The organism is Streptomyces poriticola (genome assembly GCF_036689765.1).
Classification (GTDB): domain Bacteria; phylum Actinomycetota; class Actinomycetes; order Streptomycetales; family Streptomycetaceae; genus Streptomyces; species Streptomyces poriticola.
Genome location: NZ_JBAGKH010000004.1, coordinates 1 through 57,671, shown reverse-complemented (window position 1 = coordinate 57,671; position 57,671 = coordinate 1). Strand labels below are relative to the sequence as shown.

Here is a 57,671-nt window from a genome sequence, read left to right as displayed (position 1 = left end):
CGGCCGCCGACGGTGATACCGACCGCCTGCTGACCGGTCACGAACTCGCGCTCGAACAGCTCGATCAGCGTCTCCCGGGCGCCGGGATGCAGGGTGTACTGCCGGAGTTCGACGATGCTCATGCGATTGGCCTGCCCGGTGCGCCTGAGGTCCATGGTCCAGTTGTCGTCCATGCCCCGCAGGTTAGGGCCGGTCTGCTGACGTCTGCCGTCAGTGGATACTGGGCGGCATGCGCGCGAGCCGGCTGGTCACCCTGCTTCTGCTGCTCCAGAACCGGGGCCGGATGACGGCCCGGCAACTGGCCGACGCGCTGGAGGTCTCCGTCCGGACGGTCTACCGGGACGTCGAGGCGCTCGGCGCCGCCGGTATCCCGCTGTACGGCGCCGCCGGACATGCCGGCGGCTACCGGCTGGTCGACGGCTACCGGACCCGGCTCACCGGACTGACCGTGGACGAGGCGCAGGCCGCGTTCCTCGTCGCGCTCCCCGGCGCCGCCGCCGAACTCGGCCTCGGCGAGGCGCTCGCCACCGCCCGGCTCAAGCTGCGGGCCGCCCTTCCGGCGGAGCTGCGCGAGCACGCCGAGCGGATCCAGGAACGCTTCCTGCTCGATGCCCCCGGCTGGTACGGCGACGCCGACCGGGTGCCTCACCTTGCCGCGGTGGCCGCCGCGGTGTGGGCGCGGCGGGCGGCGGTACTGCGGTACCGGCGCTGGCGGGCGCCGGAGGAGACCGAGCGACGGGTGGAGCCGTACGGGCTCGTCCTCAAGGCCGGCCGCTGGTACCTGGTCGCCGGTGGGCCGTCCGGGATCCGCACCTACCGAGTCGGCCAGATCCTCGGAATCCGCCCGCTGGAAGAGGAGTTCGCCTTGCCGGACGGGTTCGACCTGGCCGGATACTGGAACGCCTACCTGGCCGACTTCCGAGCGCGACTGCACACCGCGGACGCCCTGGTGCGGCTCACCCCGGAGGGCGCCCGCCGCCTCGGCGTGACACCCGGGGGCGACGGATGGACGGAGGTCCGCGTGCCCATCGAGTCGATCGACCATGCCCACCGGGACTTCCTGCGGCTGGGCGCCGATGTCGAGGTCCTGGCACCGGCCGAACTACGCAACCGCATGGCCGAGACGGCACGAACCCTGGTCACCCGCTACGAAGGGTGACCCCGGGCAGAGGCTCTCCCGACCCGGGCTCCGGCCACCCGTGCACGCGGGTAGGACCTGATATCGGCTGCACGGCTTCGCCGGGCGGCCGGCCCGTCCTCTCCCTCTGCGGATCGGGGCCAGCAGCCGGGGCCGCGGCAGCCTCTCCGCGCCGGAGCCGTCCCCCGACGCCTGCCGGCGAAACACGGTGGCCTCGGCCGGAAGACTGCCGGAGCGACTCTGGTCCATGGCAACTCCGGCCCGGTCTGGCCCCGTGTCGGTGGCGTGCTTCGGCATCGGCTGACCGGGACAACGCGCGGCCGACCCTGCCAAGGTGCCGGTCGTGCCGCCCTTCGAGGCGATTCGCCCCCTCCGTCCGGGAGTTCCTCCCGAGGCCCCGCCTCAAGCAGGCGTCAGGTCCGCGGAGTCGGGGGAGCGTAGGACAGTCTCCAGCCCGTCCGTCATGCCCGGCGGTCGGCGTCGGTGAGCACGGGTGTGCAGAGCCGCCTGGTACGGGCGCACCTTCGCCGCAGCGGGCGTAGGAGCCGACGGTGAGGCGGCGCGTTCATCGCGTCACGCGACCCCCGCCGGCGTGATCCCGGCCTTCGACGAGCCGTGGGAGCCTCCCGGTCTCTCCGGCGATCCGCCGATGGCGACGGCGGGCCGCCGTGCCGGGTCTCCCCGCGGGCGCGGACGCACCGAGGCGCACCTCGGAGCCGCCTGCGGAACGATCGCGATCGTGAACCTTAAGGATTGCTCAATAAGCACTGCGGAAGGCTCACCGGCCGGCCTGGCGCAAGTACCGTCCCAGCCACCGTTCGCTCGTGAGCCGAGTCACGGAAAACCCACCACACCGAGGAGCGCTTCATGGGACGACAGCGCCACAGATACGGCTTCGGCCTCGCCCTGGGCCTGAGCATCACGCTGCTGACCGCCGCCTGCAGCCAGCCCGCCGAGTCCGGCAAGAACGACGCCGGCGACGCGGCGAGGATATCCATTGCCACCGGCACGACCGCGGGCATCTACTACCCGATGGGCGGGGCGATGGCGGAGGTGATCAACCGCAAGGCAGAGGGCGTGGAAGCCAGCGCCGAGACCACCGGGGGGTCGGTGCAGAACCTCCGGCTGATCGCCGGGGGCCAGAGCGACATGGCCATCGCCCAGAGCGACGTGGTCCATCAGGCCCACCACGGCCAGGGTGAGTTCTCCGGCAAACCGGTCAAGACCCAGACCCTGATGGTGCTCTATCCGAACGTGTACCACGCGGTGTCCCTGCAGTCACGTCACGACGCCCTCGGCCTCGACTGCTTCGGCGACATCAAGGGCAGACGCTTCTCCGTGGGCGCGCCCGGCAGCGGCAACGAACTGGCCACCAACCTGGTCTTCGACGCTCTGGACATGTCGCCCGACAAGGACATCAGACGCCAGCGCTACGCCTACGCCGAAACCGCCCGTGCCCTGCGGGAAGGGCAGATCGACGCCGGGTCCTGGGTGGTCGGGGAGGGCCACGGATCGCTGCGCGAGCTCGAAGCCACCGACGCACTGCACCTGATCCCGATGTGCGAGGACGAGGCGACCGAGATCACCGAGAAGTACCCCTTCTACAACAAGCACACGATCAAGGGCAGCACCTACAGCACGGTCAAGGAGGACGTGCCGACTCTCGCACTCTGGAACGTCGTCGCGGTCCCCACCGACATGTCCGAGGAGCGCGGCTACCAGCTGGCCCGCACGCTCTACGACAACGTGGCCAGTCTCAACAAGGTCTATGAGGCAGGCTCCGAGTACCTCGTCCTGGAGAACCTGGCCAAGAGCCCGGTCCCGCTGCACCCCGGTGTCATCCGCTACGCGGAGGAGAAGGGAGTGCAGATCCCCGACAGGCTCCGCCCCTGACGGTCACGATCCCTGCGGGGAATGCATCGTCACCGGTCCCCCCGCACGGCGGCCCCCGGCTTCGGCCCCGGCGCGCCTCTGCCGTCCACCCCCCTGATGCCGGGGCCGGCCGGACCACTCCCCCCTGCCCGGTACCGGCCCCGGCATCCCTCTCATCCCATCGATCAAGAAAGGGGCAGGGCGCCCCCTCACGTGTCAGCCCTGGGCGCCCCGAAGCGCTATGAGACAGACCATCGCCCCGGACACCCCCGACAGTGCGCCCGCCTCCGAGCCGGCCGACGACCGGCCGCTGTGGCACCGGCTCGCCGCAGCCCGGTGGGGCCACGGCCGCGCCGCGACCGCCGTGGGCTACGGCGTGCTCGCCCTCGCGCTCGCGCTCGGCTGCTTCCAGATCTACACCGCCGTCAGTCTGAGCCTCAACTCCTACCTGCAACGCGTACTGCACCTGATGTTCGTGCTGGTGCTGGTCTTCGTCACCCGCCCGGCCGGCAGGGGCCGCTGGGCGCGACGGCTGCCGATGGCCGTCGTCGACGCTCTCCTCGTGCTCGCCGCCGTGACCGTGAGCCTGTATCCCGTACTGGACTACGACGGGATCGTCGCCCGCACCGGAATACCCTCCACCACCGATCTGGTCATGGGCGCCGTGGCAGTTGTGCTGCTGCTGGAGGCGTGCCGACGGACGATCGGCACCTTCATGGCCGCGCTGGTGACCTGTTTCCTGGTGTACGCCTGGATCGGGCCGCTGCTGCCCGGTCTGCTGTCCCACCGCGGGTACACCGTCCAGCGCATCGTCTCCCACAGCTATCTGTTCCAGGAGGGCATATACGGCCTCGCCCTGGGCGTCGCCGCGTCCTTCGTGTTCATGTTCATCTTCTTCGGGGCGGTGCTGGAGAAGACCGGCGGCGGCAACTTCTTCATCAACATCGCCTACGTACTCACCGGAAGGTACCGCGGCGGCCCCGCCAAGGGAGCCGTCGTCGCGAGCGCCTTCATGGGATCGGTGTCCGGCAGCGCGATCGCCAACACCGTCACCACCGGCGCCTTCACCATCCCGATGATGAAGAAGGTCGGCTACCGGCCGCACGAGGCCGGAGGAGTGGAGGCGGCCGCCTCGACCGGGGGACAACTGCTCCCCCCGATCATGGGCGCAGGCGCCTTCGTCATGGCCGAACTGATCGGCGTGCCCTACATCGAGATCGTCAAAGTGGCGATCATCCCCGCGCTGATGTACTTCGCGGTGATCTTCCTGTTCGTCGACATCCTGGCCCGCCGGCACGACATCAGGGGGCTGCCCGCCGAAGACCTCCCCCGGCTGCGCGAGGTGATGACCGGCGGCTTCCACTTCCTGCCCCCCTTCGTCCTGCTGGTCACCCTGCTCATGGTGCACGTCACGCCGCTCCTCGCCGGCCTCTACGCCACCGTCGCGCTGGCCGCGGTGGCCATGCTCCGCGCCGGCAGCCGGCTGAGCCTGAAGGAGTTCGGGGAGGTCTTCACCCTGGCCGCCCGCAACACGCTCTCCGTCTCGGTGGCCACCGCGGCCGCGGGCGTCGTGGTCGGGGTGGTGGGACTGACCGGTCTGGGGCTGAAGTTCTCGAGCATGATGCTGAGCTGGGGCGGCGGCTACCTGCTGCCGACCCTGCTGCTGATCGCGATCGCCTCGCTGGTGCTCGGGATGGGGCTGCCCGTCACCGCCGCCTACATCGTGCTGATCGTGCTCGCCGGTCCCGCGCTGCTCGACCTGGGCGTGCCGCTGATCGTCGCACACATGATCGTCTACTGGTACAGCCAGGACTCCAACGTGACACCACCGGTGGCACTCTCCGGTTTCGCGGCGGCGGGAATCGCCGGCTCCTCCCCGATGCGGACCAGCGTCGCGGCGTGGAAGTTCTCCAAGGGCCTCTACGTGATCCCGCTGCTGATGGCCTACTCACCCCTCCTGCTCAACGGACCGGCCACCGAGGTCGTACTCGCGGTGGTGACCGGCCTCATCGGCCTGCTCGCCTTCGCCGTGGCCATCGAGGGCTTCTGGCTGCGCAGGACCACCCCCCTCGAACGGCTGGCGGCGGTCGCGGCCACCGGCCTGCTGCTCAGCCCCTACCCGGTGGCCGACGCGATCGGGGCGGCACTGGCACTGGCGGTGGTGGCGACCCAGCTGAAGCGCACCCGGCCGTCCGAACCCCCGGCGGCCGAGGCCCGGGCGGCCTCGGCCGCCTGACCCGCAGCCCGCAGCGCATCCGCCAGGTCCCTTCCTGCTGTCCGCACGTTCCCGGCGCCGGCCCGCGCACGGCAGCAAGGCCCATCGGATGCGCGTCACGGGCGTAGGAAGCGGGCACGCACGGCGTCGATGCAGGTGTCCCGGGACGTGGCCCCACCGAACCGAAGGCGGCCGTGGTCCGTGAACGCCGGTTCCATGCGAGGTCGTCGACTTCACGGAACTGTTCGGCGAGCCGCTGCTCGAGGTCTGTCTCCGAGATCGGCCGCCTCCGGCGTCGCCGCCGCGGGTGTCTCCCGCACAGGACCCGTCACGCGGCCGGCCGGATGGTTCGGCACGCACTTGACAGCTGCTCGCATCACGACGGCGCGAGGGCACCCTCGCCGTGATCCGGGATCCCCACGACCGCCACACCGGTGCCACCCACCCGCAGTCGGCGGCGGGCCGCCCGTCACCCGGGGACTAGGCTGAATCGCGTGGGCCGTGGGAGCGGCTCCGCGGTCAGCTGGGTTCGTCGTGTCCAGGGAGGCCTCCATGCCGGTGGCTCGTCCGCTCGCTGCCGTCGTCGCTCTGCTGGCGGTGCTGCTCGCGGGGTGTTCCGGAAGCGATGCGCCGCCTCGGCCGACCGGCGAGATCAGCGTGGCCACCGGCAATCGCGGTGGCGTCTACGCGGTGTACGGGGGCGGATACGCCGAGCTCATCGACCGGAACCTGCCCGGCGCGACCGCCCCGGTCCAGTACACGGGGGGCAGTGTCGACAATCTGCGCCGGGTGGGCGCGGGGGAGGCGCGGGTGGCCTTCACGCTCGCCGACTCCGCCGCGGACGCCGTCGCCGGGCGCGCACCGTTCAGCGGGCCGGTACCGGTGGTGGCGCTGGCCGCGCTCTACGACAATTACGTGCAGCTCGTGGTCCCCGCCGACAGTCCGGTGCGCGGCGTGGCGGATCTGCGCGGGCGGCGGGTCTCCCTGGGGGCCGAGGGTTCGGGTACCGCGGTGATCGCCGAGCGGATCCTGGACGTGGCCGGGCTCTCCCCGGACGGCGACGTCGCGGGAGAGCGGCTCGATGTGCGCGCTTCGGCGTCCGCCCTGGCCGAGGGACGGATCGACGCGTTCTTCTGGAGCGGAGGCCTGCCCACGGCGGCGATCACGGAGCTGCGCCGGACCACACCGATCCGCCTGGTGGATCTCGGTGACGTGGTCGGCCCACTGACCCGGTCCTACGGCGACCTGTACACGGAGACCACCGTGCCGGCCGTCGTCTACGGCGAGCAGAGCGCGGTGAGCACGGTGAGCGTGCCGAACTTCCTGGTGGTGCGGCCGGACATGCCGGAGGCGGAGGCGTACTGGCTGACCAGGGTGCTGTTCGAGGGACAGCAGGAGCTCATCCGCGACCACCCGGAGGCCCGTCGACTCGATCGCCGTACGGCGATCGCCACCTACCCGCTGGAGCTGCACCCGGGCGCCGAGCGCTGGTACCGGGAGTCCCAGCCCTGACACATACCGAGGTCAGGCTGCCGCGTCCGGGGGCGGGGGAGCGGCGGGCAGCCGCACGGTCGCCGCGAGGCCGTGCGGCTCGACTGCCGCGAGGCGCAGTTCGCCGCCGCCCGCCTCGACCATCAGGCGGGTGAGGGCGAGTCCCAGGCCCGTGCCCCGGACGTTCTGGTGACGGGTGCTGCGCCAGAACCGGCCGCCCGCCCGGGCCAGCTCCTCCGCGGTCAGTCCGGTGCCGCCGTCGCGCACCGTCACATCCACCACCGCGCCGTCCCGCCCCGCCCCCTCGTCGTTGTCGCTGTCCCCGTCCGGGGCCCGGGTGACCGAGACGGTGACCGGTGTGCCGTCGCCGAACTTCAGGGCGTTGTCGAGCAGGGTGTCCAGGGCGTGGTCGAGGCTGTCGGGCAGCGACAGCGCGCTCACCCCCTGCGGAACCTGCGTGGTGAGCGGAACGCCCTCGGCCTCGTAGGCCGTGCGCCAGGCATCGACCCGGTGGGCGACCACGGCCGTGACGTCCACGGGCCCGCGCTCCGCCTCGGACGCCTCCGCCCTGGCCATCCGCAGCAGCCCGTCGAGGATCTCACCGAACCGGTCGGCCTCCTCGGCGGCGACGTGCAGTTCGTGCAGGCCATGCGGGTCGTTCACGTAGTCCTCGAGGTTCTCCACGCGCAGCCGGAGCGCGGTCAGCGGATTGCGCAGCTGGTGAGAGGCCTGGGCCACGAACGCGCGCTGCTGTTCCTGCGAGGCGTGCATGCTGTCCGCCATCACGTTGAAGCTGTTGGCGAGCCGCCGCAGCTCCGGAGCGCCGGCCCGCTCCGAGACCTTGGTCTTCAGTCGCCCGAGGGCAACCTCGTGGGTGGCCCGGTCCAGCTCGTGAACCGGGCGGAGCACCCACCGCACCACCGGCGTCGCCACCGCGATCACCACGGCGGCCAGTGCGGCGAGGCTGCCCAGTGTGACGAGGGTCAGATGGTCGGCGACCTCGGAGCGGGCCCGGTCGGTGGGCGAGACGATGAGGACGGCGCCCAGCACATGGCCGTCGCGTTTGACCGGCTCGGCGAGGACGAAGGGGCGTTCGTCCCACGGCCACATCAGGCCGGGCTGCCGAGCGGGCCGGTCCGCCAGGGCACGCAGCAGGGCAGCCTGGACCTGCGGCTCCTCCAGGTCGAGGGGGCGCGGCGCGACGACGATCTCCCTGTCCGCGTCGACGACGGCGACCTGGGAGTCGTACAGGGCGGTGTAGCGGTCGGCGGCGGCCTCGAGGCGGTCGGTCCGTCCCGATTCGAGGGCGGTGGCGGCTATGTCGGCGAACCAGGCGCCGTCCTGGACGCGTCCGATGAACGAGGTCTGGACCGTGTGCTCCGCGGTGGCCCGGACGAGGGGGACGCTGAGCGCCAGGATGAGGCCCGTGACCAGGGCGAAAACGATGACGAGGAGTCGGCGGCGCATGGGCTGTCTCAGATGTCGGCCGCCGCGGGCGGCGAGGCGGAGGCCGGGCGGCCCGGGTGTGAGGACGGCGGAACATCCGGCGCGGTGTCCGACGCCGCCTCCGGGGATGCTTCGTCGGCGGTGGTGAGGCGGTAGCCGACGCCTCGCACCGTCCGCACCACACTTCCCGCCCGCCCCAGCTTTGCCCGCAGGTTGGCCATGTGCACGTCGAGAGTGCGCGACATGCCGTCGTACGTCGTGTGCCACACCTCGACGATGATGCGGTCCCGGGGCACGGCGGCGCCGTCGGCGCGCACCAGTACGGCCAGCAGGTCGAACTCCTTGCGGGTCAGCGGCACCGGCTGTCCGTCCAGGGTGACCGTGCGCCGCAGCAGGTCGACCTCGAGGCCGTCGATGGTGACGAGCCGGTCCTCCCCGGCCCGCCGCGGCATGCTGCGCCGGAGCACCGCCTCGATACGGGCGAGCAGCTCGGCGGCGCTGAACGGCTTGACCACGTAGTCGTCGGCCCCGCTGCGCAGCCCCCGCACCCGGTCGGGCTCGGCTCCCCTGGCGGTCACCGCGATGACCGGGACGGAGCCGCGGCCACGCAGCTCCCGGCACACCTCGATACCGTCCCGGTCCGGCAGGCCCAGATCCAGCAGGACCAGGTCGACGGCGGGCGCAGCCAGCGCGTCGGCGGCGCTCGCCGCGCGCCACACCTCGTACCCGTTGCGCCGCAGCGAGCCGGTCAGTGCCTCGGCGACCCGGTTGTCGTCCTCGACGAGCAGTATGCGCACAGAGCCTCCCGGTGCCTCGCACGCCGGATCCTCAGGTCCCGCCAGGGCGTGAATACGGCGGCAGGAGGTCCGGACTGCCGAGTCGAGCGTAGAAGTGATCTCTGCCACTCGACCCTAAACCTATGTTAAGAGCACGGGCATCCCCTGTTGCCGGCGCATGACGACTGCCACGGTCGGGGTAGAGCGAAGTCCCCAGCCCCGGGAGATGGCAGAGATGAGCATGACAACGGTGCCGTCCGAGCCGCGACGGCGAACAGCGCACGAACCCGAGGCCGACAACCCGGACTCCCCGCAGGCGCGGCACACTCACGCGACTGACAACCACGCACAGCCGCATTTCCACACCCTCAGCGTCCCTGCAGAAGACCCGGCAGCCGTACCCGTAGCCCGCCGGCTACTCCTTTCGGCCGTCCGCACCTGGGAACTCCCCCTCGCGGACGAGACACTGCACGATCTTGAACTGCTGGCGGGTGAAGCCATCGCCAACGCGGTGCTCCACACCACCGGACCGTGCTCGGTGACGGTGCGCTGGACAGGGGCCCGACTGCGGGTGGAGGTCACCGACACCGCCGACCGGCTGCCCACCCGGCGCGGCCTCGAACTGCACGCCGAATGCGGCCGGGGCCTGACCCTCATCGCGGCACTGGCGGAGAGCTGGGGCAGCGCAGGAACCGCCACCGGCAAAGTGACCTGGTTCGAGGTGGCGCCCGCGGCGCCCCCCGGCCTCGACCAGTCAGCCCGATGATTCCGACGACCGCGTAGCAGAGCTCTCCCCACAGCGCGAAACGCCCGTCGACACCCGGGACACGCGGTGAACTTCCCCGGACCGGCGGCCGATCCGACGAACCGTCAGGTCTCCGCCTGCTCGGCGGCCGGCCGCCGCAGCTCTTCACGCTCCGCCGTCGTCAGCTCTCCCGGTGCCCCCTGCCCGCGGTCGATGCGGTTGCTCTTGCTTCCCACCTGGCACCACTTCCTCTGGAATCTCACGTCCCGGTCTCCAGGTGTCCGTGATCAAGGGGAAGCTTCGGTGCGCTTGGCGAGCAGGCCCGCGAGCAGCATGCTGACCAGTGCGATTCCCACGCCGCAGAAGGTCCACAGTACCCGGTAGCCCACAGCGGCATAGTCGGAAGACTGCGGGAGGTCCACAAGGATGAGCACCCCTGCGGCGATGGCCGCGCAGTACAGCGTGTAGTTCAGGAAGCGAATCGCCAGCGCGTGCATGAACAGAACGAGTGCGACCACTTCGAGTCCGCGTTCGACCGCGAACAGCTGGCGCCCGTGTTCGCCGGCGGGCACAAGGAGTAGCAGCGCGGCGGCTGCGGCGCCGATCGCCGCTCCCGCAAGCCGCTGCGCGGCGACCAGCGTGGCTTGCTCCAGGCTCGGCTTCATCGCGACCATGGCCGCGAGCGGCATCCAGGAGCCGTGGGACAGGTTCAGCCCGAACGCAAGCGCGACGGTGCCGGCCGCTACCACGGCGCGGATCACCGCGAACATGATCACGGGCGGTGTCAGCTCCCGCCGGGACGTGTCGCCGGGCAGTTCCGCGACCGGCCGGGGCAGGTCCTGGCGCCCGCGGATCAGCCAGTGGAGGAACGCCACCGCGGTCCACAGCACCGCCCCACCGATCCAGGCAAGCACCTGAGCCCAGGTGTGACTGGTGACCCGGGCGGAATCATGGAGGCTGAAGGCGAGAGCGAGGGCGCCGATGAACCACACGTTCAGCAGCAGGGCGGCAACGAATCTGCGCACGCCGAACGCGACGGCCAGGCCGGCGCCCAGTGTGACGGCGAAAGCTGCAAGCACCATCCAGCCCCAGGCCGCTGTCCCGAGGCCGAATCCCAGCGCGGTCACTCCTGCGCCGATCAGCGCGAAGACGGCGAGGTGCGACGCTCGTTGCCCGAACCGGCCTCCGGGGTCCTGCAGCCCTGCGAACAGCAGGCCGAACAGTGCACTGAGCAGATACTGCTCATGCCCGATCGCCCGGAACACGATCAGCACCCCGAGCCCGACGTCCAGCGCCACCACTCCTCGCTGCCAGTCCAGCCCGGAGGGGGAGAGCTCGAACACCTTCGACAGCCAGCCCGTGACCTTTCCCTGGGCCTTGGGCTGTCCGTCTCGTCCGTTTGCGCTGCTCATGACCGCCCCCAATCGCCTCCGCCGTTCGGTATGCCGCATTCTGCGTTGCGGCCGAGACCGCAGCGAGGCGACCCGCAGAGCCCTGCCGGGGACAACTCGTACGCGGTCACCGCGAGCCTTCGTCACAGCTCGCAAGCAGCTGCGCGGCAGCGGACCGGAGGGGACGGACTCCTCACCATGCCCCCTCACGGGACCTCCCCGCCGGTGTGGTGCGACAGGCGCTGGCGTGCGAGCGGAGCCGTCACCAGCGCGAGGAATGTCCTGAGCTGGGTGAGAGAGAACGGTGAGAGAGAACAGGGACCCCTCGCAAGGACCAGGACCTTCGCGCACGGCCCGCCGGCCCCCGCCGATCCCCGGAAGCCGTCGCGTCGTGTCCGCCGCCGGGCACGTGTCTCCGCCTGGCCGGATGCAGTGTTCGGCTCGAAGGATGAGGCCCTGCCTGTCAGCGGCACATTCGCCGGTGTTCCCGGCCATGGCCGCACGGTGGACCGAGCTCCCGGACGCCGCGGCTGATGACGGGGCACCTGGATGCGCCGCCGTGGACAGGTCCCATCCGCAGCTGAGCAGCACAGCCCGGATGCGTCCTGCTGTGCCGGGAAGGTGTCGGCTGCCGACCCGACGACATGCGCGGTGTGGCACGGGGTGCTGGAATGTCGGGGAGGGCCGTTGGCCGCCCTGGTCGCGGTGCCCGCCGCCGGACGGTGACGGCGGGGCGGGGGCGAGCCTTCGCAGCTGCTCGTCAGGAGTGGCCATGGGCGAAGATCTGTCCGGGCTCAGGGAACCGGGGGAGCCGAGGGCCCGAGGGGTTCTGACCGAAGAGGAGTTCGCGGTGCAGAAGCAGAGTTTCCTGGGCTGACACCGAAATGGGGGAGCGGGAAGGGACGACCCCATGACGAAGCCGGGCCGGCGGTCGGATCCGCGCGACGGATCCCTGCGGGACGAGGGAGCGGACCGGCCGCGGGAGCGGCCGTCCAAGGGGGCCGGTGTACTGCGCCGTGACCGGCGTCCTCGTGTCGCTGTCGGCGTTCTGGTTCCTCGTCCTGTTCCACAAGCCGGAGCAGGACGTATGGGCCGGTCTGCCGCCGTCCCTGGGCCGGACTCCACCCCCGTGGCCGCTGCTGCTCTGTGGCACTGGCCGCACCCTGCACCCCGGCCGGCCGAGCGGCCGGCCGCACCGCACCATCGAGGAGCCGCCGATGCGCCCCAGCCCTACCGGAGAGCAGCGGTCACTGAGCCACGGCGGCCACCACGAGATGGACGGTCGGCCGCTGCTGGACGGACTCACCGCCGAGGCACCCATCGGCGGCGGCCGGGGCCAAGTACTGCTCCCGTGGCCTACCCGCATCGGCGGCGGGCGCTACCCCTTCGAAGGACAGGATCACCAACTCCCGCTGAGCGAGCCCGAACGGGGCAACGCCGTCCACGGACTTCTGCGCTGGACCTCCTGGCGGCTGCTCGACCGCGCGGACGACGGCGTCCGGGTCGGCAGCACGCTCCACCCGCAGCCCGGATACCCCTTCCAGCTGGAGGCCCTGGCCGACTGCCCGCTGGGGCCCCGGGGGCTGGAGGTCGCCCCCACGGCGACCGACACCGGTGACACCGCGGCGCCGTACGGGCCAGGCCAGCACCCCTATGTGACCGTCGGTACCGCCGCCGTGGACGAGGCGGTCCCCACCGTGCCCGCGCGCCACCGGCTGGTCACCGACGAGCAGGGTCTGCCCGTCGGCAGCGAGCCCGTCGACGGCACCCCGTACGACTTCCGTACCGCACGCACCGTCGGGGACCAGCGCCTCGACACCACGTTCACCGGCCTCTACCGGGACGCCTCCGGCAGGGCTGCCGTGCGTCTCGCGCACCCCTCCGGAGAGCACGGTGTCGATGTCCTGCTCGGCGAGAGCGCCCGCTGCGTCCGGATCTACACGGGTGACACCCTCGCCGAGCCCGCGCGAAGGCGGCAGGGGCCGGCTGCGGAGGCCATGCCCTGCCCACCGGACGCCTTCCGCAGCGGCACGGATCCGACCACGCTGGAACCGGGTGGCACCCATGTGCTCCGGTGGTCCCTGCGTCCCTGGAGGTCCCCGTGACCGCCGCAGCGCCGGCCTCGCACGGCATGACCGACGAGGCGTTCCGCGACCTGTACCGGGAGCTGCGCGAGTCTGCCCCGCGCGGTCCGGAGGACCGGCGCGGCACCCTCCGCCGGCTCACGCCCGAGCGAGTGGTGGCAGCGTCCGCTGAGGTCCGCACCGGGCGCACGGTGTCCCTCGCGGCGCCGGTCGAGACGGATCCCGGCCCGGACAACCCGCATCCCGCGAGCCACCGCATGCTCACCCCGGCCGACGGGGACGCCGGCCCGGACGGACTGCACTTCGCCCTCGACCGGTTCGCGATGAACGTGCATGGCAACGCGGACAGCCACCTCGACGCACTCTGCCACGTGATCTACGACGGCGGGCTCTACAACGACGTCCCGGCGAGCAGCGTGACCCCGGAGGGCGCCGGTGCGCTGACCCTCGACACGGTGCGCGACGGCATCGTGGGGCGCGGCGTGCTGCTGGACGTCCCACGGCTGCGCGGGGTGCCGTGGTTGGAGCCCGGAGAGCATGTGACGGCCGGAGACCTGGCCGCGGCCGAGGAAGCGCAGGGCGTCCGGACCGGTCCGGGAGACCTGCTGCTGGTCCGCGTGGGGCACGGCCGCAGACGCGCCGAACTCGGGGCGTGGCAGGCGGCAGAGGCCCGGGCGGGCCTCCACCCGACAGCGGTGCGGTATCTCGCCGAGCGGCGGATCGCCGTGCTCGGCTCGGACGGCAACAACGACACCGCCCCGAGCGCGGTGCCGTCCGTCGCCTTTCCCGTGCATGTGCTGGCGATCCACGCCATGGGGATGCACCTCATGGACTACCTGCGGTTCGAGGAACTGACCGAGGCGTGCGAAGCGGCGGGCCGCTGGAGTTTCCTGTGCCTGGTCGCCCCCCTCAGACTCCAGGCGGCCACCGGCTGCCCCGTGAACCCGATCGCCGTGCTGTGACCGGTGGGCACACCGGTCACCATCCCGGCCCGACGCGCCGGCTAGGGCACGGGGCGGCCCAGGGCGCGAAGCGCCGCTCCCACGATCTCCGCCGTGCTGCCGGACGCGTCCACGGTCACGGTGGTGATCGTGATGGGCGGGTCGGCGTCCGGGAAGTCCACGGTCGGCAGCCGGCTGGCGCGACGCCGCAGCTGTCCGACGTGTCCGGACTGTCCGAGGGGCATGGTCGACGGGCCTCCTCGCAAAGGCGGGTCAGACACTGGTCCTGCCCACTATGGCGCCTCACCCGGCCGGAGCGCCGAAGGCGCGAACCGTCAGCCGGGGGTGGGCACTCAGGGGGGCACTCATTCGCCACCCCGGCCGGCGCGGCACGGCCAGGAGTCCGCTCCGATGACCTCCATCGAACCGTCTGCCACGGCGAGGGCCCTGCTGCCGTTCACGCCGGCCGATCTCGTCGGCCTTCCGCCCGCTCTCGCCCTGGTCCGTGCACAGCCGGCGCGCTACGCGGCGGGCGAGCCGCTGGCCAACGTGGTGGCGGTCGGCGCGGGCTGACGCGAGGGAACGCGCCGAGGACATGCCGGCGGACCGCCGTTGTGCGTGCCTGCGCCGCCCGGCCGTGCCCCGCGCGGGCTCCCGTGCCCTCGCGGCCCCCGGATGCCGCGCCGGCGAGCAGCGTATACGTTCGAAGAAGGGGGAGCGGCGGGGACGGCCATGAAAGGGCCCGGCCGGGCAGCCGGGACCGCAACCCGAGGACGGTGGTCGCTGTGGGCGACACCCCCCACTACGACGTCATCATCATTGGTACCGGCGCCGGCGGAGGCACGCTCGCCCACCGCCTCGCCCCCTCCGGCAAACGGATCCTCGTCCTCGAACGCGGCGGCTACCTCCCGCGCGAACGGGACAACTGGGAATCCACCGCCGTGTTCGTCAAGGGCAAGTACCGGGCCCCGGAGTTCTGGTTCGACAAGCACGGCGACACCTTCCCGCCCGAGGTCAACTACTACGTCGGCGGCAACACCAAGTTCTACGGCGCCGCCCTGTTCCGGCTGCGGCCCGAGGACTTCGGCGAACTGCGTCATCACGGCGGCGTCTCGCCCGCCTGGCCGATCCGCTACGAGGACCTGGAGCCGTACTACACCCAGGCCGAGCACCTCTACCGAGTGCACGGACGGCATGGTGAGGACCCCTGGGAGGGACCGGCCGGCGCGCAGTACGCCTACCCGCCCGTCGAACACGAGCCGCGGATCCAGCAGTTGAGTGACGACCTGGAGAAGGCGGGCCTGCACCCCTTCCATCTGCCCGTCGGCGTGAATCTGAGCCAGGACGAGAACGGGCGGGCGACCCGTTCCAGTGTCTGCATCCGCTGCAACCGCGTGGACGGATTCCCCTGCCTGGTGCGCGGCAAGTCCGATGCAGAGGTCGTGTGTGTGGAACCCGCCCTGGAACACCCCGGGGTCGAGCTGCTCACCGATGCACGGGTGATCCGGCTGGAGACCGATCCGACGGGCCGCCGTGTCAGCGGTGTCGTGGTCCGGCTCGCCGGCGACGAAGAGGCCCGGTACGCGGCGGACGTCGTGTGTGTCGCCTGCGGTGCGGTCAACACGGCAGTCCTGCTGCTCGCTTCGGCGAACGAGCACCACCCCCGAGGGCTGGCGAACAGCTCGGACGTGGTCGGCCGGTACTACATGCGGCACAACAACCTGGCACTGATGGCCGTTTCGAAGGAACCCAACGACACCCAGTTCCAGAAGACCCTTGCCCTGAACGACTGGTACCTCGGTGCGGACGACTGGGATCACCCCCTCGGGGGGATCCAGATGCTGGGCAAGTCGGACGCCGAGCAGATCCACGGAGAGGCCCCGCGCTGGGCGGGAGCCGCGATGCCGGACATGCCCTTCGAGGTCCTGGCCCATCACGCGGTCGACTTCTGGCTGTGCGGCGAGGACCTGCCGCTCCCCGACAGCCGCGTCACCCTGGACGGCGACGGCCGGATCCACCTCGCACTCGACGAGTCCAACAACGTCGAAGGACTGAAACGCCTGCGGCACAAACTCCAGCACATGCTCGGCCGCCTGGGCATGCACGAGCACCATCTGCTGCCTCGCAGCATCTACCTTCACAAGGGCATGCCGATCGGCGCCACCGCGCACCAGGCCGGTACGGTCCGCTTCGGCGACGATCCCGCCACTTCCGCCCTGGACGTGCACTGCAAGGCCCACGACCTGGACAACCTGTACGTGGTCGACACGAGCTTCTTCCCCAGCATCGGCGCGGTGAACCCGTCCCTGACCGCCATCGCCAACGCCCTGCGGGTGGGCGACCACCTCCTGGAGCGGCTGGGCTGACACTCCGGTGGCGAAGACGGCCCGTTGCCGGCTCCCCGCTGCTCCAGGGGAGCGAATCGCCTGTGCGATGCGGCCCAATCTGCGCCCGGCGCGCACGCCCGAGCAGCTCCGCGGTGGTTCCGTGTCGGTGTGGACCGCCCGTGACGCCGACCGTCGGGGGCTATGCAGCGAGGAGGCGGACAGTCGTGAACTCCACCGCGGGCGCACCCCGGGGCGTGATCCCGGCGCATCTGCTGAAGGGACAGAAGGCGCTGGTCACGGGGGCAAACTCCGGTATCGGCAAGGCGACGGCCATCGGTCTGGGCCGCGCGGGCGCGGACGTCGTCGTGAACTACGTGGCCGGCCAGGAGGCGGCCGAGAAGGTCGTCGAGGAGATCACCTCGTACGGGGTGCGGGCCGCGGCGTACGAGGCGGACGTGTCCCGGGAGGACCAGGTCGCCGCCATGACAGAGCGCATGGTCGAGGAGTTCGGGACCATCGACATCCTGGTCGCCAATGCCGGCCTGCAGCGGGACGCCGGCGTCACCGAGATGACCCTGGCACAGTGGCAGAAGGTGCTGGACGTCAACCTCACCGGCCAGTTCCTGTGCGCCCGCGAGGCCACGAAGGAGTTCCTGCGCCGCGGGGTCGTCCCCGAGGTGTCCCGTTCGGCGGGGAAGATCATCTGTATGAGCTCCGTGCACCAGCTCATCCCCTGGTCCGGCCATGTGAATTACGCGTCCTCCAAGGGCGGCGTGCAGATGATGATGGAGACCCTCGCCCAGGAGCTCGCCCCGCAGCGGATCCGGGTGAACGCGATCGCCCCGGGAGCCATCAGGACACCGATCAACCGCACCGCGTGGGAGACCCCCGAGGCCGAGCGGGACCTGCTGCGGCTGATCCCTTACGACCGCGTGGGCGAGCCCGAGGACATCGCCTATGCAGTCGTCGGCCTCGCTTCCGATCTCATGGACTACGTCGTGGGCACCACGCTGTACGTGGACGGCGGCATGACGCTCTTCCCCGGGTTCGCGACCGGCGGCTGACCGACCCGCACCCCGTTCAGTCCTCCCTCCCGCAAAGGCGCCTATGCACACCACGGTCACCCTGCTCGCGGACGTCCCTGCACAGACGCTCCCGGCCAGGTCGCTGATGGCCTTCACGCTCGCCGCGCACATCACGCTGGTGCCCCTGGGCGTGGCACTGCCGTTCATCACCCTGGTGATGCACCACCGGGGTCTGCGCCGCAACGACCCCACGGCGCTGCTGCTGGCCCGTCGCTGGTCGGCCGTCATGGCGGTGCAGTTCGCGATCGGCGTGGTGACCGGCACCGTCCTGTCCTTCGAGTTCGGCCTGCTGTGGCCGGGTCTGATGGGCCGGTGGGGTGATGTCTTCGGCATCGGTTTCGGCGTCGAGGCGTGGGCGTTCTTCCTCGAGGCGGTACTGATCGCGATCTACCTGTACGGCTGGCGCAGGCTCAAGCCCCGTACCCACTTCCTGCTCGGCCTGCCGCTACCCGCCACGGCCCTGCTCGGGGCGTTCGGGATCCTGGCCGCCAACTCCTGGATGAACACCCCGCAGGGCTTCACGCTGGACGCCGAGGGCCACCCCACCGACGTGAACATCTGGAAGGCGATCTTCACCCCGATGTTCGGCCCGCAGTACTGGCACTTCGTGGTCGCCATGCTGGTGACCGCCGGATTCGTGGTCGCGGGGGTCTATGCCGTCGGGTGGCTGCGCGGGCGGCGGGACCACTACCACCGGCTCGGCTTCGCCGTTCCCTTCACGGTCGCCGCGCTCTTCACACCCGTGCAGTTCGTGCTCGGCGACTCCATCGCCCGCTCGGTGTTCCACAAACAGCCGGTGAAGTTCGCCGCGATGGAGTATGTCTGGGAGACCGACACTCATGTGCCGGAGTACCTGTTCGGCCGGCTCCACCCGGACGGCACCGTCTCCGGTGGTATCAAGATCCCCCAACTGGACTCCATCCTCGCCGGGTTCAGCCCCGATACCCGGGTCACCGGACTGACCTCCGTCCCCGCGGACGAACGGCCGAACGCCACACAGGCCACCATCGCCCACTGGGCCTTCGACGTCATGGTCGTGATCGGCTCGCTGCTGGCACTGCTCGCGCTCTGGTACGGGTTGGTGTGGCTGCGCCGAAGGAGGCTGCCCGAGTCCAGGTGGTTCTACCGGAGCGCCGCTTGCGCCGGCGCCGCCTCCGTCGTCGCCGTCGAGTGCGGCTGGATCACCACCGAGGTGGGACGCCAGCCCTGGATCGTCTACCAGCACATGCGGGTCGCCGACGCGGTGACCACGACCGGCGCCTCCGGACTGTGGATCATGTTCGGCCTGGTCGTGACCGTGTATGTGCTGATCTTCGCCTCGTTCCTCGTCGTCCTGCTCAGGATGCGCACCCGATGGCGGCTCGCCGACGAACAGCAGGCGGCGGGACGGCCGGTGGCGGCCCCCGAGACGGACACGCCCTACGGCCCGCGCCCCGCGGTCGGGGCCGGAGGCTCCGCCGAGTCCGGCAACGGTCCGTCCAGGGACGCCCGGTCGTGATCGCCGACGTCATCGCCTTCGTGCTGCTGCTCGCGGTGGCAGCCTACGCCTGCGCGGGCGGCACCGACTACGGTGCCGGGTTCTGGGACCTGACGGCCGGAGGAGCCGAACGCGGCAAGCGGCCCAGATGGCTGATCGACCATGCGATGGCGCCGGTGTGGGAGGTCAACAACGTCTGGCTGATCTTCGTCCTCGTCATCATGTGGACCGGGTTCCCGGTGCTGTTCCAGACGGTCTTCTCCGCCATGTGGCTGCCCCTGGCGCTCGCCGCCGTGGGCCTGGTGCTGCGCGGCGCAGGCTTCGCCCTGCGCAAGCCCACCCGGCGACTCGCCGGGCGGCGCCTGTACGGGGCCGTGTTCGCCGTCTCCTCCCTGCTGACCCCGTTCTTCCTCGGCGCGGCGGTCGGCGGCGTGGCCTCGGGCCGGGTGGCGCCCGGCACACCCGCGGCAGCGGACGCCTGGTCCAACCCCACGTCCGTCGTCTTCGGTCTGCTCGCCGTGGCGACGACGGCGTTCCTGGGAGCCGTGTTCCTGGCCGCGGACGCCCGCCGCTTCGACGCTCCCGATCTCGACGGCTACTTCCGCAGGCGCGCCCTGGGCGCACTTGCCGCGGTCGTCGTGCTGTCCGTGGTCACGCTGATCGTCACGCACGGCGACGCCCCACACGTCTGGCACGGTCTCACCCACGGCGTGGGGCTGGCCCTCGTCATCTTGGCGGCGGTGGCCACGCTCGCCGCCGCCTGGCTGCTGCTGCGCACCTCCGGCACGTGGTCCCGGGTCGCGTCCGTCACGGTCGTCGCCTCCGCCGTGATCGCCTGGGGCATGGCCCAGCGCCCGTACCTGATCCCCGATTCGCTGACCGTCGCAGCGGGGGCCGGCGACTCCACCACGCTGCGCTGGCTGGGGGTGGTGACACTGGTCGCCGTGGTGCTCGTGTTCCCGGCCGTCGCCCTGCTGTACTGGCTGGACACCCACGGCGAACTCGAAACCCTCACGGACACCGATCTGCGGCGGTCGGATTCCGGCGGCGACGCCTGACCGCGGGAGACCACCCTTGGACCTGGGCATGACGGGTGAACCGTGAGCACGGACGACATCCTGCTGGGTGTCGGCCTCACCGTGACCCTGGCCGTCGGCTCCCAGATCCTTGCGCACAGGCTTAGGATCCCGGCGCTTGTCGTGCTGCTGCCCGTCGGCTTCACCGCCGGGGCGCTGACCGATGTCGTCGACCCCGACGAGCTCCTGGGTCCCGCGTTCCCGCCTCTGGTCTCCCTGGCCGTCGCCGTGATCCTCTACGACGCCGGGCTGGCACTCGACCTGCGCCACCTCAGGGGCGGCACCCGCCGGGCCGTGACCCGCCTGATCACCTTCGGCCCGCTGATCACGTGGGGTGCCACGCTTGCCCTGGTTCTGCTCCTGCTCGGCGTGCCGTTCGCAGTCGCCGCGATGGTCGGCGTCATCCTCGTCGTGTCCGGTCCGACCGTCGTCGGCCCGCTGCTCGACTACGTCCGGCCGACGGGCAGAGTGCGGCGCATCCTGATCTGGGAGGGGTCGCTCATCGACCCGGTCGGCGCCGTCACGGGCGCCCTGGTATTCCAGTGCATCCTCGCCGGAGGGTTCCAGCTCGGCCACGGCTTCCGCTTCGGGGGCTTCGTCCTCAACGTGGCGGTCGGCCTCGCCGGCGGCGCGGTCGCGACGGCGCTGCTGTGGTTCGCCCTGCGTACTCTCCGGCTGGGCGAGACTCTCGGAACACTCGCCCAGTTCGCGGTCGTCATCGCGGTCTCCGCCGGATGCGACGTGGTATTCGACGACACCGGGCTCCTCGCGGCCATCGTGGTCGGAATCGCCGTCGCCAACCTCCCCGGATTCGACCTGCCGACCCGGCGGCCGTTCCTCGAGACGCTCGTCCAGCTGATCATCGGGCTGCTGTTCGTCTCCATCTCCGCCACCGTGTCTCCCGCGTCCGTGCTGCCCGTTCTGCTGCCCTGCCTCGGGCTGGTCGCCGGGCTCGTTCTGGTGGTCCGGCCGCTGGTCGCCTGGTTCTGCACCGTCCGTACGGATCTGGCCCGCGGCGAACGCGCCTTCGTCGGCTGGATGGCACCGCGCGGCATCGTGGCGGCATCCACCGCGGCCACCTTCTCCGCGTCACTCGTGGACTCGGGCCTGGACGGAGCCGACGAGATCCTGCCGATCACCTTTCTCGTGATCGTCGGGACCGTGCTGGTCTACGCGCTCACGGCCGCACCCGTGGCCGCCGCCCTGCGCGTCGGCGGGTCCGCGCGGGCCCGGCCACTGCTCGTGGGCGGTGAACCGTGGGTGATCGACCTCGGCCGGACGCTGGGCTCCGCCGGGCTCGACGTCCTGATGTGGGCAGGACCCGAGCGGCAGCGGGAACGGATCGTACGCGCCGGACTGTCGCTCGCGCCCCGGGAACTGCTGGCCACCGTGGCGGCCCCCGAGGTACGGCTGGAGAACGTCACAGAGGTCCTCCTGCTCACCGAGGACGACGACTTCAACGCTCTGGCATCGATCATGCTGCGGGACAGCGTCGACGGTCCGGTCCACCGGATCGGCGCACCCGAGGGCACCTCCGCCACTCTCGCCTCGTACTCCGATGACGACGTCCTCTTCGGAGGGGGCCTCTCCCGCCGGGAGGTGACGGCACGTCATGCCCGAGGGGCTCGCTTCGTGGTGCTGCCGCGTACCGAAGTGATGCCGGCCGATCACGATCCGCTGTTCGTCGTCAGGGCCGACGGAAGGCTGGAACCGTCCGCGCCCGCCCGCGAGGCCACCCCGCGGGCGGGCGACGCGGTCGTCCTGCTGGGTCCCGCCGAGGCCGGAGCGGACCGGACCGGCGGCTAGGATCCGTCCGCACGCGTCTCCTTGAGCCTCGCATCCAGCGTGATCGCGGCATCGATGAGTGCCAGATGAGTGAACGCCTGCGGGAAGTTACCGAGTTGACGACCGGTCAGAGCGATCTCCTCGGAGTACAGACCGAGATGGTTGGCGTACGTCATCATCTTCTCCAGCACGAACCGGGCCTGGTCGGTCCGCCCGGCCCGGGCCAGGGCGTCGACGTACATGAACGTACACAGGGAGAAGGTTCCTTCGGAGCCTCGCAGACCGTCGGGCGACGCCGACGGGTCGTAGCGGTAGACCAGGCTGTCGGTGACCAGTTCCCGGTCCATCGCCTCCAGCGTGGAGGCCCACATCGGGTCGTCGGGGGTGATGAAGCCCACCGTCGGCATACGCAGCAGCGACGAGTCGAGCACATCGCTGCCGTAGTGCTGGACGAAGGCCCGGCGCCCGGAATCCCAGCCCTTGGCGAGCACCTGCTGGTAGATCCCGTCCCGCGCGCTGCTCCAGCGGCCGGTCGCCGCCGGGCGGCCACTGGCGGCCGCGAGCCGCAGGGCGCGGTCGAAGGCGACCCACGACATCACCCGGCCGTACGTGAAGTGCTGGCGGCCGCCCCGCGTCTCCCACAGGCCCTCCCCGGCCTGGTCCCAGTGGTCGACCAGCCAGTCGAGAATGGTGTGCAGCGAGTCCCAGCCCCGGTTGTCCAGCTGGATACCGCGCTGGTGGGCGAAGTAGATGCTGTCCAGTGCCTCGCCGTAGATGTCCAGCTGGAGTTGCGTGGCCGCGCCGTTGCCGACCCGTACCGGGGCCGACCGCTCGTAGCCCTCCCAGTGCTCCAGGATCTCCTCGTCAAGGCCGGAGGAGCCGTCGACCCGGTACATGATGTTCAGCGGCCCCGTGCCACCGTCGCTGCCCACGCGTTCCTTCACCCGGTCGCCCAGCCATCCGATGAACGCCGACGCCTCCTCCTTGAAGCCCAGCCCCAGCAGGGCGTACACGGAGAACGAGGCGTCCCGGATCCAGGTGAACCGGTAGTCCCAGTTGCGCTCCCCGCCGGGCTGCTCCGGCAGTCCCGCCGTCGGCGCCGCCACCAGTGCGCCGCTCGGGGCGTACGTCATCAGCTTCAGAGTGACCGCCGAGCGCTCCACCGCCTCCCGCCAGCGGCCCGAGTACCGCGACTGACCGAGCCAGGAACGCCAGAACCGCACGGTACCGTCGAAGAGCTCCTGGAACTCCGCGAGGCGGATCTCGCTCGGCGGTGTCCCGTCGGCCGACGACTCGATCACCATGCCCCGCTGCTGACCGGCGTGCAGCGCCACGTGGAAGTGCAGATCGTTGCCGCCCGGCGGTGTGGTGAGCAGCCGTTCGTCACCCGGCTCGCGCACCGCGTGCACGGTGAGGGAGATGTCGTCCGAGGCGAACACGGCCCCGTTCTCGCTCAGGTGCCGTTCGTGGGGCTTACGGCCGTAGTCGAAGCGGGGCGCGATGTCGATCTCGAAGGTCATGCTGCCGCGTACGCAGCGCAGCATGCGGACGATCCGGTGGCGGTCGGTCGCGGCCCGACCGGTCACCGGCATGAAGTCCACGACTTCACCGGCACCCTCCTCGGTCATGAACCGGGTCACGAGGACCGCTGTGTCGGGAAGGTACAACTGCTTCGTCGCGTACGTCTTCTGGACCGGCGCAACCGTGCACTGCCCGCCCTTGCCCCCGTCCAGCAGCGCGCCGAACACACTGGGGGAGTCGAAGCGCGGACAGCAGTACCAGTCGATGGTCCCGTCGGTGGTCACGAGCGCGGCGGTCTGCAGATCGCCGATGAGTCCGTGGTTCTCGATCAGCGGATAGTCGGCCATGGGGAGCCCCTTTCGGCGCTGCGCAGTCCCAGCTTAGGCAATCGGCCCCGGACCGGCCTGTCGGCCGCCCGCCCGCCCGCGCGCCTGCCGCACCGGCTCTGCGTACCCGGCGGACACGCCTTAGCGGGGGGGGAGCAGCACGGACACGCCCTGGAGGATGCCTGTGCCGTCGAGCCACGCACCGCCACGGCACCCGGTGCCCGGATCGTGCGCGCCACCAGGGTGCGGACGATGATGTCCTGGGCCACGGCGTTCCGGATCCGTGAGTACGCCAGGGCCAGCCTGTGGATCGTGCCCATGCCAGGGCTGCTTGCCGGGGTGCTCCTCGCCGAGGCCGCGCAGGCGGCGGGCGACGCCGACTGGGCGCCCGGGAACTGGCGGTACTCGGCGACCACAGCCGGCAGCGTCCTCAGCTCCGTCGTCGGTGCCATGGTCGCCCTCCGGTGACGCACATCCGCACCGAGCGCGGTGGGGCCGTCCAGGCGCTGAACGCCGCCGGGCTGACGGCCGCCGCGGTGCGTCACGACTGTGTCCTCGTCGTGACACATCCGGTCGGGGACTTAGTTCCGCCGGGCGCCGTCCTGGTCGAGGTCCACGGCGGCCGTCCTGCGCCCGACCCGTCACAGGTGACCGGGCTGATCGCCCTCGGCACCGAGCGGGCCGTCGAGCAGGACCCGGCCTTCGCCCTGCGCGTCCTCGTCGGCATCGCGATCCGCGCGCTGTCCCCGGCCGTGAACGACCCGACCACCGCGGTGCAGGCGCTCAACCACATCGAGGCGTTCCTGCACACGCTCGGCCGGACCGTACTGCACGCACCGTACGCGATCGCCGACGAGCACGGCCTGCCTCGGCTCGTGGTGCCGGGCCGCTCCTGGGAGGAGTACCTGCAGCTCGCTGTCACCGAGATCAGGGACTACGGGGCAGATGCCACCCAGGTCTGCCGACGGCTGCGTGCCCTGCTCGAGGGGCTGCTGGACGCACTGCCCGCCGAACGCCTGCCCGCGGTGCGGGCGGAGCTCGAGCTCCTGACGGCGTCGGCGGAGCAGCGGATCGGCGACCCGGCGCGCCGCGCCACGGCACTGACCGCGGACCGGCAGGGCATCGGCGGCCACCTGATGTCGCCACCCGCCGGTCCGACGGATCCCGCCGGGCCCGGCTGACCCGGCGGCGCACGGCAGCGATCCGCCACCTCGTTCTCGAGGCCCAGGCCCCGGTGGTCGCCCGGATGCTCGGCTACCAGGACGACACCTCCGCTCGCCTTGCCGAAGAGGCCGGAGGAACCTGGCGGCACTCGGCTCCTGGTGACGACTCACGGTGACCACGCGCCCTCGCCGACTCATGAATACGCGACTCCCGATTGCGCGAGGTCGCCGGTTTCCTACCCGCCTGGGCCCAGACCACCCTCGGAACCACATCAAGGTCGTCTCCCGGCCCCAAGACGCCAAGGGCTTCGTCCTGTTGCCCAAGCACTGGGCGGTCGAACGGTCGAATTCGCGGACGATGCGAGCCAGCCGCAACGCGCGGGACCACGAGCGCCTCATGTCCTACGCCGAAGCCCAGATCGAGTGGGCCTTCATCACCCTCATGACCCGCCAGAACTCCCGACCTGCGGAAAGAAGAAGCAGCAGGCACTCAGCGCGGGCGTGGTCGCCGTGCCAGACAGCTTGGTAGGCGAGGTCGTCGACCGCCGGTGCCCGATCAGCTGGTGGATGGAGCGCACCGGCAGCGCCGAGTTCCACCAGCGGGGCGGGGCGGCGTTCATCGACCTTCACAACACTATCTGACCAGGCCTTTTGACTTACGACCTCACGGTCGCGCCCCGTCACCAACGCGGCCACCGCCCGCAGCCGCAGGGCCTCCTGCGCCTACGGCGACACATGCCGCGCGTCCCCCCCACGAGATCGCTCACGCCCGCCCAACGACCCAGAACCCGAACCGCTTCCGACCAAGACCGGAGAGCCGTGTGCGGGGAAGACTCGCCTCCAGGGTTCGGGAAGGGGCCGCCGTCGGAAACTACCGGCGCCACGGGCACCTCGTCGGCGGCCTGCTCCACTCTGTGCGGGGTGAGAATCCCCTCGGCTACTCAGCCGGGAAGCTCCATGGCGCGGGCCCCGGTGGCGGGCCCTGCGGGCGGCCCGCAGGAGGTCAGGGCCGGATCCCGTCGTGCGTGACGAGGAGATGGCGGGGGCCCCGCAGGATCGGGTTCGACCGGTACTCGGGCGGGTCCTGCACGAGCCTGGGGTTGTCAAGGCGGCGGATCAGCTCGGTCAGGGCCAGTTGCGCCTCCAGCCGCGCCAGCGGTGCGCCGAAGCAGCTGTGGATTCCGCTGCCGAATCCGAGGTGCTGGTTGTCGGGCCGCCACGGGTCGAAGCGGTCCGGGTCCCGGAAGCGCCCAGGGTCCCGGTTCCCCGATGCCAGCACGAGTGTCAGCGGCGCGCCTTCGGGGATCACGACTCCGGCGACCTCGACATCGGTCAGCGGGGTGCGCTGGGGCAGCATGTGGATCGGCGGCTCGAAGCGCAGGAGTTCCTCCACGGCCTGCGGCATCGCGGCGGGATCCGCGCGGAGCCTCTCCAGGACCCCGGGGTTGCGCAGCAGGGTGAGCATCCCGTTCGTGATCAGGTTCACCGTGGTCTCGTGGCCCGCGATGAACAGCAGGACGGAGTTGGTGACCAGCTCCATCGGTTCGATGGAGCGGTGCGAGAGGTCTTCGTTCGCGAGGCCGGAGAGCATGTCCTCCCGCGGGGCTCCGCGGCGGTCCGCCATGAGGCCGCCGATGTAACCGGCCATGTCGACTCTGGCCTGCTGCTCGGCCTGCCTGCGTGCGCCGGGGTCCTTCTCCGGCCCCGGGTCGATCGACGCCACGATCGCGTCGGCCCAGACGTGGAAGCGGGGTTCGTCCTCCGGCGGTACACCCAGCAGCCGGCAGACGACCGTCACGGGGAAGGGGTAGGCCAGGTCGTCGACGATGTCGACCCGGCTCCGGCCGGCCAGACCGTCGATCAGGCTGGTGACGATCCCGGGCAGCTCTTCCCCCAGCGTCTCCACCCGCCGGGGGCTGTCCGGGGGCCCGAAGTGGCTCATGAACAGCCGCCGTATCTCGTCGTGGTCGGGTGGGTCGAGCTTGATCAGGCCCGGTGGAACCCCCGCGGCCTCCTCACCGGTCGGTGGGTCCGCCTCCCTGCGCGTCCGGTTGCGCAGGTCCGAGCTGATCCTGGGATCGTGCAGCAGTTGCATGATCTCGCGGTAGGTGCCGACGAGGAAGTGCCCGTTCTCCTGCGGTGCCACCGGGGTGGCCCGGAGCTGCGCGTACAACGGGTAGGGGTCCGCGCGGTGGGCGTAGTCGGTGATCTGCCGGAGCAGCGTCGCGGTCGTCATGAGGCGTCTCCTTGGCCTGTCGGGCGTCGACTTCCGGTCCTGCCGCCGATCAGGCGGGCGGCCGCAGGAAGACCGTCCGCCGTTCGTCCGGCAGATGGCCGGTCACGGACACCGTGGGGCCGTGGCTGAGGATCGCCGGGTCGCGGACGTCCGACGGAAGTACTTCCGTCTTCTCCGGTCGGCCGACGGTGTCGAATGCGGGCGGGAACGGAGCCGCGGCCTCGATCAGCCCGCCGTAGAAGTCGATCCACATCGCCTGGTCGAAGGTGACCGCCGCGGTGACACGCCCCCGATAGCCGTAGAGCGCGACGAACCGCCGTTCCTCCAGGGATCCCTGGACCACGGAGATCTCGTCGGAGAACGTCGGGACTCCGACGGACTTGATGTTGACCCCGAACTGACTGGACCAGAAAGCCGGCAGCGACAGATGAGGGCGTCTGCGGGGCCCGGGACTGACCATGTTGTGGGCGGCGACCTCGGCCTGTGCCACGGCGTTGCCCCAATGCTCCAGGGCCAGCAGCTGGTACTCGTACACAGGGTGCGGGAAGCGGGCCACGTCACCGGCGACGAAGACGTCGTCGGTGACGATGCCGTTCAGGTCGAACGCCCGGCAGCCCGCGTCGCAGGCAACGCCCCGTGGTCCGGCCGCCAGTCCTGACCCGGTCAGCCACTCGGTGTTGCGCACCGCGCCGAGAGCGACCACCGCCACGTCGACGTCGAGTGCGGTGCCGTCCGACAGCCGGGCCCGGGCCAGCCGGCCCCGCCCGTCACCTTCCAGCGTCGTGACGGTCACGCCGCACCTCAGGTCCACGCCGTGATCGCGCTGCATGCCCGCGGCGACCTCCGCCAGCACGCCGCCCAGTGCCCCGACCAGCGGTGCGCTGCCGCGCTCTGCGACCACCACGTCGAGGCCCCGCTCGCGGCACACCGAGGCGATCTCCGACCCCGTGAAACCGGCACCGACGACCAGTACCCGCCGCGGTCCGGCGTCCAGCCGTTCCCGCAGAGCCCGGGCGTCGTCCAGCGTGCGCAGGGCGACCACACCGTCGAGGGACGCCTGCGCCTCGTCCGGCCAGGGCCTCGCACGGACGCCGGTGGCGATCAGCAGTCGGTCGAACGGGAGGTCCGCACCGTCGGACAGTCTCACCAGCCGTTCGTCCAGGTCCAGCCCGGTGGCACCGACTCCCAGCCGCCAGTCGGCGTCCACCGGGCGGCGTGCGGGAAGCGCCACGTGCTCAGGGGGGACACGGCCCAGGAGCACCTGTTTGGACAGCGGCGGCCGGTCGTAGGGTTCGTGTCGTTCCTCGCCGACGACGGTGAGGGCACCTGCGAATCCGTCCTCGCGCAGTGTCTCCGCCGCACGCAGACCGGCCAGCGACGCCCCCACGACGACGATCCGGCCGTCACGCCCGGTCACGGCCGGCCCCGTTCGGTTGGACGTCCGGGGTTGTGCCCCGGGTTCGAGTCCGGGTTCGAGTCCGCGTCCGGATCGGAGTCCAGGGCGGCCACCGGGCCATCCTGGATCAGGATGGCCCGCACGGGGCAGGCCGCCGCCGCCCTGAGCACCTCTTCTCGGCGGTATTCGTCGGGGACCGCGTCGTACAGCAGGGCCTCCTCACCGTGGAGGGTGAACACCTCCGGGGCGAGGAATGCGCATTGTGCGTAGCCCTGGCAGCGGTTGAGATCGACCACGAGTCTCATGGGGCCTGCCTTTCGCACCCGGGAGCCGTCGGCACCTGAGGCACCGGGACCACGCCCGAGTTCTCGCATCCATCAGGGGTTCCCCGCCTCGCTTCCCACGAAGGCCAGGGCCCCACGTTCGTCCTCACACAGGCAGTACTTCCACAACTACTACAGCCCGTGCAGGCCCGCAGGTCGTGGCGTCCCGGCCGGCCGCCGGGGAGCGTCGGCGGTCACGCATTTCCCCAGAATCTGCATGATCAGCGCCATCTGGCCAGACCTTCCGCATGGAGGTGGACGGGGACGGCCGGCCGCCGGCGAGCGTCGAGAGCCTGTGGGCACTGGACCTCGGCGACGGAACCGTGCGTCTCGACAACACTCCGTGGTTCGTGCGCGGGGTCGCGAGCGGCGACATCGTGCGCGTGGACGTCGATGACGACGGCCTGCTCCGGGCCGGGGAGACCGTTCACGCGTCGGAGAACTGCACGATCCGGTTGATCGTGCTGAAGGACGGAGGCTCGGCCGCGGCCCGACAGACCGTGCTGGAGACCTTCCACCGGTTCGGCACCACCGGTGAGGGCATCGAGCAGTTTCGGATGGTCGCGCTGGACGTCCCGCCGGAAGCGGACATCCAGCGGATCCGCAAGCTGCTGGAGCGCGGCGACGCGAAAGGCTGGTGGCACTGGGAAGAGGGATGCGTCACTGCCGCCTGGAGAGCCGGCACAGGCATCGAGGACCACTGAGCGCCACCTGGACGGCTCGGGTCGGCAACCGGACACGAGAGGGTGGGGAATCGTCTGGCGTTTGACATGGGGAATCGGCTGACCCGCGACAGGTCAGGCACCCGCTGTGGGACCGCTGCCCGTCCACGCGTTGCCGCGCGCCACCTCAAAGCTGAGCCGCCACGGCCGGTGGCCGTCGGCTTCGCAGACGGCCCACAGGCGCATCGGCGAATCCCGGTACTGCTCCCGCCATCGTTGTTCCCCGTCGGCTCCCTCGTACCAGGACGGCCGCAGGGTCGGTTCGGTGGCGAACCGGGTCTGGTCTCCCGGTTCGAGCCGGAACGCCGCCACCGTGCGGCCGAGGCCGTCCGCTCCGTCGATGCCGGGGCGGAAACGCAGCGGGCCCCAGATCATCTGTGCGCGCATCTGCCGGGTGACGCTGCCGGCCAGTTCGGGGTCGTCGGAGCGGTCACGGTCATCGCGTACCTCCAGCCGCACGCGGACCGGGCCCAGCGAGTCCGGGCCGTCGAAGCGGACCGCGATCCACGTGAATTCCCGGCGGATACGGAGCTGAGGTGTCAGATCGTTGTGCCAGCGGTCGCGCTCGATCTGCGCGACCGACGCCGCGGTGGCGTTCGCCTCCCGGGAGGCCCGCCATGCAGCGAACGCGGCGAAACCGCTGAACGCGGCCGATGCCGCGGCGATGCTCGTATCCGCTATCCCCATGCGCCGCGACTGTAGCCCAACGCCCGCGCCGGGCGGCCCACCGGCCCACACCTTCCGGTCGGGGCCGGTTGATCACCCCGTACTCGCGGGCGAACCGGTCGGCCTCGCTGTGCCGACCCGGTGAGTCCGTGCAGCCCCGGCGCCGTACGGCACCGACTCCATCTGCGCGGGCGTCAGATGCAGCAGCCACCGGCGGCCCGCCCGGTCGCGGCGCGCGGCCCGGGGCGTCGCAGAAGAGGCGGTGGATCACCAGCTCGATCCGTACCCGGCGACCCCCGACCGTGCCGTCGGCGAGCCGACGCTGATACCCGCTGTGCCGCCGACGGGACGGCGTTCCACGCTCCGGGCACGGCACCGGCTTCGTCGGGGTTGGACTCACCGCAATCCGTAACAGACACACAGGCCGAGTGTCGCCGTCGGCATGACGGAGCGTCACCAGCGAACAGAAGCACATACCCGCTTCACGGAAATCTTGGCAGAGCCGTATCTACTGGCCGCCCACCACCGCCACGGTCTGCGCCCTGCTGTGCTGACCGGCCCCGGTTCGTTCCCGTCTCCGTCCCGGTGCCCGCCCGGCGAGCGAGCTCCGGGACGGCAGCACGCTGCGGCTGCCGTGCGTCCGGTGGGTGAGGGCGGGGTCAGCCCAGCTCCTCCGAGCTGTCCTGGTGGTCGGCTTCGGGGCGGGTCAGTGTTCCCGTGAAGCCGCCGTCCCCGGACCACTGGAGCCGGCCGTCGGCTTCCAGCTGGATTTCGAAGGTGGTCGGGCAGTAGGGGCGGCGGTCGCTGAGCATCGTCTCCGGCCAGAAGGACGGTGAGGGGACACCGAACGTCAGGGCTCCGTCTCCGGGTCGGGTCGGCTTCCCGAGGTCGGCGGTACAGGTGGCCAGGTTCCCGACGACGATCTTCCCGGTCAGCGAGTCGGGAGTGACCGGGCCCCGGCCCGGTACGGGGGTGATGGTCAGGGAGACGCCGCGTTCCTGGGAGCCGTCGGGGTTGCTGACGGTTCCCCGCCAGGTGCCGAGCAGGGCGACCGGGTCACTGGCCGGGGTCGCCTGGGGTGTGGCTGTGGCGGAGTCGGGCGTGGGTGAGGCGTCCGGCGCGGTGGTGTCGGCGCGGACCGCGAAGTCCACGAAGAGCCCCTTGACGGTGGCGCTCCTGGTGCCGTGGACGGCGAGGACCACCGTGCGGCCGTTGACGGTGGCGGCGGAGCTCAGCAGTCCCTCGTCGGCGAAGGTAGGGAGCCGTTGGGAGGACCACTCCTGACCGTCCTTCGACTCCCAGATTGTCGGATGGGATTTGCTGAGGACGATGACCTTGCCCAGTGCCAGGAAGGAGCCGTCGGTGTGGACGATGCGGTCGACCATCGCCGATTTGGGCAGGGCCGGCGGGTCTACCGGGATCGGGTTGGCGGGGGACCAGCTCACGCCGCCGTCGAGTGAACGCGCGACGACCAGCCGGACGTTGTCTGAGGTGCCCTCTCCCGGTCCGGTGTCACCACCCGGTGAGGCCCCACCACTTGGTGCTCCCGAGGCGTCACCCAGGTCCGCGACACCCGCCGCCACCAGGGTCTCACCACTCCTGGCCACCCCAGAGGTCATGTAGAGGAGCTGTGGACGGATTCGGGGGCTCACCTCGCTCACCTCACCCTGCTTGTCAATGGTGAGGATCGCCGGCCGGGTAGCGGGTTCGGCCCCCGCCTCGCCTGCGTCGCCCGGGGAGCTGTCGGAGCAGTGGCCGTAGGCGACGAGGCCTGGCCCGCCCGGGCCGGCGTCGTACCGGTAGGAGCAGCGTTCGCCGCCCCGGAGAGGAAACTCCTCCCACTCCGAACTGTCGGGTGTCAGGCGCCACATGGTGCTTCCGCCGAGGTGCGAGTAGACGTTGACGCCGTCGGAATACAGGGTGGGCAGGGAGAAGAGCGAACCATCGTGCGGGGGAACGCTGACGCGTTGCCAGTTCTTCCCGTCCGGAGAGCGCCAGGCGGTGGACCCCAGCATCCGACGGAGGTCCTGGGTGCTGGTGCGCGCGCCCACGGCGAAGAACCCTCCGCCCCAGCGGGTCAGTCCGGAGACCTCGGAGTACTCGCCCGGGGCGCGACTGTGGGAGGCGAGATCGCCGGTCTGCCAGTGCAGCCCGTCGGTGGTGTACCAGGCGTCCAGGTCCAGGCTGGCGTCACCCTCGTCGAGGGCGTTTCCGACGGCCACCATGGTCTGCCCGTCGCTGCTCAGGAACTGCGGGTGGAACCGGGCGCCCTCGGCGGGCACCTCGTCCACCGGGAGGTAGGTCCACCGACGTGCGGTGGGTTCCTCGTCTCCGCCCCGCCGGTCGCAGGCGTAGAGAGATGCCGCGAGGGCGGCCACCAGGAGGACCACGGCGACGCCGATCACCAGTGGGGTCCTTCGCGTGCTCGGCGTGGTGGTCACCGCTTCGCCTCCGTCAACGAGCAGGAGCTCACCGTGCGGGTGGCCGTGTCGAGGAGCTTCCGGCCGCCGCCCACGGTCTCTATGTCGTAGATCGGGACGCCGCGGACACCGCCCACCGAGCGGAACGGCCCTTCGCGGTGCGTCCGGCGTTCGCCGTTCTCGGTGTAGGTGACGTCGAGAACCCATTCGTAGTACGCCGAGCAGCTGTGCACGGCGAAACTGGCGTAGAGCGGCTTCTCCTTGCTCACGGTGGTGCCGGTCAGCAGGGACCCGCCGGGGGCGTCGAGCCGTAGCTCCTCGCCGTTGACCACGGTCACCATCCGCTTTCGGTCGAGGTCGAACACCAGTGATCGAACGGTGCTGGTGGCACTGCTTTCGCCACCACCGGGGCCGCCGCATCCGTTCCGCTTGTGGAGCACCCAGTCGAGGGAGACGTGCTTCTGCCGGCTGAGGATCCGCGGCCGCGCCGAGTCGATGTGGATGGGGTCGCCACCGGTGGTGGTGAAGGCGAGTGTGAGGGTGCCGACCTCCCAGGAGGCGGCGCCGTCGGCCGCGGCGATGTCGCGGGGGTCCTGCCCGAACTCGTCCAGATCGAGGTCGTGGACCGGAAGGCCTCCAGCGGGCATGGCGACCGCGGCCTGCGTTCCGCACCCTTCGGCTTCTGCCGGCCAGGCCGCGTGCACCACCAGTTTGTGGTCCTCCTCGAACAGGCCGCCGAGGAAGGACGTGAGACGCGGCACCACGTCCTGCGCCACCAGTAGGAAGATCGCCACGGCGAGGCTGGTGAGTGCTCCCGCGGGCCCCAGCCACCGGTCACGCCAGTTCGCCGGTGGGTGGTCTCGTCGGTTTGACTGCTGTCTACGACGGTATCCGTGCACGCCGAGTCGTTCCCCCCGTGGGTTCCTGGCCAGCATCAGAGATCAATTACCCTGTGTGGTGGGGTAATTGTATTGGGTGACGGCGTGCGGTGTACTCGATTGCCGTGAGCACCCGCCCACGGCGTTCCTGGTGCACCGGTGCCCCGGGAATCGGACCTGGCCGTGCCGCGCAACTATCAAGCCACACTGGCCAGGCTGTGGCTTCGTGAGCCGCACCACGGGACCAGGCCACTGCCGGACGGGCACGAAGTGGTGGAGCGAACCCACCAGGCCACTCGCAGCATGGCAGGGCCGATGACCAGACCCGCTTCCTCCCACGCCTCGCGGAGGAGACTCGCGTCGCGGATTCCCGCTCGCGCCACCCGGCGAGGAAGTGCCATGTGTCCGGAGCGAACACGGAGTCGGGGTGACGCGGGCCGAGGAGCATCCCGCCTTCCTCGTCCTCGAGGCCGGCGCTCAGGCGGGAGCCGGTCGTGCATGTCTGTGAGCCAGCAGGACGCCTTCACGGAGTTCCACCGGCTCCGGGTCACCGGTCCACAGGCGCGCGTGGACATGGATGGGAACCGCGTGGCCGTCGACGCTCGCCGCCTTCTCCACGGCGTAGGGGGTCGGCCCGGTGGGCTTCAGGCCAGGGGATTCTTCGGTCGGCTCCCGGCGCATGGCTGCCTCCAGACCGCGGTCGCCGGGTTCCCGGACGCCGCCGAGCAGGGCCAGCGTCCACGGCTCCCAGATCCCGGCCCGATCGTCTCGCAGGTGAAGGAGGTAGCGGCCTGCGAAGACCGGGCCGAGTGCCGGCATCGGGCCCTCACCTCCGCGAGATCCGACGACGAGAGCCGGGTGATGGGCGGGGCGTCGGCTGTCTATAGTGCCTGTCATGTCTGGTGATCTACGTGAGAGTGGTTCGGGCACCGTGCCGACCGGGGCAGGAGTGTGGTGGACCGACACGGGATTGCTTGTCGATGGAAGCCCCGAGCAGGTACGAGGACTGCTGGAATCGGCCTCGGACTACGGGGCCCGGCTGGTGGCGGCGGTGTACCGGGCGTCTGCGCACATTCGCTCCAATGCCGGTCCTGGCGTCCGGCGGCAGCTGTTGGCTTTGGATGCGGCGCGCTTCGGCGAGCCGGAGTTGTCCGAGCGGATCAATCGGGTCGTGTGTGACGTACCTGCGGCTCGATGGTCCGTGAGCTGGGCAACCGGGTCCGGTGTCGACCATCGGCTGCGGCGTGTTCTGACCGGCCATGACGGCGGAGTCCTCGCTCTGGACACCCTGGTGGTCGAAGATCGCCCGCTCCTCGTCACAACCGGGCGGGACCGGACCGCACGGGTGTGGGATCTCCTCACGGGCGAGCAGATCAGTACTCCTCTCACCGGCCATGCCGACTGGGTGGAAGCCGTCGAGGCGGTGGTGACCGACGAGCGCCCCCTCATCGTCACCGGCAGCCGTGACGGTACGGTGCGGGTATGGGACCTGGCCACCCATGAACAGGTGGGTCTCCCACTCGTTGGCCACACCGGTGCAGTACACGCGGTGGCGACGACCGTGCTCGACGGACGTACCCTCGTGGCCAGTGGCGGGGAGGACGGGACCATCCGGCTCTGGGACATCGTGACCCGCGAGCAGGTAGCCGGGCCTCTTCGCGACAGGGACCGGCCGGGGCCAGTACGTGCACTGGCAACGGTGACGGTCGACGGCCGTCCCATCGTCATCAGCGGTGGTCACGGCAAAGACGGCAACACGGTTTTCTGGGACCTCTCCATCGGAAGGAGAGCCGGCTGGGCCCTTGGCGCCGACCTCCCGGATTGGGCCACTCGCGCCGGGGCGAACAGGGTGCTGGCGGTGGCCGCGTCGGTGATCGATGGCCGCCCTGTCGCAGTCACCGGGAACCAATATGCCGAACTCGAGACGTGGGACCTGGCCACAGGTGTGGAGGTCGGCGACGCTCTCAGTGACAGCGACTCGGTCGTGCGGTCGGTGACGACGGGAACGGTCGACGGACGGGTTCTCGCCCTTGCAGGCAGCCCGGGCGGGGCCGTCGCGATGTGGGATCTGGCCGGGCGGAAGCAAATGGGGAAGCCCCTTACCGGCCATACAGGAACGGTCCACGCATTGGCGATCACGGAGGTCGACGGCACCACAGTCGCTCTGAGCGGCAGCGACGACGGGACGGTCCGGATGTACGACCTGACCGCGCAGGGCGCGGCGGTCGGGGCACCCGTCACCGGCCACACCGGAATGGTGCGCGAAGTGGCGGTGTCGATGGTTGACGGGCGTGCCCTGGCCATGGCGACCAACGCGTACGGGTACCCAGAGGATGACAGCGACGAGGACTACGACTGGCGGGCGTGGGATCTCGCGACCGGACAACAAGTCGTAGTCCCGGCAGACCCTCACCAGGCTGAGGCAACCGCAAAGGTGGACGGCCGCGCGATTACCGTAACTGTCGGTGAGCAAGGGGCGGCGGAGGTCCGGGACACGGTCAGCGGCAACAAGATCGGCTGGCTGCCTGTCACGCAGGTACGTGCGGTGGCGACGACAGTCCTCGATGGGTGCCCGCTGGCCGTCACGGGCGGTGACGACGGGGTGGTGCGAGCGTGGGACCTGACCACCTGGCAACAGGCCGAGCCTGACTTGGTGTTCCCAGCACCGGTACGGGCCCTCGCGACGGGGCCGAAGCGCGAACTGGTGGTGGGTTTCGGCGCGGACGTCGCCGTGCTGACACTGCGTTGATGAGGGGTCTGAGCTGCACCCCGTTTCGTGGAGTCCCTGAAGCCAGGCTTGTGATCCTGGTCTGAAGGAGAACCACGAGCTGTGCCAGCACCACGTAAGTACCCGGACGAGCTCCGCGAGCGGGCCGTCCGCGAGGTCCGCACCACCGGCCGCCCGGTCGCGCATGTCGCCCGGGACCTCGGCATCCACACTGAACCCCTGCGGCAGTGGGTGCGCCAGGCCGAGGCCGGCACCGGCGAACGCGACGACCGGCTGACCACCGCCGAACGCGACCAGCTGAAAGCAACTTTGCAAAGAGAACGCGGAGTTGAAGCGGGCGAACGAGATCCTGAAAGCCGCGAGCGTGTTTCTTGCCCAGGAGATCGGCCGTCCCCGGACGAGGCCGAGCAAGTGATCGACCACCTGCGCGTCCGGGGCCACCTACGGGGCCCGGCGGATCACCCGCGCCCTGCGGCGCAGGGGCGTCGGGGTGGCCCGGTGCACCATCGAGCGGCTGATGCGCGAGCTGGGCATCGAGGGCGTCATCCGCGGCCGGCGGCGTCGCACCACGTGCCCGAGCCGTCGGCGCCCCGCCCGCCCGGAAACCTGGTCGACCGCGATTTCACCGCCTCGCGGCCGGACCAGTTGTGGGTGGCGGACCCGACGTATGTCCGCACCTGGTCGGGCTGGGCGTACGTGGCGTTCGTCCTGGACGTGTACTCGCGGATGATCGTCGGCTGGCAGGTCGCGAACCACATGAGGACCGAACTCCCGCTGGACGCCTTGGAGACGGCCCTGTGGAGACAGAGGATCAAGAAGGACTCCGGCCTCATTCACCACAGCGACCGCGGGTCGCAATACGTATCAATCTGGCAGAGCCAGGAGCAAACCGCGCAGTCCGCCTGAAACAAGATCACCGGACTCTACGAAACTCGGGGCGGCTCACGAGTGCGGTGTGTCCCCATCGATGTCTCGGAACACAGCACACCCGCGTCCGTGATGCTCAGCGGGCCCTTCGCAGGGCTTGAACGAGCCACGTGTACACAGGGACCAGGCCCGGTACCACCTGCCATCCGTTGACGATCCACACCAGCCGCCAGTACTCGTCCACGCGGAGGTCATGGCCCGCTTCGAACTGCTGGGCCATCCACTCCCGGAATTCCGCGTCGGGGACGCGTGCGAACGCTTCGGCGAATCGCTGGACGAGGTCGTCGACGATGGGCGCGGCCTCGTCGCCGAGCGGGTCGATGCCGGACGCCCTGGCCTCCTCGAGCTTCTGACGGGTGAACGCCATCAGTTCGTCGCCGGCTTCGGTCTCGATGTCGAGCGTGCGCTGATGGGCCTGGTAGCTGGCTGTCCGGCGCATACGGGCCCGGAAGTCCTCGTCGCGGATCAGCTCGGTGAGCTGCACCCAGGCGGCGACCTGGTCGGTGGACGGATCGTCGGGAAGATCAGGTGTGGCGGAGCGAACCATGGCCACCGCAGACGGGTCGGCGCTCTCCTTGCCGAAGGTGCCATCGATGAAGTCATCGATCAGACGTCGGCGTTCCTCGCCGGACAGCTGCGTGAGCTGATGCATGAGTTTGGTCTCCCTGGGACTGGAACCGGATCTGGCCACAGCTCGCAGGACACTCCGACGCAGGTGCAGCGTCTGGATCTGGACGTCTACGGCATCGGCATGCGCCGAGGCGACTTCCGCCACCGTGAGTTCCCGATTCAGCACGCGCTGGATCGTGGTGAGGTCGATCCCCAACTCGCGCAGTGTGCGCACAAGTTCGAGACGGAACAACGCGTCGTGGTCGTACAGCCGGTATCCGGCGGGGGTTCGGTCGGTCGGCGCGACCACCTCCGAGTCGGAGTAGAACCGGATGGTACTCACTGACAAGCCGGTCCGCCGGGAAAGTTCCCCGATCGAGTAGAGAGTCGTGCCGTCCATGTCTGCGACTCTAATGTCTCCAGTCACTGGAGAGTCCAGGCCGGCTTGACTCCTTCGTGACGGGCCGTCGGCGGAGTCGGCCCCCGCCGAGCTCGCCGGCATCGTGCCCGGTGCCCACCGGCAGGCACTGCATCAACCACGGCGGCCACCGGCAGCTGAACGCCGCGATCTGCCGCACCGTCATCGTCCGTATGCGCTTCCACCAGCCCACGATCGACCGCGTCGCCCGCCGTACCGCCGAAGGCAGGACGAAGGAGATCATCCGCTGCCTCAAGTGCTACGTCATCCGTGAGGTCCGCCACCTGATTCGACCCGCCCCACGTACGACGGCCGCCGCGAGTCGACAACTGTAGGAGCGTCAACGCGTGCATGGAGTCGACGATCGGCCTGTTCAAGACCGAAGTCGTCGAACCCCAGCGGCAGTGGAAGACGCTCTGGCACGTCGAGGCCGCCACCGTCGAGTGGGTCGACTGGTACAACCACCGCCGACTCCACGGTGAGTCAGGAACTCCCGGGAGCTGTGGGGCCCGGCGCCCACCCGACGCGACAGCCGGAACCGCGGCCTGCCCGGACACCGAGAACAGGCGCCACCACAAGCGAAAGAGGGTCCGTCAGCAAGCTGACGGACCCTCATGAAAGGTCGGGGCCGGCGATCTGGGACGCACCCGAACGCGCCGTCTGGACCTGGGGCATCACCGACAGCCCGCTCCTGCCAAGAACGTGAAGCCTCCCTGCCCGAGCCGACGGTGTTCAGCCGCTCCGCGTACCGGGCGGCCATGGCACCTCCGGGGTCAAGGAAGACCCTGGTTCCGGCGGGTGCGGGTGACGATATTTTCCGGGTGAGTCCACTCAAAAGGGTCCATAGGGGGTGCGTAGAAAACTCTTGCGAGTGCCGCGGGTGGCTTGTAGGGTCCTAATGAATCGGCTGGACGGGGGAAGGCTGATGCGGGCGTCCGAACCAAATTAATTTCGGACAGCGACCGCTGCCTTCCGTCGATGGAAGTAGGGAAAGTTCATGGAAATCGGCTCGGGTGCACCCGAATTAGCCGCGTCGTCGGCGTATCGGCAGCGGCGTGACGAAATCGCCGCAAACGCTGCCACCTATGTGCCCGGTGAGCCCATTCCAGAGGTTGAGTACACGGACGCCGAGCACGCTCTGTGGCGCCTGGTTTCGGAGCGGCTCGCGGACCGGCACCGGCACCTGGCGGCGCCGGAGTTCAACGAAGCGGCGGAGCGGCTCGGGTTGGGCAGCGACGGCGTCCCACAGTTACATGAGGTGTCCGACCGGCTCGACCAGCTGACCGGATTCCGCCTCCGCCCCGCGTCCGGCGTGGTTCCCTTCGCCCTGTTCTGTGGCTCTCTGGCCGACGGGTACTTCCACTCCACCCAGTACCTCCGCGACAGCGTGACGCCCTTCTACTCGACGGAGCCGGACATCCTGCACGAGGTCATCGGGCACGGCAGCGCCCTGGCCGACGACCGGTTCGCCAACCTGTACCGCCTGGCCGGCGAGGCCGTGCGCAGGGTGGAGTCCGAGGACGCTGTCCAGTTCATCGCCAAGACCTTCTGGTTCACGCTCGAATGCGGCCTGCTGGACTCCGCCGACGGGCCCCGGGCCTACGGCGCCAGCATCGTCTCCTCCTACGGCGAGCTGGAGCACTTCCGTTCCGCGGAGATCCGCCCGCTGGACATCGCCGACATGACCCACGTCGACTACGACATAACCCAATACCAGACCACCCTTTACAGTGCGCGTTCCCTCACGCATCTGGAGGATGTCGCGGGTGAATTCTGGGCGTCCTGCGACGGTACATCCATTGAAAAACTCCTGGTGGTTGATATATGACCCGGCGCGCACTGCGATCATCCGCTGCGAAGCAGAGCCCGGAATCAGAAGTACTGGACGTCACCGGAATCGGATTCGGAGCCGCAAATCTCGCCCTGGCGGTGGCGCTCCATGAATCCGGAGCCGCCGGACAGGCCGTTTTCCTGGAGAAGCAGAAGGAATTTGGCTGGCATCGGGGGATGCTCCTCGAGGGCTCCTCGCTCCAGGTGTCCTTTCTCAAGGACATCGCCACGATGCGCAATCCCACCAGTGATTTCGGCTTCCTTTCCTATCTGCAGGAGAAGGGCCGGCTGGTCGACTTCATCAACCAGCACACCCTGCTGCCCTCCAGGATCGAGTACCACGACTACCTCCAGTGGGCCGCCGACCGGCTGAACCACCTGGTCGAGTACGGCGTGGAGGCCACCGGCGTGCGGCCGGTGACCGAAGCCGGTGAGGTCGTCGCGCTCGAAGTGCTCGCCGGGGACCGGGTAGTCGCCCGGACCAGGAACCTCGTCCTCGCCTCCGGCCTGCGCCCCCAGTTGCCCGAGGGCGCCGAGACCGGCGAACGCGTCTGGCACAGCTCCCAGTTGCTGCACCGGCTGCCCGCGTTCGACGAACGCCCGCCCCGCCGGGCCGTCGTGGTCGGCGCCGGCCAGAGCGCGGCCGAGGTCGCCGCGCACCTCATGGACCGCTACCCGCAGGCCGAGGTGTGCGCGGTGTTCGCCCGCTATGGCTACAGCGTCGCCGACTCCAGCCCGTTCGCCAACCGCGTCTTCGACCCGGCCGCCGTGGACGACTTCTACCTCGCCCCGCCCGAGGTCAAACAGGCCATCATGCGCTACCACGGCGGCACCAACTACGCCGTCGTCGACGAGGACGTCCTCCAGGGCCTCTACCGCCGCCAGTACGAGCAGAAGGTGTCCGGCACCCCGCGGCTGCGGCTGATGAACGCCTCCCGCCTGGTGTCCGTCGAACCCCGCGAGGAATCCGCCGCCGTACGCGTGGAGTTCCTGCCCACGGGTGAACACACCGACCTGGACGCCGACCTGGTCGTGTACGCAACCGGGTACGACTCCACCGACCCGGCCGAACTGCTCGGCGGCGTCTCCGACGCCCTCCGCCGGGACGAGGCGGGGGAGTTGCTGATCGGCCGCGACTACCGGCTCAGCACCACCGGGGACTTCCGGTGCGGCATCTACGTCCAGGGCGCCACCGAGGCGACTCACGGCATCGCCTCCACCCTGCTGTCCATGGTGGCGGTCCGCGCGGGCGAGATCGCCCAGTCGATCACCGGCGGCCGGCGTGACCCGGACCGCTCCACCGGAAGCAAGGCAGTAGCGGGGAACAGGGGCTGAAGTGTACGAACGTCCGCTGTACCGCGAGAACCGCGACGGCGTCGTCCTGGCGTTTCTCCGACACAACCCACTGGCACTGGTCGTCACCTCGCACGACGACGTCCCGGTGGCCACCCACGCGCCGGTGCTGTTCCGGCACGGACCCGACGGCGTTGACGCCGAGGCCGTCGCCGCGGGCACCGTCCCGCTCACCGGCTCCACCCTGATCGGCCACATGAACGTCGAGAACCCGCAGTGGCGCCGGATGCGCTCCGGCGACCGGGCGCTCATCGTCTTCCAGGGCCCGCACGGCTATGTCTCGCCGATGGTCTACGAGGTCACGCCCGCGGCCCCCACCTGGGACTACACCGCCGTCCACGTGACCGGCACGATGGAGCCCACCGCCGACCCCACCGCCGTGCTGGACATCGTCTCCGACACCGCCCGGCGGCTGGAGTCCGGCTTCGGGCGCGGCTGGGACCAGGAGTCCTCCCTCGACTACTTCCGCAAGATCGCGCCCGGCGTGGGCGCCTTTACCCTGCGGGTCGAGTCCGTGCAGACGATTTTCAAGCTCAGCCAGGAGAAGGCTGCCCCGACGCGGCGGCGCGTGGTCGAGCAGTTCGAAGCAAGCGAGTCCGCCACCCACCGCGCACTGGCCAGCATGATGCGCGACCGCGGACTCACCGAGGCCGACGAGGAGCGGGAGACAGCCGGATGACGCAGGGGAGCTCGCGACGGCCGGGACTGGACTCGGCACTGAACCGACTCCGGGAGCGCACGGCGAGGACCGGCACGACACCGGCGGGCATCACCAGGGTCCCCCGGGACCAGCCGCTGGAGCTGTCGTTCGCCCAGCAGCGGCTGTGGTTCCTCGACCGGCTGATGCCGGACAGCGCCTTCTACAACTTCGGCACCGCCGTGCGCGTCCGCGGCCCGCTCGGCGTCGGCCTGCTGGCCCGGGCGCTGAGCTGTGTCGTCGCCCGTCACGAGACCCTGCGCACCGTCTTCACCGACCACGAGGGCGTGGCCGGTGCCGTCGTCCTGCCGCCGGAGCCGGTGCCCGTCCCCGTGACCGACGCTGCGGACGAGGCCGACGCCGAGCGGCTGGCCGGCGAGGAGGCCGCGCGCCCCTTCGACCTCACCAAGGGCCCCCTGCTCCGCGCCCGCCTGCTGCGGCTCGCCGACGACGACCATGTCTTGCTGCTGACGGTGCACCACATCGCCACCGACGGCTGGTCGCACGGCCTGCTGTGGGCCGAGCTGACCGCGGCCTACACCGCCCTGGCCGACGGCCGGCAGCCCGCGCTGCCGGAACTGCCGGTGCAGTACGCCGACTTCGCCGCCTGGCAGCGCCGTACCCTGCCGCCCGCCGTGCTGGAGCGGCGGCTGGCGTACTGGCACGACCGGCTGGCCGGCCTGCCCCCGCTGGACCTGCCGCTCGACCGGCCCCGCCCGGCCGTTGCCTCCGCCGAGGGCGACGTCGTCACCTGGCGGCTGCCGGCGGACGCCGTCGCCGCCGCCCGGGCCGTCGCCGCACGGCAGGGCGCGACCCTGCACACGACCCTGCTGGCCGCGTTCAGCGCGGTCCTCGGGCAGCACGCCCGTACCGAGGACGTCGCCGTCGCCCAGCCGGTCGCCGGCCGACCCCTGGCCGAGGTCGAGCAACTCATCGGGTTCTTCGTCAACACCGTCGTCACCCGCACCGACCTCGGCGGCGACCCCACCTTCGCGGAACTCGTCGAACGCGTCCGCGCCGCCTCGGTGGACGAGATGGCCCACCAGGACGTGCCGTTCGAGTACCTGGTGGAGCGGCTGGTCCCCGAGCGCGACCTGTCCCGCAACCCGCTCGCCCAGGTCGTCTTCCAGTACGTGCCCCGGCCCGCCGCGCGCCCTGCGCCGTTCCCCGGCACCACCGCCGAACCCTTCGCGGGCAACCGCGCCTTCACCCGCATGGACCTGGAGGTCTACCTCGGCGAGGACGCCGAGGGCGGCGTCGAGGGGCTGATCAACTACAGCCGCGCCCTGTTCGACCGGGAGACCGTCGAGCGGCTGGCCCGCCACCTGACGGCCCTGCTGAGCGCCGCCTGCTCCGAGCCGGACCGGCCGCTGTCCCGGCTGACGATGACCGACGCCGACGAGGACGCGGCCCTGGACCGGGCCGCCCGGGGCACCGACGTACCGCTGCCCGAGGCCTCGCTGCCCGAGTTGTTCGCCGCCCAGGCCGCCCGCACCCCGGACGCCGTCGCCGTGGTCGACGGGACGGAGCACCTCACCTACGCCCAGCTGGACCGCGCCGCCAACCGGCTCGCCCACGTCCTGATCGGCCACGGAGCCGGACCCGAGAGCGTCGTCGCGCAGGCGATCGAACGCTCCGCCCACCTGGTCGTCGCCGTGCTCGCGGTCCTCAAGGCCGGTGGCGCCTATCTGCCGCTCGACGCCCGCAACCCGGCCGCCCGGACCCGCGCCGTCCTCGCCGACACCGGTGCCGCGCTGCTGCTGACCGACGGTGGTCCCGCACCCGCCGGCACCGAGCACCTGCCGGTCGTGGACCTGCGCGCCGTGCCCGACACAGCCCCCGACACGGCTCCGCCGAGCACCGTCGGCCCGGACGGCCTGGCGTACGTGATGTCCACCTCCGGTTCCACCGGCACCCCCAAGGCCGTCGCCACGACCCACCGCGCCGTGGCCGCCCTCGCCCTCCACCGGCGCTGGTCCGGCGGCGCCCACGAACGGGTCCTGCTGCACTCCCCGCAGGCGTTCGACGCCTCCACCTACGAACTGTGGTCCCCGCTGCTGTCCGGCCGCCGCGTCGTCGTGGCCCCGCCCGGCGCCCTCGGACCCGCCGCCCTCGCCCGTGTCATCGCCGACCAGGGCGTCACCGCGCTGTGGCTGACCTCCGGCCTCTTCGACCTCGTGGCCGAGGAGGACGTCACCTGCCTGGCCGGCGTCCGCGAACTCGTCGTCGGCGGCGACACCGTGTCCCCGGCGACCGTGGCCCGCGTGCGCGGCGCCCACCCGGACCTGACGGTCGTCAACGGCTACGGCCCCACCGAGACCACCACCTTCGCCACCCTCCACCCGATCGCGCCGGCCGACCCGGCCCCCGGCGGCCGGGTGCCCATCGGCATCCCCCTGGACAACACCCGCGCCCACGTCCTCGACCACCGGCTGCGGCCCGTCCCGTTCGGCGTGCCCGGCGAACTGTACGTCGGCGGCCCGCGCCTGGCCCGCGGCTACGCCGGCCGGCCGGCGGCCACCGCCGAGCGCTTCCTGCCCGACCCGTTCGGACCGGCGGGCAGCCGCATGTACCGCACCGGCGACGTGGTGCGCCGCCGCCCCGACGGCGTCCTGGAGTTCCTCGGCCGCGCCGACGACCAGGCGAAGCTGCGCGGCCTCCGGGTCGAGCCCGGCGAGGTCGAGGCCGTCCTGGCCGCCCACCCCGCCGTCGCGCACGCCGCCGTCGTGGTGCGCGGCGACGGTCCAGCCGGCAAGCGGCTCGTCGCCCATGTCGTCCCGCGCGCCGGCCACACCACCGACACCGCCGCCCTGCGCGCCCACGCCGCGGCGGCCCTGCCCGACTACCTGGTGCCCTCGGCGTTCGTCCTCGCCGACGCGCTGCCGCTGACCGCCACCGGCAAGGTCGACCGTGCCGCGCTGCCCGCCCCGGCGGAGACGGCGGACGCCGGTCTGGCCGCCCCGCGCACCGACGCCGAGCGGGCGCTGTGCGAGATCTTCGCCGAGCTGCTCGACGCCGACGCGTTCGGCGCCGAGGACGACTTCTTCGTGCGCGGCGGTCACTCGCTGCTCGCCACCCGCCTCGTCGCCCGAATCGCCCGCTCGTTCGGCACCGAGATCCCGCTGCGCGAGGTGTTCGAGCACCGCACCCCGCGGGCCCTGGCGGCGGTGGTCACCGGCGCCGCGCTCCCGGCCGACCCGGCGCCGCCGCTGGTGCCCGCGGACCGCGACCGGCCGCTGCCGCTGTCCTTCGCCCAGCAGCGGATGTGGTTCCTGGACCAGCTCGCCCCCGGCAGCGCCTCGTACACCTCCGGCGGAGCCCTGCGCGTGCGCGGACCGCTGGACCCCGAGCGGCTGGCCGACGCCCTGTCGGCGGTCGTCGCCCGGCACGAGACCCTGCGCACCACCTTCACGGTCGCCGACGGCGTGCCCGCCGCGGTCATCGGCGCCGCCGCCCCGGTCGCCCTGCGGGTCGTCGACGTACCCGACGCCGACGCGGCACGGGCCGCGGCCTCCGACGAGCTGTCCACCGGGTTCGACCTGACGCGGGGCCCGCTGCTGCGCGCCACGCTGCTCCGGCTCGCCCCCGACGACCACGTCCTCGTCGTCGCCATGCACCACATCGCGACCGACGGCTGGTCCCAGGCCCTGCTGTGGGCCGAGATCGCCGCCGCGTACGACGGCACCCCGCTGCCCGAACTGCCCGTCCAGTACGGCGACCACGCCGTCTGGCAGCGGTCCTGGCTGACCGGTGAGGTGCTGGAGCGCCGGGCCGGCTACTGGACCGACCGGCTGGCCGGCCTCGCCCCGCTGGAACTGCCGCTGGACAAGGCCCGGCCCGCCGTCGCCACCGGCCGGGCGGGCACCCTGCCCTGGCAGCTGCCCGCCGACGTGATCCGGGACGCCCGGGCCGTCGCCGCCCGCGAGGGCGCCACGCTCTACATGGTCCTCCTGGCCGCGTTCACCCTCGTCCTGTCCCGGTACGCCCGCACGGAGGACGTCGCCGTAGGCTCGCCGATGGCCGGCCGGACCCGCGCCGAGACCGAGGCGCTGATCGGCTTCTTCGTCAACGTCGTGGCCGTCCGCACCGACCTGTCCGGCGACCCGAGCTTCCGGGAGCTCCTGGGCCGGGTAAGGGAGTCGGTGGTCGGCGCCGTCGAGCACCAGGACGTCCCCTTCGAGCACCTGGTGGAACGGCTGCGTCCCGAGCGCGACCTGTCCCGCAACCCGCTCGTGCAGGTGGCGTTCCAGCTGCTCACCGACGCGCCCCGGCGGCCCTGGTGGCAGGGCGCCCAGGCCGAGCCGTTCGACATCGACCACGCGTACACCCGGATGGACCTGGAGGTGCACGCAGTCGAGACCGGCGACGAGGTCGGTGCGACCGTCCTGTACGCGGCCGACCTGTTCGACGCCGACACCGTCCGCCAACTGATGCACCACGTGTCAGTGGTCCTCGGCGAGGTGCTCGCCGACCCCGAGCGGCCGGTGTCCGCGGCGACCATGCTCGACGAGACCGACCGGCACCGCACCCTGGTCGCCTGGAACGACACGGCCGCACCGCTGCCGGACGGCTCCGTGCCCCGGCTCTTCGCCGGGCAGGCCGCCCGCACCCCCGACGCCGTCGCCCTGATCTGCGGCGACGAGCGGGTCACCTACGCCGAACTGGATCGGCGGGCCAACCGCTTCGCCCACCTCCTGCTCGCCCGCGGCGTCGCCCCCGACGAGCCGGTCGGCGTGGCCACCGGACGCTCCACCGGCATGGTCGTGGCCGTACTGGGCGTGCTCAAGGCGGGCGCCGCCTACGTGCCGCTCGACCCGCGCAACCCCCCGGGCCGCACCGAGCGGATCGTCGCCACCTCCGGGCTGCGCGTCGTCGTCGCCGACCGCCCGGTGCCCGGCATCGACGGGCTCACCGTGCTCGACGTCACCGACCCAGGTCCCGGCCCCGACACCGACCCCGGCCTCGACCCGCACCCCGACACCACGGCGTACGTCATCTACACCTCCGGCTCCAGCGGCGAGCCCAAGGGCGTGGCCGTCACCCACCGCAACGTCGTCGTGCTGGCCGCCGACCGCCGCTGGAACAACGGCAACCACGAACGGGTGCTGCTGCACTACCCGCTGGCCACCGACATCTCCACCTATGAGCTGTGGCCGTTTCTGCTGGCAGGCAAGCAGATCGTCATCGCCTCGGACGAACACGTCGAACCGCGGACGTTCGACCGGCTCGTCCGCGCGCACGGCGTCACCGCCATGTGCCTGCCTGCACCCCTCTTCAGCCTGCTCGCCGAGGAGTGCATGGAGTGCTTCGGCGGCCTGCGTGAGGTCCTCACCGGCGGCGAGGCCGTGTCCGGCGAGACCGTCGCCCAGGTGATGGCCGCCCACCCGCACCTCACCGTGGTCGACGCCTACGGGCCCACCGAGGCGACCGCGTTCACCACCCTGTTCCCGATGGAGCCCGGCTTCCGGCTCGCCGGCTCCCGGGTGCCCATCGGTGCACCGATCGACAACACCCGGGTGTACGTCCTCGACGACACCCTCCGCCCGGCGCCGCTCGGCGTGGCCGGTGAACTCGTCGTCGCCGGGCCCCGGGTGGCCCGCGGCTACCTGGGCCGGCCCGACCTGACCGCCGAGAAGTTCGTGCCCGACCCGTGGGGCGGACCCGGCCACCGGATGTACCGCACCGGCGACGTCGTACGGTGGCTGCCCGGCGGCGCGCTGGAGTTCCTCGGCCGAGCCGACGTCCAGGTCAAGATCCGCGGCTTCCGGGTGGAGCCCGGCGAGGTCGAGGCCGCGCTGCTGCGGCACTCCGCGGTCTCGCAGGTCACCGTCGCCGTGCGCGAGGACATCCCCGGCGACAAGCGCCTGGTGGCCTACCTGGTGCTGGAACCGGGCGCCGACGAGAGCGTGCTGCCCGCGCTGCGCGCCCACGCAGCCGGCGCCGTACCGGACTACATGGTGCCGTCCGCGTTCGTCGCGCTCGACGCGTTCCCGCTGTCCACCACCGGCAAGATCGACCGCCGGTCCCTGCCCGCGCCCGACACCCGCTCGGTCACCGAGAGCGGATACGTGCCGCCCGCGACCGAGGCGGAGCGGGTGCTGTGCGAGATCTTCGCCGAGGTGCTGGACGTCCACCCGGTGGGCGTCGACGACGACTTCTTCGCGCTGGGAGGGCACTCGCTGCTGGCCACCCGCGCCATCGCCCGGATCCGCGCCCGCTTCGGACCCGAGGCACCCCTCCAGGCGGTGTTCGAACGGCGCAGCCCGCGCCGGCTGGCCGAGACCCTCGGTGAGCCCGGCACCGTCACCGACGAGATCCGGCCCGCCCCCCGCACCGGCCCGCTGCCGCTGTCGTCCTCCCAGCGCCGTCTGTGGTTCCTGGACCGGCTCACCCCGGACAGCGGCTTCTGGAACGTCGCGATGGGCGTCCGCGCCCGCGGCCCGCTCGACGTCGATGCCCTCGGCCGCGCCCTGTCCCTGGTGGTCGCCCGGCACGAGGTGCTGCGCACGGTCTTCGCGGCCGACGGCGGCGACCCGGTGGCCGTCGTCCGCCCCGCGACCCCGCTCCGCCTGGAAGTCACGGAGGTCGCCGACGAGGCCGAGGCGCGCACCCTGGCCGAGGCGGACGCCGCACGCCCCTTCGACCTGGGCCACGGCCCGCTGCTGCGCGCCCATGTGCTGCGGCTGGCGCCCGAGGATCACGCCGTCCTGATCACCGCGCACCACGCGGTCACCGACGGCTGGTCGCACGCCGTCTTCTGGGGCGAGCTGGCCGAGGCCTACCGTGCCGAACTCGCCGGACAGGACGCTGACCTGCCTGGCCTGCCCGTCCAGTACGGCGACTTCGCCGTCTGGCAGCAGAGCCGTCTCACCGGTGCCGAACTGGAGCGGCACCTGGCCTACTGGCGGACCAGGCTCGTCGGACTGCGCCCCCTGGAACTCCCGCTGGACCGGCCCCGGCCCGCGGTCGCCGGATCGGCGGGCGCCTCCCAGCCGTGGGAGCTGCCCGGGGACCTGGTCCGGGCCGCCCGCGCCTTCGGCGACACCGAGGGCGCCACCCTTTACATGACGCTGCTGACCGCCTTCACCGTGGTCCTGGCCCGGTTCGCCGGCACCGAGGACGTTGCCGTCGGCGCCCCCGTGGCGGGCCGTACCCGCCCCGAGGTGGAGCGGCTGATCGGCTTCTTCGTCAATATGCTGGTGCTGCGCACCGACGTCTCCGGCGACCCGACCTTCCGCGACCTGTTGGGCCGGGTGCGCGAGACGGTGGTGGGCGCCATGGACCACCAGGACCTGCCCTTCGAGCACCTGGTGGAGACCCTGGCACCCGAGCGGGACCTGTCCCGCAACCCGCTGGTCCAGGTGGTCTTCCAGCTGATGCGGGCGCCCGGGGACAAGGGCGACCGCCTTGGCGCCGCCCACGTGGAACCACTGCTGGACGACCACGCCTTCACCCGCGTCGACCTCGAAGTGCACCTCACCGAGGACGGCGACCGGGTGCGCGGCACCGTGCTGCACTCCACCGCGCTGTTCGAGGCGGAGACGGTCCGCCGCCTGCTGCATCACCTCACGGTGCTGCTGCGCGCGGCCCTCGCCGCCCCGGACGCGCCGCTGTCCACGCTCTCGCTGCTGGACGACGACGACCGGCACCTGCTGCTGGAGCGGTGGAACGACACCGCCCTCCCGTACCGGGACGTCTCGCTCGCGGAGCTGTTCGCCGAGCAGGTCGCCCGCACCCCCGACGCCCGCGCCGTGGAGTGCGAGGACGACGTCCTCACCTACGCCGGACTGGACCACGAGGCCGAGCGGATCGCCGCCGGGCTGCGGGCCCAGGGGGTACGGCCGGACGACCTCATCGGCCTCTGCCTGGAGCGCGGCACCGTGCAGATGGCCGGTCTGATCGGCATCCTCAAGGCCGGCGCCGCCTATGTGCCGATCGACCCGAGTCACCCCCGGGACCGGATCCGGCACATCGTCGATGACGCCCGGATGACCGTAGCCGTCACCGACCGGGCCCACGCGGACGTCTTCGCCGAGGGCACCGCCCTCGTCCTCGTGGACGCCCCGGCCGAGCAGGAGCCGCCCGCGGCAACGGCCGCCGGGCGACCCGGCCCCGACTCCCTCGCCTACGTCGTCTACACCTCCGGCTCCACCGGCGTACCCAAGGGCATCGCCATGCCCGTCCGGTGTGTGGTCAACATGCTCGCCTGGCAGAAGAAGGCGGTACCGGGCGGACCCGGCACGCGCACCGCCCAGTTCACCGCCCTCACCTTCGACGTGCATGTGCAGGAGGTGCTCTCCGCGCTCCTGTACGGCGAGACGCTGGTCATCCCCACCGAGGAGACCCGCCGCGACCCGGCCCGCTTCGCCCGCTGGCTCGACGAACGGGCCGTCGAGCAGATCTTCGTGCCCAACCTGATGATCCGCGCGCTTGCCGAAGAGGCCGGCGCCGGCCGGGCCCGGCTCACCTCGCTGCGGCACATCTCCCAGGCGGGCGAGCCGCTGACGCTCGACACCGTGCTGCGCGAGTTCTGCGCCGCCCGGCCCCATCTGCGTCTGCACAACCACTACGGCTCCACCGAGATCCAGGTCGTCACCTCCTCCACCCTGTCCGGTGACGTCGCCGACTGGCCCCGGACCGCACACCTGGGCGAGCCGGTCGACAACTCCCGCGCCTACGTCCTGGACGACCGGCTGCGGCCGGTCCCCGTGGGCGTGGCCGGCGAACTCTGCTTCGCCGGCCCCGGACTCGCCCGCGGCTACGTCGGCAAGCCGGAACTGACGGCGCAGAAGTTCGTGCCCGACCCGTTCGGCACGCCCGGCTCCCGCCTCTACCGCACCGGAGACCTGGGCCGTTGGCGGCCCGACGGCAGCCTGGAGTACCTGGGCCGGCTCGACCACCAGGTCAAGATCCGGGGCTTCCGGGTGGAGCTGGGCGAGGTCGAGGCCGTCCTGCTGCGGCACCCCGAGGTCACCCGCGCCGTCGTCGTCGCCCGCGAGGACGCCCCCGGCGTCAAGCGGCTCGTCGGCTACGTCGTGCCCGTCCCCGGTACCGACGGAGGGCTGCCCGCCCGGCTGCGCGCCCACCTGGCCGACGCCGTACCGGACTACATGGTGCCATCGGCGCTCGTCGTGCTGGACGCGTTCCCGCTGACCACCACCGGCAAGGTCGACCGGGCCGCGCTGCCCGCCCCGGACCTGCGCACCACGCTCGACACCGGCTTCACCGCACCCCGTACCGGTGCGGAGCAGGCGCTGTGCGAGGTGTTCGCCGAGGTGCTGGAGACCGGCAGGGTCGGTATCGACGACGACTTCTTCGCGCTCGGCGGACACTCGCTGGTCGCGGCCCGCACGGTCGCCCGAATCCGCGAGGTGCTGGGCGCCGAGGTGTCCCTGCGGGAGCTGTTCCAGCACCGCACCCCGCGCGCGCTCGCCGAGGTCGTCGCCGTGGCCCCGCGCACGGCCGTACCGCCCCTGGTGCCGGTGTCCCGGCAGGAGCCCCTGCCGCTGTCGCTGGGCCAGCTGCGGCTGTGGCGGCTGCACGAGGCCGACCCCGGCAACCCGGTCTGGACGATCCCGCTGGCCGTACGGATCACCGGCGAACTGGACGCGGACCTGCTGGGCCGCGCCCTGACCGTGGTCGTCCGCCGGCACGAGGCGCTGCGCACGGTCTTCGTGCCCGGCGACGAGCCGACGTCGGTGATCCTGCCCGCCACGGACATCGTGCTGGACCCGGTGGACGTGGCCGACGAGACCGCCGCCCGCGCCCTGGCCGACGAGGCCGCGGCCCGGCCGTTCGACCTCGTCCTGGGACCGGTGCTGCGGCCCGCCCTGCTGCGGATCGCCCCCGACGACCACGTCCTTCTGCTGACCGTGCATCACATCGCCACCGACGGCTGGTCCCAGGGCGTGCTCTGGACCGAACTGTCCAGCGTCTACGCGGCACTGCGCGAGAACCGTCCGTCCGAGCTGCCCGAACTACCCGTCCAGTACGGCGACTTCGCCGCGTGGCAGCGGTCCTGGCTGACCGGAGCCGCGCTCGACGCCCAGCTCGACCACTGGCGCCGCCGGCTGGACGGGCTGCGGCCCCTCGCCCTGCCGGGCGTCCCGGCCGACGCGGCCCACGACGACACCGGCGTGCTGACCGAGTGGCGGCTGCCCGCCGGCCTGGTCGCCACTGCCCGCCGGGTCGGCGCCGAGCACGACGCCACCCTCTACATGACCCTGCTGGCCGCGTTCACGGCCACGCTCGCCCGCTGGGCGGGCACGGACGACCTCGCCGTCGGCTCCCCGGTGGCGGGCCGCACCCGGGCCGAGGTCGAGGGGCTGATCGGCTTCTTCGCCAACTTCGTGCCCCTGCGCGTCGACCTCTCCGGCGACCCGTCCTTCGCCGGCCTGCTGGAGCGGGTCCGGGACACCGCCGTCGACGCCTACGCCCACCAGGCCCTGCCCTGGGAACGCGTCGTCGAGGGCCTCGGCCTGGACCCCGAACAGCCACTGGTCGACGTCGTGTTCCAGCTCGTCAACGTCGAACTGGGCGAACTCGGCCTGCCCGGCGCCCGCGTCGAACAGTTCACGGGTCAACAGGCCTACGCCCGCTGGCACCTTGAGGTGCACCTGGTCGAGGACCCCGACGGCGGCCTCACCGGACACGTCGTACACCGCGCCGCCGCCCTCGACCGACGCGTCGTGGACAGCCTGCTGGCCGGCACCACCGCGCTGCTGCAGGCCGCACTCGCCGAACCCGGGCTGCCCGTCTCCGTACTGCACGCCCCGGACCCGCTGGAGGGGACCATCCATGACTGAGCCGCTGACCGACCCGAAGGCCGCTCAGCCGCCCGCGCTCACGCACCGGCTCGCCGGTCTGCCCGAACCCGAGCGCCGGCGCGTCGTCCTGGACCTGGTCCTGACACAGGTCGCGGAGGTGCTCGACCTCGGCACCGCCGCCGACGTACCGCCGGACCGGGCGATCCGGGAACTCGGACTGCGCTCGCTGACCGCCGTACAACTGCTGCTGCGGCTCAGCCGCAGCACCGGCGTGAAGCTGCCCACCACCGCCATCTACGACCACCCCACCGCCCGCGCCCTCGCGGACGCCCTGGTCGACGCCGCCTCCGGCCGGCACGTCCGGCTCGCCGAGGACGACGAGCCCGTACAGCGCGCGGCCGACGACGACCCGGTCGCCGTGGTCGGCATGGCCTGCCGCTTCCCGGGCGGTGTGACCACCCCCGACGAGCTGTGGCGGCTCGTGCTCGAGGAGCGCGACGCCATCACGCCGTTCCCCGCCGACCGCGGCTGGGACCTCGCCGCCCTCGCCGACCCGGACGGCCCCTCGGCCAGCCGCACCCGGCACGGCGGATTCCTCGACGACGTCGCCCTGTTCGACGCCGGCTTCTTCGGCGTCAGCCCGCGCGAGGCCCAGCTGATGGACCCCCAGCAGCGGCTGCTGCTGGAGACCAGCTGGGAGGCGCTGGAGCGGGCCGGTGTCGCACCCGGCTCCTGGCGGGGCGGACGCGTCGGGGTGTTCGTCGGCGCCAACGCCCAGTCCTACTCCTCGCTGCTCGCCGGCATCCCGGAGGGCGGCGACGGGCACGCTCTGACCGGCCGCCTGGCCAGCGTGGTGGCCGGCCGCATCTCCTACGTCCTCGGCCTGGAAGGCCCCGCCTTCACGGTGGACACCGCCTGCTCGTCCTCCCTCGTCGCCCTGCACCAGGCGGTGCGGTCGCTGCGCTCGGGCGAGAGCACCCTCGCGCTGGCCGGCGGTGTGACCGTCATGCCGACGCCGGAACTGTTCGTCGACTTCACCAAGCAGGGCGGCCTGTCCGAGGACGGCCGCTGCCGCTCGTACGCCAAGGCCGCCGACGGACTCGGCTGGTCCGAGGGCGTCGGCATGCTCCTGTTGGAGCGGCTCTCCGACGCCCGGCGAAGCGGCCACCCGGTGCTCGCCCTGCTGCCCGGCACCGCCATCAACCAGGACGGCGCCTCCAACGGCCTCACCGCGCCGAGCGGCGCCGCCCAGCAGCGCGTGGTCCGGCGGGCACTGGCCGACGCCGGACTGCGTCCCGCCGACGTGGACGCCGTGGAGGGCCATGGCACCGGCACCACCCTGGGCGACCCCATCGAGGCCCAGGCACTCCTCTCCTCCTACGGCCAGGACCGCGACCGGCCGCTGTGGCTGGGCTCGCTGAAGTCCAACCTCGGCCACGCCCAGGCCGCCGCCGGCGTCGGCGGAGTGATCAAGATGGTGCTCGCGCTCCAGCACGGACTGCTCCCGAAGACGCTGCACGTCGACGAGCCCACCCCGCACGTGGACTGGGTGTCCGGCGACGTACGGCTGCTGACCGAGGCCCGCCCGTGGCCCCGGGGCGAGCGTCCCCGCAGGGCCGGCGTGTCCTCGTTCGGCGTCAGCGGCACCAACGCCCATGTGATCGTGGCGGAAGCGCCCGAACCCGAGGAAGCGGCGGCGCCGCCGGCCGGTGCGGTCCCCGTGCCCTGGCAGCTGTCCGCGCGCACCGAGGCCGCGCTGCTCGAACAGGCCGCCCGGCTGCGCGAGTTCGTCGCCGCCGACCCCGGCCTTGAGCCCGCCTCCGTCGGGGTCACCCTGGCCACCCGCCGCACCGCGTTCGAGCACCGCGCCGCCGTCGTGGGCCAGGGCCGCGCCGAACTGCTCGCCGCGCTCGACGTGCTCGCCGCGGGCGGCGCCGACCCGGCCGTCGTCCGTGGCACCGCCGGAGCCGACGGCAGCGTCGTCTTCGTCTTCGCCGGTCAGGGCGGACAGTGGCTCGGCATGGGCGTGGAACTGCTCGACACCCACCCGGTGTTCGCCGCGCGCATGGCCGAGTGCGAGCGCGCCCTCGCCCCCTACCTGGACTGGTCGGTCGTGGACGTGCTGCGCGGTGCCGAGGACGCGCCGCCGCTGAGCCGCGTCGACGTGGTGCAGCCGGTGCTGTTCGCGCTCATGGTCTCGCTGGCCGCGGTGTGGCGCTCCCACGGCGTCGTGCCGGCGGCCGTGGTCGGCCACTCCCAGGGCGAGATCGCCGCCGCCTGCGTCGCCGGCGCCCTCACCCTGGACGACGCCGCGAAGATCGTCGCGCTGCGCGCCAAGGCCGTCGCCGACCTGCCCGGCCGCTGCGGCATGGCCTTCGTCGCCGCCCCCGCCGCGGACGTCGAGCGGATGCTGGAGCGCTGGCCCGGCCGGCTCGGCATCGCCGCCGCCAACAGCCCCCGCTCGCTGGTCGTCGCGGGCGACCGCGATGCCCTGGAGGAGCTGCTCGACCTCTGCGACGACGAGGGGCTGCGCGCCGGCCGCGTCGCCGCCGACTACGCCTCACACTCCCCGCAGGTGGAGGCCGTACGGCAGCGGCTGCTCGCCGACCTCAAGGGCATCCGCCCCCTGGACGGCGACGTGCCCCTCTACTCCACCGTCACCGCCGACTGGATCGACGGCAGCGAACTGGGCGCCCGCTACTGGTACCGCAACCTGCGCGAGCCCGTGCTCTTCCAGAACGCGATCAGCGGTCTGCTCGCCGCCGGCCATCACGGCTTCGTGGAGATCAGCCCGCACCCCGTGCTCACGGTCGCCATGCAGCAGACCGCCGAGGCAGCAGGCACCGAACTGCGGGTCGCCGCCACCCTGCGCCGCGACGAGAGCGACCGGCTGCGCTTCACCACCGCACTGGCCGAGGTGGCCGCCGGCGGCGTGCCGGTCGACTGGCGCCCCCTGTTCGACGCCGCCGGCGCCCGCCCGGTCGAACTGCCCACCTACCCCTTCCAGCGCGAGCGCTACTGGCTCACCCCCCAGGCCGCCGGCGCCGGCGACCTGACCGCCGTCGGCCTCACCGCCGGCGGGCATCCGCTGCTCGGCGCCGAGGCCGAACTCCCCGACGAGGACGGCCTGCTCCTCACCGGCCGGATCAGCCCCGAGACGCACCCCTGGCTGACCGAGCACACCGTGCTGGGTACCGCCCTGCTGCCCGGCACCGCCGTCCTGGAGATGGTGGCCCACGCCGGCCACCGGCTCGACCGCGCCCAGGTCGAGGAGCTGACCCTGGCCGCGCCCGTCGGCGTTCCCGCCGACGGCCTGACCCTGCGCGTCACCGTGCACGGCGCCGACGGGTCCGGCCGCCGCACGGTCGCCGTCCACTCCCGCTCCGACGACGGCTGGACCCGGCACGCCACGGGCGTCCTGGCACCGGCCGAGCCGGCGGAGCCCGTGACCGGCGCGTGGCCCCCGGCGGGCGCGGAGCCGGTCCCGGTGGACGGCGTGTACGACCGTTTCGCCGCCCGCGGCTACGGCTACGGGCCCGCCTTCCGGGGCCTGCGCGCCCTGTGGCGCCGGGACACCGAGGTCTACGCCGAGGTCGAACTCCCCGACAGCGTCGACACCACCGGCCATCTCGTGCACCCGGCGCTGCTCGACGCCGTCACCCAGGCCGTGCCCGCCGCCGAGCCCGAGGACGCGCCCCTGCTGCTGCCGTTCACCTGGACCGGCGTGACCGTGCACCCCGGCCCGGCCCGGGTCCTGCGGGTGCGCGCCGCCCGGGAGAGCGCCGACACGCTGCGCCTCACCGCGACCGACCGCGAGGGCCGGCTCGTCGTGGAGCTGGCCGCGCTGCGGCTGCGGCCCGCGTCGGCCGGGCAGCTCCGCGCCGTGGCCGCCGCCGGCACCCGCGACGCCCGGTTCCGCGTGACCTGGCAGGCCCCCGACGCCGAGGCACCCGCCGCCGCGCGCTGCGCCGTCCTGGGCGACGGACCGGAGGGCCTCACCGCGCCCCCGAGCACCACCCTCGCCGACATCGACGCCGGCGCGGTGGACCTCGTCCTCGCCCCCGTCACCACCGGAGCCGACGCGGTCGCCGCCACCCACCGGGCCACCGCCCAGGTGCTGGAGCTGCTGCGCGACTGGCTCGCCGAAGAGCGGTACAGCCACGCCCGGCTCGCGATCGTCACCCGGAACGCCGTCGCCGTCCGGCCCGGCGAGGAACCCGACCCGGCCGCCGCCGCGGTCTGGGGTCTGGTGCGCTCCGCGCAGACCGAGCACCCCGACCGGTTCCTGCTCGTCGACACCGACGGCACACCCGCCTCCCTCGGTGCGGTGCCGGCCGTCGGCGACGAGCCGCAGACCGCGCTCCGCGACGGCGAACGCCTCGTCGCCCGGCTGACCCGGGCCCCCGAGACCGCGCTGCGCCCGCCCGTCGGCTCCGACGCCTGGCGTGTCGACGTGGTGCAGCCCGGCAGCATCGACGGTGTCGACGCCGTCGCCGCTCCCGACGCCACCGCCCCCCTGGCACCCGGCCAGGTGCGCATCGCCGTCCGCGCGGCGGGCCTGAACTTCCGCGATGTGCTGTGCGCGCTCGACATGTACCCGGACGAGGTCGACGCGATCGGCTCCGAGGCCGCGGGTACCGTGGTCGAGGTCGCCCCGGACGTCACCGACCTCGCCGTCGGCGACCGTGTCCTCGGCATGGTGCCGGGCGGCTTCGGCACCCTCGCGGTGGTGGACCGGCGGCTCGTGGTGCCCGTCCCCGCCGGCTGGTCCTGGGTCCGCGCCGCGGCCCTGCCGTCCGTGTTCGCCACCGCCCGCTACGCACTCGTCGACCTCGCCGGAGTC

Annotated in this window: 38 protein-coding genes and 4 pseudogenes (1 of these 42 running past the window's edge); 28 read left to right on the top strand and 14 right to left on the bottom strand. The window is 71.9% G+C overall.

Going from position 1 to position 57,671, the window contains the following annotated elements:
- On the bottom strand, positions 1-173 hold the 5' end (the start) of the coding sequence (locus V5O46_RS07870) for an NIPSNAP family protein (RefSeq protein ID WP_332883745.1). Its footprint begins 427 nt before the window's first position; 173 of the gene's 600 nt are visible here — the first part of the coding sequence; it begins with the start codon at positions 171-173; the stop codon falls past the left edge of the window.
- 56 nt (positions 174-229) lie between these two features.
- Here V5O46_RS07870 and V5O46_RS07865 point away from each other — a divergent pair, with 56 nt between their 5' ends.
- From V5O46_RS07865 to V5O46_RS07850, 4 genes are all read left to right on the top strand, one after another.
- On the top strand, positions 230-1,159 hold the full coding sequence (locus V5O46_RS07865; protein ID WP_332883744.1) for a helix-turn-helix transcriptional regulator: 930 nt from the start codon (positions 230-232) through the stop codon (positions 1,157-1,159).
- 846 nt (positions 1,160-2,005) lie between these two features.
- A complete protein-coding gene (locus V5O46_RS07860; RefSeq protein ID WP_332883743.1) occupies positions 2,006-3,031 on the top strand; it encodes a TAXI family TRAP transporter solute-binding subunit in 1,026 nt (341 codons plus the stop codon).
- Between the two features lie 220 nt (positions 3,032-3,251).
- Entirely contained in the window at positions 3,252-5,246 is a 1,995-nt protein-coding gene (locus tag V5O46_RS07855; protein ID WP_332883742.1) for a TRAP transporter permease, read from the top strand.
- Between the two features lie 531 nt (positions 5,247-5,777).
- On the top strand, positions 5,778-6,737 hold the full coding sequence (locus V5O46_RS07850) for a TAXI family TRAP transporter solute-binding subunit (protein ID WP_332883741.1): 960 nt from the start codon (positions 5,778-5,780) through the stop codon (positions 6,735-6,737).
- Between the two features lie 12 nt (positions 6,738-6,749).
- Here V5O46_RS07850 and V5O46_RS07845 read toward each other — a convergent pair whose 3' ends face one another.
- Complete coding sequence (locus tag V5O46_RS07845) at positions 6,750-8,183, bottom strand: sensor histidine kinase (protein ID WP_332883740.1); 1,434 nt, start codon at positions 8,181-8,183, stop codon at positions 6,750-6,752.
- Positions 8,184-8,191: 8 nt separating this feature from the next.
- Positions 8,192-8,959, bottom strand: coding sequence for a response regulator transcription factor (locus V5O46_RS07840; protein ID WP_332883739.1), 768 nt, complete (start codon positions 8,957-8,959; stop codon positions 8,192-8,194).
- 214 nt (positions 8,960-9,173) lie between these two features.
- Here V5O46_RS07840 and V5O46_RS07835 point away from each other — a divergent pair, with 214 nt between their 5' ends.
- Complete coding sequence (locus V5O46_RS07835; protein WP_332883738.1) at positions 9,174-9,704, top strand: ATP-binding protein; 531 nt, start codon at positions 9,174-9,176, stop codon at positions 9,702-9,704.
- A gap of 266 nt (positions 9,705-9,970) precedes the next feature.
- Here V5O46_RS07835 and V5O46_RS07830 read toward each other — a convergent pair whose 3' ends face one another.
- Complete coding sequence (locus tag V5O46_RS07830; RefSeq protein WP_332883737.1) at positions 9,971-11,095, bottom strand: FUSC family protein; 1,125 nt, start codon at positions 11,093-11,095, stop codon at positions 9,971-9,973.
- Between the two features lie 995 nt (positions 11,096-12,090).
- Here V5O46_RS07830 and V5O46_RS07825 point away from each other — a divergent pair.
- Both V5O46_RS07825 and V5O46_RS07820 read left to right on the top strand, forming a co-directional pair.
- Positions 12,091-13,179 carry an aldose 1-epimerase family protein gene (locus V5O46_RS07825; RefSeq protein WP_332883736.1) on the top strand — a complete coding sequence of 363 codons (1,089 nt, stop codon included), beginning with the start codon at positions 12,091-12,093 and terminating at the stop codon, positions 13,177-13,179.
- Positions 13,180-13,205: 26 nt separating this feature from the next.
- On the top strand, positions 13,206-14,120 hold the full coding sequence (locus V5O46_RS07820; protein WP_332884119.1) for a cyclase family protein: 915 nt from the start codon (positions 13,206-13,208) through the stop codon (positions 14,118-14,120).
- A 41-nt stretch (positions 14,121-14,161) separates the two neighbouring features.
- Here V5O46_RS07820 and V5O46_RS07815 read toward each other — a convergent pair whose 3' ends face one another.
- Positions 14,162-14,344 carry a hypothetical protein gene (locus V5O46_RS07815; RefSeq protein WP_332883735.1) on the bottom strand — a complete coding sequence of 61 codons (183 nt, stop codon included), beginning with the start codon at positions 14,342-14,344 and terminating at the stop codon, positions 14,162-14,164.
- Positions 14,345-14,510: 166 nt separating this feature from the next.
- Here V5O46_RS07815 and V5O46_RS07810 point away from each other — a divergent pair, with 166 nt between their 5' ends.
- The 6 genes from V5O46_RS07810 to V5O46_RS07785 all read left to right on the top strand — a co-directional run bounded on the left by V5O46_RS07810 (position 14,511) and on the right by V5O46_RS07785 (position 21,870).
- On the top strand, positions 14,511-14,672 hold the full coding sequence (locus tag V5O46_RS07810) for a hypothetical protein (RefSeq protein ID WP_332883734.1): 162 nt from the start codon (positions 14,511-14,513) through the stop codon (positions 14,670-14,672).
- A 212-nt stretch (positions 14,673-14,884) separates the two neighbouring features.
- Positions 14,885-16,465, top strand: coding sequence for a GMC family oxidoreductase (locus V5O46_RS07805; protein WP_332883733.1), 1,581 nt, complete (start codon positions 14,885-14,887; stop codon positions 16,463-16,465).
- A 230-nt stretch (positions 16,466-16,695) separates the two neighbouring features.
- On the top strand, positions 16,696-17,490 hold the full coding sequence (locus V5O46_RS07800) for an SDR family oxidoreductase (protein ID WP_408648951.1): 795 nt from the start codon (positions 16,696-16,698) through the stop codon (positions 17,488-17,490).
- A 43-nt stretch (positions 17,491-17,533) separates the two neighbouring features.
- On the top strand, positions 17,534-19,009 hold the full coding sequence (locus V5O46_RS07795) for a cytochrome ubiquinol oxidase subunit I (RefSeq protein ID WP_332883731.1): 1,476 nt from the start codon (positions 17,534-17,536) through the stop codon (positions 19,007-19,009).
- The gene (locus V5O46_RS07790) at positions 19,006-20,046 is read left to right on the top strand and encodes a cytochrome d ubiquinol oxidase subunit II (protein ID WP_332883730.1); all 1,041 of its coding nucleotides are present in this window, start codon (positions 19,006-19,008) and stop codon (positions 20,044-20,046) included. The genes V5O46_RS07795 and V5O46_RS07790 overlap by 4 nt, the downstream gene beginning before the upstream one ends.
- A gap of 42 nt (positions 20,047-20,088) precedes the next feature.
- Positions 20,089-21,870 (top strand): cation:proton antiporter, encoded by a 1,782-nt coding sequence (locus V5O46_RS07785; RefSeq protein WP_332883729.1) that lies wholly within the window; start codon positions 20,089-20,091, stop codon positions 21,868-21,870.
- Here V5O46_RS07785 and V5O46_RS07780 read toward each other — a convergent pair.
- Positions 21,867-23,726, bottom strand: a pseudogene (locus tag V5O46_RS07780) (glycoside hydrolase family 15 protein); the annotation flags it as partial. The gene V5O46_RS07785 and the pseudogene V5O46_RS07780 overlap by 4 nt on opposite strands.
- A gap of 198 nt (positions 23,727-23,924) precedes the next feature.
- On the opposite strand from V5O46_RS07780, the gene V5O46_RS07775 reads away from it, so the two are divergent.
- The 3 genes from V5O46_RS07775 to V5O46_RS07765 all read left to right on the top strand — a co-directional run bounded on the left by V5O46_RS07775 (position 23,925) and on the right by V5O46_RS07765 (position 25,501).
- Positions 23,925-24,164 (top strand): hypothetical protein, encoded by a 240-nt coding sequence (locus tag V5O46_RS07775; RefSeq protein ID WP_332883728.1) that lies wholly within the window; start codon positions 23,925-23,927, stop codon positions 24,162-24,164.
- Positions 24,161-24,877, top strand: coding sequence for a DUF2254 family protein (locus V5O46_RS07770; RefSeq protein WP_332883727.1), 717 nt, complete (start codon positions 24,161-24,163; stop codon positions 24,875-24,877). Before V5O46_RS07775 ends, V5O46_RS07770 begins: the two co-directional genes overlap by 4 nt.
- Positions 24,878-25,369: 492 nt before the next feature.
- Positions 25,370-25,501 carry a hypothetical protein gene (locus tag V5O46_RS07765; RefSeq protein ID WP_332883726.1) on the top strand — a complete coding sequence of 44 codons (132 nt, stop codon included), beginning with the start codon at positions 25,370-25,372 and terminating at the stop codon, positions 25,499-25,501.
- Positions 25,502-25,862: 361 nt separating this feature from the next.
- Here V5O46_RS07765 and V5O46_RS07760 read toward each other — a convergent pair whose 3' ends face one another.
- Genes V5O46_RS07760 through V5O46_RS07750 form a run of 3 tightly spaced genes read right to left on the bottom strand, consistent with a single transcriptional unit; the run spans position 25,863 to position 28,796 of the window.
- On the bottom strand, positions 25,863-27,095 hold the full coding sequence (locus V5O46_RS07760) for a cytochrome P450 (protein ID WP_332883725.1): 1,233 nt from the start codon (positions 27,093-27,095) through the stop codon (positions 25,863-25,865).
- 49 nt (positions 27,096-27,144) lie between these two features.
- Positions 27,145-28,512, bottom strand: coding sequence for an NAD(P)/FAD-dependent oxidoreductase (locus tag V5O46_RS07755; protein WP_332883724.1), 1,368 nt, complete (start codon positions 28,510-28,512; stop codon positions 27,145-27,147).
- Positions 28,509-28,796: a ferredoxin gene (locus V5O46_RS07750; RefSeq protein WP_332883723.1), complete on the bottom strand. Its 288-nt coding sequence runs from the start codon at positions 28,794-28,796 to the stop codon at positions 28,509-28,511. The genes V5O46_RS07755 and V5O46_RS07750 overlap by 4 nt, the downstream gene beginning before the upstream one ends.
- A 266-nt stretch (positions 28,797-29,062) precedes the next feature.
- Between V5O46_RS07750 and V5O46_RS07745 the strand changes: the two genes are divergently transcribed.
- Positions 29,063-29,518, top strand: a complete 456-nt coding sequence (locus V5O46_RS07745) for a DUF4265 domain-containing protein (protein WP_332883722.1) — start codon at positions 29,063-29,065, stop codon at positions 29,516-29,518.
- A 93-nt stretch (positions 29,519-29,611) separates the two neighbouring features.
- On the opposite strand, the gene V5O46_RS07740 is transcribed toward V5O46_RS07745, so the two are convergent.
- The 4 genes from V5O46_RS07740 to V5O46_RS07725 all read right to left on the bottom strand — a co-directional run bounded on the left by V5O46_RS07740 (position 29,612) and on the right by V5O46_RS07725 (position 34,319).
- Positions 29,612-30,223 carry a hypothetical protein gene (locus tag V5O46_RS07740; RefSeq protein WP_332883721.1) on the bottom strand — a complete coding sequence of 204 codons (612 nt, stop codon included), beginning with the start codon at positions 30,221-30,223 and terminating at the stop codon, positions 29,612-29,614.
- A gap of 638 nt (positions 30,224-30,861) precedes the next feature.
- Positions 30,862-32,643 (bottom strand): hypothetical protein, encoded by a 1,782-nt coding sequence (locus V5O46_RS07735; RefSeq protein WP_332883720.1) that lies wholly within the window; start codon positions 32,641-32,643, stop codon positions 30,862-30,864.
- Positions 32,640-33,416: a hypothetical protein gene (locus V5O46_RS07730; protein WP_332883719.1), complete on the bottom strand. Its 777-nt coding sequence runs from the start codon at positions 33,414-33,416 to the stop codon at positions 32,640-32,642. The genes V5O46_RS07735 and V5O46_RS07730 overlap by 4 nt, the downstream gene beginning before the upstream one ends.
- Positions 33,417-33,977: 561 nt before the next feature.
- Positions 33,978-34,319 carry an NUDIX hydrolase gene (locus V5O46_RS07725; RefSeq protein ID WP_332883718.1) on the bottom strand — a complete coding sequence of 114 codons (342 nt, stop codon included), beginning with the start codon at positions 34,317-34,319 and terminating at the stop codon, positions 33,978-33,980.
- A 76-nt stretch (positions 34,320-34,395) separates the two neighbouring features.
- On the opposite strand from V5O46_RS07725, the gene V5O46_RS07720 reads away from it, so the two are divergent.
- From V5O46_RS07720 to V5O46_RS07715, 4 genes and pseudogenes are all read left to right on the top strand, one after another.
- Entirely contained in the window at positions 34,396-36,249 is a 1,854-nt protein-coding gene (locus tag V5O46_RS07720; RefSeq protein ID WP_332883717.1) for a WD40 repeat domain-containing protein, read from the top strand.
- 81 nt (positions 36,250-36,330) lie between these two features.
- A pseudogene (locus V5O46_RS31840) lies at positions 36,331-36,519 on the top strand (transposase); the annotation flags it as partial.
- 199 nt (positions 36,520-36,718) lie between these two features.
- Complete coding sequence (locus tag V5O46_RS31835) at positions 36,719-36,958, top strand: hypothetical protein (RefSeq protein ID WP_408648950.1); 240 nt, start codon at positions 36,719-36,721, stop codon at positions 36,956-36,958.
- A pseudogene (locus V5O46_RS07715) lies at positions 36,871-37,134 on the top strand (transposase); the annotation flags it as partial. The gene V5O46_RS31835 and the pseudogene V5O46_RS07715, both read left to right, overlap by 88 nt.
- A 97-nt stretch (positions 37,135-37,231) precedes the next feature.
- On the opposite strand, the gene V5O46_RS07710 reads toward V5O46_RS07715, so the two are convergent.
- Positions 37,232-38,164: a helix-turn-helix domain-containing protein gene (locus tag V5O46_RS07710; protein ID WP_332883715.1), complete on the bottom strand. Its 933-nt coding sequence runs from the start codon at positions 38,162-38,164 to the stop codon at positions 37,232-37,234.
- A 110-nt stretch (positions 38,165-38,274) separates the two neighbouring features.
- Between V5O46_RS07710 and V5O46_RS07705 the strand changes: the two genes are divergently transcribed.
- The 7 genes and pseudogenes from V5O46_RS07705 to V5O46_RS07680 all read left to right on the top strand — a co-directional run.
- Entirely contained in the window at positions 38,275-38,517 is a 243-nt protein-coding gene (locus V5O46_RS07705; RefSeq protein WP_332883714.1) for a hypothetical protein, read from the top strand.
- A 16-nt stretch (positions 38,518-38,533) separates the two neighbouring features.
- Complete coding sequence (locus V5O46_RS31830; RefSeq protein ID WP_408648937.1) at positions 38,534-38,800, top strand: integrase core domain-containing protein; 267 nt, start codon at positions 38,534-38,536, stop codon at positions 38,798-38,800.
- A 379-nt stretch (positions 38,801-39,179) separates the two neighbouring features.
- On the top strand, positions 39,180-40,010 hold the full coding sequence (locus tag V5O46_RS07700) for a phenylalanine 4-monooxygenase (protein WP_332883713.1): 831 nt from the start codon (positions 39,180-39,182) through the stop codon (positions 40,008-40,010).
- Positions 40,007-41,347, top strand: coding sequence for a lysine N(6)-hydroxylase/L-ornithine N(5)-oxygenase family protein (locus V5O46_RS07695; protein ID WP_332883712.1), 1,341 nt, complete (start codon positions 40,007-40,009; stop codon positions 41,345-41,347). Before V5O46_RS07700 ends, V5O46_RS07695 begins: the two co-directional genes overlap by 4 nt.
- Before the next feature lies 1 nt (position 41,348).
- A complete protein-coding gene (locus tag V5O46_RS07690) occupies positions 41,349-42,044 on the top strand; it encodes an FMN-binding negative transcriptional regulator (protein ID WP_332883711.1) in 696 nt (231 codons plus the stop codon).
- The gene (locus V5O46_RS07685; RefSeq protein ID WP_332883710.1) at positions 42,041-52,867 is read left to right on the top strand and encodes an amino acid adenylation domain-containing protein; all 10,827 of its coding nucleotides are present in this window, start codon (positions 42,041-42,043) and stop codon (positions 52,865-52,867) included. The genes V5O46_RS07690 and V5O46_RS07685 overlap by 4 nt, the downstream gene beginning before the upstream one ends.
- Before the next feature lie 52 nt (positions 52,868-52,919).
- Positions 52,920-57,671 (top strand): annotated as a pseudogene (locus tag V5O46_RS07680) (beta-ketoacyl synthase N-terminal-like domain-containing protein); the annotation flags it as partial.

Bases quoted from the DNA above. Each gene is read 5' to 3' on its own strand.
- V5O46_RS07820 (WP_332884119.1), top strand. From the start codon at position 13,206: ATGACCGACGAGGCGTTCCGCGACCTGTACCGGGAGCTGCGCGAGTCT.
- V5O46_RS07835 (WP_332883738.1), top strand. From the start codon at position 9,174: ATGAGCATGACAACGGTGCCGTCCGAGCCGCGACGGCGAACAGCGCAC.
- V5O46_RS07845 (WP_332883740.1), bottom strand. From the start codon at position 8,183: ATGCGCCGCCGACTCCTCGTCATCGTTTTCGCCCTGGTCACGGGCCTC.
- V5O46_RS07760 (WP_332883725.1), bottom strand. From the start codon at position 27,095: ATGACGACCGCGACGCTGCTCCGGCAGATCACCGACTACGCCCACCGC.
- V5O46_RS07725 (WP_332883718.1), bottom strand. From the start codon at position 34,319: ATGCCGGCACTCGGCCCGGTCTTCGCAGGCCGCTACCTCCTTCACCTG.
- V5O46_RS07855 (WP_332883742.1), top strand. From the start codon at position 3,252: ATGAGACAGACCATCGCCCCGGACACCCCCGACAGTGCGCCCGCCTCC.
- V5O46_RS07815 (WP_332883735.1), bottom strand. From the start codon at position 14,344: ATGCCCCTCGGACAGTCCGGACACGTCGGACAGCTGCGGCGTCGCGCC.
- V5O46_RS07795 (WP_332883731.1), top strand. From the start codon at position 17,534: ATGCACACCACGGTCACCCTGCTCGCGGACGTCCCTGCACAGACGCTC.
- V5O46_RS07695 (WP_332883712.1), top strand. From the start codon at position 40,007: ATGACCCGGCGCGCACTGCGATCATCCGCTGCGAAGCAGAGCCCGGAA.
- V5O46_RS07700 (WP_332883713.1), top strand. From the start codon at position 39,180: ATGGAAATCGGCTCGGGTGCACCCGAATTAGCCGCGTCGTCGGCGTAT.
- V5O46_RS07740 (WP_332883721.1), bottom strand. From the start codon at position 30,223: ATGGGGATAGCGGATACGAGCATCGCCGCGGCATCGGCCGCGTTCAGC.
- V5O46_RS07720 (WP_332883717.1), top strand. From the start codon at position 34,396: ATGTCTGGTGATCTACGTGAGAGTGGTTCGGGCACCGTGCCGACCGGG.
- V5O46_RS07745 (WP_332883722.1), top strand. From the start codon at position 29,063: ATGGAGGTGGACGGGGACGGCCGGCCGCCGGCGAGCGTCGAGAGCCTG.
- V5O46_RS07710 (WP_332883715.1), bottom strand. From the start codon at position 38,164: ATGGACGGCACGACTCTCTACTCGATCGGGGAACTTTCCCGGCGGACC.
- V5O46_RS07685 (WP_332883710.1), top strand. From the start codon at position 42,041: ATGACGCAGGGGAGCTCGCGACGGCCGGGACTGGACTCGGCACTGAAC.
- V5O46_RS07865 (WP_332883744.1), top strand. From the start codon at position 230: ATGCGCGCGAGCCGGCTGGTCACCCTGCTTCTGCTGCTCCAGAACCGG.
- V5O46_RS07830 (WP_332883737.1), bottom strand. From the start codon at position 11,095: ATGAGCAGCGCAAACGGACGAGACGGACAGCCCAAGGCCCAGGGAAAG.
- V5O46_RS07810 (WP_332883734.1), top strand. From the start codon at position 14,511: ATGACCTCCATCGAACCGTCTGCCACGGCGAGGGCCCTGCTGCCGTTC.
- V5O46_RS31830 (WP_408648937.1), top strand. From the start codon at position 38,534: ATGGAGTCGACGATCGGCCTGTTCAAGACCGAAGTCGTCGAACCCCAG.
- V5O46_RS07750 (WP_332883723.1), bottom strand. From the start codon at position 28,796: ATGAGACTCGTGGTCGATCTCAACCGCTGCCAGGGCTACGCACAATGC.
- V5O46_RS07850 (WP_332883741.1), top strand. From the start codon at position 5,778: ATGCCGGTGGCTCGTCCGCTCGCTGCCGTCGTCGCTCTGCTGGCGGTG.
- V5O46_RS07860 (WP_332883743.1), top strand. From the start codon at position 2,006: ATGGGACGACAGCGCCACAGATACGGCTTCGGCCTCGCCCTGGGCCTG.